The organism is Falsiroseomonas sp., from assembly GCF_051859025.1.
Classification (GTDB): Bacteria; Pseudomonadota; Alphaproteobacteria; order Acetobacterales; family Acetobacteraceae; genus Falsiroseomonas.
This window is the reverse complement of sequence record NZ_JBHYGL010000012.1, coordinates 338,497-390,067: the sequence shown is the minus strand read 5'-3', so window position 1 is coordinate 390,067 and position 51,571 is coordinate 338,497. Positions and strand designations below refer to the sequence as shown.

67 protein-coding genes and 3 tRNA genes (1 of these 70 cut by a window edge) are annotated in these 51,571 nt (G+C 70.7%); 28 read left to right on the top strand and 42 right to left on the bottom strand.

Annotation, left to right across the window (positions count from 1 at the left end):
* The 25 genes from secY to ACTIE5_RS14000 form a co-directional block, all read right to left on the bottom strand.
* On the bottom strand, positions 1-209 hold the start of the coding sequence (secY, locus tag ACTIE5_RS14120) for a preprotein translocase subunit SecY (protein WP_439550329.1). Its footprint begins 1,159 nt before the window's first position; 209 of the gene's 1,368 nt are visible here — the first part of the coding sequence; the start codon lies at positions 207-209; its stop codon lies off the left edge, out of view.
* Between the two features lie 164 nt (positions 210-373).
* Entirely contained in the window at positions 374-859 is a 486-nt protein-coding gene (rplO, locus tag ACTIE5_RS14115) for a 50S ribosomal protein L15 (protein ID WP_439550328.1), read from the bottom strand.
* A gap of 4 nt (positions 860-863) precedes the next feature.
* Entirely contained in the window at positions 864-1,052 is a 189-nt protein-coding gene (gene rpmD / locus ACTIE5_RS14110; RefSeq protein WP_439550327.1) for a 50S ribosomal protein L30, read from the bottom strand.
* A complete protein-coding gene (rpsE, locus tag ACTIE5_RS14105; RefSeq protein ID WP_439550326.1) occupies positions 1,045-1,683 on the bottom strand; it encodes a 30S ribosomal protein S5 in 639 nt (212 codons plus the stop codon). Before rpsE ends, rpmD begins: the two co-directional genes overlap by 8 nt.
* Before the next feature lie 11 nt (positions 1,684-1,694).
* Entirely contained in the window at positions 1,695-2,060 is a 366-nt protein-coding gene (rplR, locus tag ACTIE5_RS14100) for a 50S ribosomal protein L18 (RefSeq protein WP_439550325.1), read from the bottom strand.
* The gene (rplF, locus tag ACTIE5_RS14095) at positions 2,060-2,593 is read right to left on the bottom strand and encodes a 50S ribosomal protein L6 (RefSeq protein WP_439550324.1); all 534 of its coding nucleotides are present in this window, start codon (positions 2,591-2,593) and stop codon (positions 2,060-2,062) included. Before rplF ends, rplR begins: the two co-directional genes overlap by 1 nt.
* 13 nt (positions 2,594-2,606) lie before the next feature.
* Positions 2,607-3,005, bottom strand: a complete 399-nt coding sequence (rpsH, locus tag ACTIE5_RS14090; RefSeq protein ID WP_439550323.1) for a 30S ribosomal protein S8 — start codon at positions 3,003-3,005, stop codon at positions 2,607-2,609.
* 12 nt (positions 3,006-3,017) lie between these two features.
* Complete coding sequence (gene rpsN / locus ACTIE5_RS14085; protein WP_439550322.1) at positions 3,018-3,323, bottom strand: 30S ribosomal protein S14; 306 nt, start codon at positions 3,321-3,323, stop codon at positions 3,018-3,020.
* 53 nt (positions 3,324-3,376) lie between these two features.
* Complete coding sequence (rplE, locus tag ACTIE5_RS14080; protein WP_439550394.1) at positions 3,377-3,910, bottom strand: 50S ribosomal protein L5; 534 nt, start codon at positions 3,908-3,910, stop codon at positions 3,377-3,379.
* Between the two features lie 170 nt (positions 3,911-4,080).
* Positions 4,081-4,401, bottom strand: coding sequence for a 50S ribosomal protein L24 (gene rplX / locus ACTIE5_RS14075; protein WP_439550321.1), 321 nt, complete (start codon positions 4,399-4,401; stop codon positions 4,081-4,083).
* Between the two features lie 4 nt (positions 4,402-4,405).
* On the bottom strand, positions 4,406-4,774 hold the full coding sequence (rplN, locus tag ACTIE5_RS14070; RefSeq protein ID WP_092961072.1) for a 50S ribosomal protein L14: 369 nt from the start codon (positions 4,772-4,774) through the stop codon (positions 4,406-4,408).
* Between the two features lie 15 nt (positions 4,775-4,789).
* Positions 4,790-5,101: a 30S ribosomal protein S17 gene (gene rpsQ, locus ACTIE5_RS14065; protein ID WP_439550320.1), complete on the bottom strand. Its 312-nt coding sequence runs from the start codon at positions 5,099-5,101 to the stop codon at positions 4,790-4,792.
* A 12-nt stretch (positions 5,102-5,113) separates the two neighbouring features.
* On the bottom strand, positions 5,114-5,329 hold the full coding sequence (gene rpmC / locus ACTIE5_RS14060) for a 50S ribosomal protein L29 (RefSeq protein ID WP_092961074.1): 216 nt from the start codon (positions 5,327-5,329) through the stop codon (positions 5,114-5,116).
* A 1-nt stretch (position 5,330) separates the two neighbouring features.
* Positions 5,331-5,759: a 50S ribosomal protein L16 gene (rplP, locus tag ACTIE5_RS14055; RefSeq protein ID WP_092961075.1), complete on the bottom strand. Its 429-nt coding sequence runs from the start codon at positions 5,757-5,759 to the stop codon at positions 5,331-5,333.
* Positions 5,760-5,772: 13 nt separating this feature from the next.
* A complete protein-coding gene (gene rpsC / locus ACTIE5_RS14050) occupies positions 5,773-6,450 on the bottom strand; it encodes a 30S ribosomal protein S3 (RefSeq protein ID WP_164698145.1) in 678 nt (225 codons plus the stop codon).
* 1 nt (position 6,451) lies between these two features.
* Positions 6,452-6,856, bottom strand: a complete 405-nt coding sequence (gene rplV, locus ACTIE5_RS14045; protein ID WP_092961077.1) for a 50S ribosomal protein L22 — start codon at positions 6,854-6,856, stop codon at positions 6,452-6,454.
* A gap of 1 nt (position 6,857) precedes the next feature.
* Positions 6,858-7,136, bottom strand: a complete 279-nt coding sequence (rpsS, locus tag ACTIE5_RS14040; protein WP_092961078.1) for a 30S ribosomal protein S19 — start codon at positions 7,134-7,136, stop codon at positions 6,858-6,860.
* A 6-nt stretch (positions 7,137-7,142) separates the two neighbouring features.
* Positions 7,143-7,976, bottom strand: coding sequence for a 50S ribosomal protein L2 (gene rplB, locus ACTIE5_RS14035; protein WP_439550319.1), 834 nt, complete (start codon positions 7,974-7,976; stop codon positions 7,143-7,145).
* Between the two features lie 4 nt (positions 7,977-7,980).
* Complete coding sequence (locus ACTIE5_RS14030) at positions 7,981-8,313, bottom strand: 50S ribosomal protein L23 (RefSeq protein WP_092961080.1); 333 nt, start codon at positions 8,311-8,313, stop codon at positions 7,981-7,983.
* The gene (gene rplD / locus ACTIE5_RS14025) at positions 8,310-8,954 is read right to left on the bottom strand and encodes a 50S ribosomal protein L4 (RefSeq protein WP_439550393.1); all 645 of its coding nucleotides are present in this window, start codon (positions 8,952-8,954) and stop codon (positions 8,310-8,312) included. Before rplD ends, ACTIE5_RS14030 begins: the two co-directional genes overlap by 4 nt.
* A gap of 10 nt (positions 8,955-8,964) precedes the next feature.
* Complete coding sequence (rplC, locus tag ACTIE5_RS14020) at positions 8,965-9,672, bottom strand: 50S ribosomal protein L3 (RefSeq protein WP_439550318.1); 708 nt, start codon at positions 9,670-9,672, stop codon at positions 8,965-8,967.
* Positions 9,673-9,693: 21 nt separating this feature from the next.
* A complete protein-coding gene (rpsJ, locus tag ACTIE5_RS14015) occupies positions 9,694-10,002 on the bottom strand; it encodes a 30S ribosomal protein S10 (RefSeq protein ID WP_092961082.1) in 309 nt (102 codons plus the stop codon).
* Positions 10,003-10,035: 33 nt separating this feature from the next.
* Positions 10,036-11,223 (bottom strand): elongation factor Tu, encoded by a 1,188-nt coding sequence (gene tuf, locus ACTIE5_RS14010; RefSeq protein WP_439550317.1) that lies wholly within the window; start codon positions 11,221-11,223, stop codon positions 10,036-10,038.
* Positions 11,224-11,305: 82 nt separating this feature from the next.
* A tRNA-Gly gene (locus ACTIE5_RS14005) sits at positions 11,306-11,379 on the bottom strand.
* Positions 11,380-11,457: 78 nt separating this feature from the next.
* Positions 11,458-11,539: transfer RNA gene (locus ACTIE5_RS14000), tRNA-Tyr, on the bottom strand.
* 684 nt (positions 11,540-12,223) lie between these two features.
* On the opposite strand from ACTIE5_RS14000, the gene rlmB reads away from it, so the two are divergent.
* The 3 genes from rlmB (at position 12,224) to ACTIE5_RS13985 (ending at position 14,295) form a co-directional block, all read left to right on the top strand.
* The gene (rlmB, locus tag ACTIE5_RS13995) at positions 12,224-13,186 is read left to right on the top strand and encodes a 23S rRNA (guanosine(2251)-2'-O)-methyltransferase RlmB (protein WP_439550316.1); all 963 of its coding nucleotides are present in this window, start codon (positions 12,224-12,226) and stop codon (positions 13,184-13,186) included.
* Complete coding sequence (locus ACTIE5_RS13990; RefSeq protein WP_439550315.1) at positions 13,183-13,950, top strand: 2-keto-4-pentenoate hydratase; 768 nt, start codon at positions 13,183-13,185, stop codon at positions 13,948-13,950. The genes rlmB and ACTIE5_RS13990 overlap by 4 nt, the downstream gene beginning before the upstream one ends.
* Positions 13,951-14,067: 117 nt before the next feature.
* Positions 14,068-14,295 carry a hypothetical protein gene (locus ACTIE5_RS13985; RefSeq protein WP_092961097.1) on the top strand — a complete coding sequence of 76 codons (228 nt, stop codon included), beginning with the start codon at positions 14,068-14,070 and terminating at the stop codon, positions 14,293-14,295.
* Here ACTIE5_RS13985 and ACTIE5_RS13980 read toward each other — a convergent pair.
* The gene (locus ACTIE5_RS13980) at positions 14,227-15,855 is read right to left on the bottom strand and encodes a hypothetical protein (RefSeq protein WP_439550314.1); all 1,629 of its coding nucleotides are present in this window, start codon (positions 15,853-15,855) and stop codon (positions 14,227-14,229) included. The genes ACTIE5_RS13985 and ACTIE5_RS13980 overlap by 69 nt on opposite strands.
* Positions 15,856-16,017: 162 nt before the next feature.
* Between ACTIE5_RS13980 and ACTIE5_RS13975 the strand changes: the two genes are divergently transcribed.
* A tRNA-Thr gene (locus tag ACTIE5_RS13975) sits at positions 16,018-16,092 on the top strand.
* Positions 16,093-16,281: 189 nt separating this feature from the next.
* Here ACTIE5_RS13975 and ACTIE5_RS13970 read toward each other — a convergent pair.
* The 5 genes from ACTIE5_RS13970 to ACTIE5_RS13950 form a co-directional block, all read right to left on the bottom strand.
* On the bottom strand, positions 16,282-16,686 hold the full coding sequence (locus ACTIE5_RS13970; protein WP_439550313.1) for a thermonuclease family protein: 405 nt from the start codon (positions 16,684-16,686) through the stop codon (positions 16,282-16,284).
* 616 nt (positions 16,687-17,302) lie between these two features.
* Positions 17,303-19,321, bottom strand: a complete 2,019-nt coding sequence (locus tag ACTIE5_RS13965) for an HWE histidine kinase domain-containing protein (protein ID WP_439550312.1) — start codon at positions 19,319-19,321, stop codon at positions 17,303-17,305.
* 160 nt (positions 19,322-19,481) lie between these two features.
* Positions 19,482-20,177: a hypothetical protein gene (locus tag ACTIE5_RS13960; RefSeq protein ID WP_439550311.1), complete on the bottom strand. Its 696-nt coding sequence runs from the start codon at positions 20,175-20,177 to the stop codon at positions 19,482-19,484.
* 26 nt (positions 20,178-20,203) lie between these two features.
* Complete coding sequence (locus tag ACTIE5_RS13955) at positions 20,204-21,046, bottom strand: hypothetical protein (RefSeq protein WP_439550310.1); 843 nt, start codon at positions 21,044-21,046, stop codon at positions 20,204-20,206.
* A gap of 118 nt (positions 21,047-21,164) precedes the next feature.
* Positions 21,165-21,638 (bottom strand): CYTH domain-containing protein, encoded by a 474-nt coding sequence (locus tag ACTIE5_RS13950; protein WP_439550309.1) that lies wholly within the window; start codon positions 21,636-21,638, stop codon positions 21,165-21,167.
* Positions 21,639-21,702: 64 nt separating this feature from the next.
* Between ACTIE5_RS13950 and uvrB the strand changes: the two genes are divergently transcribed.
* The 3 genes from uvrB to ACTIE5_RS13935 all read left to right on the top strand — a co-directional run bounded on the left by uvrB (position 21,703) and on the right by ACTIE5_RS13935 (position 25,395).
* On the top strand, positions 21,703-23,946 hold the full coding sequence (uvrB, locus tag ACTIE5_RS13945) for an excinuclease ABC subunit UvrB (RefSeq protein WP_439550308.1): 2,244 nt from the start codon (positions 21,703-21,705) through the stop codon (positions 23,944-23,946).
* A 134-nt stretch (positions 23,947-24,080) separates the two neighbouring features.
* Complete coding sequence (locus tag ACTIE5_RS13940; RefSeq protein ID WP_439550307.1) at positions 24,081-24,311, top strand: hypothetical protein; 231 nt, start codon at positions 24,081-24,083, stop codon at positions 24,309-24,311.
* A gap of 109 nt (positions 24,312-24,420) precedes the next feature.
* The gene (locus ACTIE5_RS13935; protein WP_439550306.1) at positions 24,421-25,395 is read left to right on the top strand and encodes an ABC transporter substrate-binding protein; all 975 of its coding nucleotides are present in this window, start codon (positions 24,421-24,423) and stop codon (positions 25,393-25,395) included.
* A 20-nt stretch (positions 25,396-25,415) separates the two neighbouring features.
* Here ACTIE5_RS13935 and ACTIE5_RS13930 read toward each other — a convergent pair whose 3' ends face one another.
* The gene (locus ACTIE5_RS13930; protein WP_439550305.1) at positions 25,416-25,865 is read right to left on the bottom strand and encodes a hypothetical protein; all 450 of its coding nucleotides are present in this window, start codon (positions 25,863-25,865) and stop codon (positions 25,416-25,418) included.
* A gap of 96 nt (positions 25,866-25,961) precedes the next feature.
* Between ACTIE5_RS13930 and ACTIE5_RS13925 the strand changes: the two genes are divergently transcribed.
* The 9 genes from ACTIE5_RS13925 to ACTIE5_RS13885 all read left to right on the top strand — a co-directional run bounded on the left by ACTIE5_RS13925 (position 25,962) and on the right by ACTIE5_RS13885 (position 34,361).
* Complete coding sequence (locus ACTIE5_RS13925) at positions 25,962-26,750, top strand: SDR family oxidoreductase (RefSeq protein ID WP_439550304.1); 789 nt, start codon at positions 25,962-25,964, stop codon at positions 26,748-26,750.
* Positions 26,747-27,142: a dihydroneopterin aldolase gene (gene folB / locus ACTIE5_RS13920; protein WP_439550303.1), complete on the top strand. Its 396-nt coding sequence runs from the start codon at positions 26,747-26,749 to the stop codon at positions 27,140-27,142. The genes ACTIE5_RS13925 and folB overlap by 4 nt, the downstream gene beginning before the upstream one ends.
* 391 nt (positions 27,143-27,533) lie before the next feature.
* A complete protein-coding gene (gene uvrC / locus ACTIE5_RS13915) occupies positions 27,534-29,435 on the top strand; it encodes an excinuclease ABC subunit UvrC (protein ID WP_439550392.1) in 1,902 nt (633 codons plus the stop codon).
* Positions 29,436-29,492: 57 nt separating this feature from the next.
* The gene (gene pgsA, locus ACTIE5_RS13910) at positions 29,493-30,131 is read left to right on the top strand and encodes a CDP-diacylglycerol--glycerol-3-phosphate 3-phosphatidyltransferase (protein WP_439550302.1); all 639 of its coding nucleotides are present in this window, start codon (positions 29,493-29,495) and stop codon (positions 30,129-30,131) included.
* Between the two features lie 33 nt (positions 30,132-30,164).
* Positions 30,165-30,917 (top strand): hypothetical protein, encoded by a 753-nt coding sequence (locus ACTIE5_RS13905; RefSeq protein ID WP_439550301.1) that lies wholly within the window; start codon positions 30,165-30,167, stop codon positions 30,915-30,917.
* Between the two features lie 30 nt (positions 30,918-30,947).
* Positions 30,948-31,199, top strand: a complete 252-nt coding sequence (gene moaD, locus ACTIE5_RS13900) for a molybdopterin converting factor subunit 1 (protein ID WP_439550300.1) — start codon at positions 30,948-30,950, stop codon at positions 31,197-31,199.
* A gap of 2 nt (positions 31,200-31,201) precedes the next feature.
* A complete protein-coding gene (locus tag ACTIE5_RS13895; protein WP_439550299.1) occupies positions 31,202-31,669 on the top strand; it encodes a molybdenum cofactor biosynthesis protein MoaE in 468 nt (155 codons plus the stop codon).
* Positions 31,666-33,036, top strand: coding sequence for a hypothetical protein (locus tag ACTIE5_RS13890; protein ID WP_439550298.1), 1,371 nt, complete (start codon positions 31,666-31,668; stop codon positions 33,034-33,036). The genes ACTIE5_RS13895 and ACTIE5_RS13890 overlap by 4 nt, the downstream gene beginning before the upstream one ends.
* Complete coding sequence (locus ACTIE5_RS13885; RefSeq protein ID WP_439550297.1) at positions 33,033-34,361, top strand: hypothetical protein; 1,329 nt, start codon at positions 33,033-33,035, stop codon at positions 34,359-34,361. Before ACTIE5_RS13890 ends, ACTIE5_RS13885 begins: the two co-directional genes overlap by 4 nt.
* Before the next feature lie 6 nt (positions 34,362-34,367).
* Here the strand turns inward: ACTIE5_RS13885 and ACTIE5_RS13880 are convergent, their stop codons facing one another.
* From ACTIE5_RS13880 to ACTIE5_RS13870, 3 genes are all read right to left on the bottom strand, one after another.
* Complete coding sequence (locus tag ACTIE5_RS13880; RefSeq protein WP_439550296.1) at positions 34,368-34,721, bottom strand: SnoaL-like domain-containing protein; 354 nt, start codon at positions 34,719-34,721, stop codon at positions 34,368-34,370.
* 61 nt (positions 34,722-34,782) lie between these two features.
* Complete coding sequence (locus tag ACTIE5_RS13875) at positions 34,783-35,289, bottom strand: GNAT family N-acetyltransferase (protein ID WP_439550295.1); 507 nt, start codon at positions 35,287-35,289, stop codon at positions 34,783-34,785.
* Positions 35,286-35,768 carry a GNAT family N-acetyltransferase gene (locus tag ACTIE5_RS13870; protein WP_439550294.1) on the bottom strand — a complete coding sequence of 161 codons (483 nt, stop codon included), beginning with the start codon at positions 35,766-35,768 and terminating at the stop codon, positions 35,286-35,288. Before ACTIE5_RS13870 ends, ACTIE5_RS13875 begins: the two co-directional genes overlap by 4 nt.
* A gap of 392 nt (positions 35,769-36,160) precedes the next feature.
* Between ACTIE5_RS13870 and ACTIE5_RS13865 the strand changes: the two genes are divergently transcribed.
* From ACTIE5_RS13865 to ACTIE5_RS13855, 3 genes are read left to right on the top strand one after another with little or no spacing between them, the layout of a single operon-like run.
* Positions 36,161-36,715, top strand: coding sequence for a MarR family winged helix-turn-helix transcriptional regulator (locus tag ACTIE5_RS13865; RefSeq protein WP_439550293.1), 555 nt, complete (start codon positions 36,161-36,163; stop codon positions 36,713-36,715).
* On the top strand, positions 36,712-37,422 hold the full coding sequence (locus ACTIE5_RS13860; RefSeq protein WP_439550292.1) for a response regulator: 711 nt from the start codon (positions 36,712-36,714) through the stop codon (positions 37,420-37,422). Before ACTIE5_RS13865 ends, ACTIE5_RS13860 begins: the two co-directional genes overlap by 4 nt.
* Entirely contained in the window at positions 37,419-38,795 is a 1,377-nt protein-coding gene (locus ACTIE5_RS13855) for a sensor histidine kinase (protein ID WP_439550291.1), read from the top strand. Before ACTIE5_RS13860 ends, ACTIE5_RS13855 begins: the two co-directional genes overlap by 4 nt.
* 122 nt (positions 38,796-38,917) lie before the next feature.
* Here ACTIE5_RS13855 and ACTIE5_RS13850 read toward each other — a convergent pair whose 3' ends face one another.
* From ACTIE5_RS13850 to ACTIE5_RS13830, 5 genes are all read right to left on the bottom strand, one after another.
* Positions 38,918-39,352 carry a phasin family protein gene (locus tag ACTIE5_RS13850; protein ID WP_439550290.1) on the bottom strand — a complete coding sequence of 145 codons (435 nt, stop codon included), beginning with the start codon at positions 39,350-39,352 and terminating at the stop codon, positions 38,918-38,920.
* A gap of 105 nt (positions 39,353-39,457) precedes the next feature.
* The gene (locus ACTIE5_RS13845) at positions 39,458-40,069 is read right to left on the bottom strand and encodes a TetR family transcriptional regulator (protein WP_439550289.1); all 612 of its coding nucleotides are present in this window, start codon (positions 40,067-40,069) and stop codon (positions 39,458-39,460) included.
* Between the two features lie 220 nt (positions 40,070-40,289).
* Positions 40,290-41,090, bottom strand: a complete 801-nt coding sequence (gene proC / locus ACTIE5_RS13840; protein WP_439550288.1) for a pyrroline-5-carboxylate reductase — start codon at positions 41,088-41,090, stop codon at positions 40,290-40,292.
* A gap of 47 nt (positions 41,091-41,137) precedes the next feature.
* On the bottom strand, positions 41,138-41,644 hold the full coding sequence (locus ACTIE5_RS13835) for a YbjN domain-containing protein (protein ID WP_439550287.1): 507 nt from the start codon (positions 41,642-41,644) through the stop codon (positions 41,138-41,140).
* Positions 41,645-41,833: 189 nt separating this feature from the next.
* The gene (locus tag ACTIE5_RS13830) at positions 41,834-42,205 is read right to left on the bottom strand and encodes an accessory factor UbiK family protein (RefSeq protein ID WP_439550286.1); all 372 of its coding nucleotides are present in this window, start codon (positions 42,203-42,205) and stop codon (positions 41,834-41,836) included.
* Between the two features lie 154 nt (positions 42,206-42,359).
* On the opposite strand from ACTIE5_RS13830, the gene rfaD reads away from it, so the two are divergent.
* The 8 genes from rfaD to ACTIE5_RS13790 all read left to right on the top strand — a co-directional run bounded on the left by rfaD (position 42,360) and on the right by ACTIE5_RS13790 (position 48,557).
* Positions 42,360-43,352, top strand: coding sequence for an ADP-glyceromanno-heptose 6-epimerase (gene rfaD / locus ACTIE5_RS13825; protein WP_439550285.1), 993 nt, complete (start codon positions 42,360-42,362; stop codon positions 43,350-43,352).
* 7 nt (positions 43,353-43,359) lie between these two features.
* The gene (lgt, locus tag ACTIE5_RS13820) at positions 43,360-44,160 is read left to right on the top strand and encodes a prolipoprotein diacylglyceryl transferase (protein ID WP_439550284.1); all 801 of its coding nucleotides are present in this window, start codon (positions 43,360-43,362) and stop codon (positions 44,158-44,160) included.
* Positions 44,161-44,171: 11 nt separating this feature from the next.
* Positions 44,172-45,173, top strand: coding sequence for a class I SAM-dependent methyltransferase (locus ACTIE5_RS13815; protein ID WP_439550283.1), 1,002 nt, complete (start codon positions 44,172-44,174; stop codon positions 45,171-45,173).
* A complete protein-coding gene (locus ACTIE5_RS13810; protein WP_439550282.1) occupies positions 45,170-45,934 on the top strand; it encodes a polyphenol oxidase family protein in 765 nt (254 codons plus the stop codon). The genes ACTIE5_RS13815 and ACTIE5_RS13810 overlap by 4 nt, the downstream gene beginning before the upstream one ends.
* A gap of 59 nt (positions 45,935-45,993) precedes the next feature.
* On the top strand, positions 45,994-46,953 hold the full coding sequence (locus tag ACTIE5_RS13805) for a hypothetical protein (protein ID WP_439550281.1): 960 nt from the start codon (positions 45,994-45,996) through the stop codon (positions 46,951-46,953).
* A 156-nt stretch (positions 46,954-47,109) separates the two neighbouring features.
* Positions 47,110-48,042, top strand: a complete 933-nt coding sequence (locus ACTIE5_RS13800; RefSeq protein ID WP_092961128.1) for a ribose-phosphate pyrophosphokinase — start codon at positions 47,110-47,112, stop codon at positions 48,040-48,042.
* A gap of 11 nt (positions 48,043-48,053) precedes the next feature.
* Entirely contained in the window at positions 48,054-48,206 is a 153-nt protein-coding gene (locus ACTIE5_RS13795; protein WP_439550280.1) for a hypothetical protein, read from the top strand.
* A gap of 81 nt (positions 48,207-48,287) precedes the next feature.
* Positions 48,288-48,557 carry a hypothetical protein gene (locus tag ACTIE5_RS13790; protein WP_439550279.1) on the top strand — a complete coding sequence of 90 codons (270 nt, stop codon included), beginning with the start codon at positions 48,288-48,290 and terminating at the stop codon, positions 48,555-48,557.
* Positions 48,558-48,563: 6 nt separating this feature from the next.
* Here the strand turns inward: ACTIE5_RS13790 and ACTIE5_RS13785 are convergent, their stop codons facing one another.
* On the bottom strand, positions 48,564-48,950 hold the full coding sequence (locus ACTIE5_RS13785) for a Zn-ribbon domain-containing OB-fold protein (protein ID WP_439550278.1): 387 nt from the start codon (positions 48,948-48,950) through the stop codon (positions 48,564-48,566).
* Between the two features lie 5 nt (positions 48,951-48,955).
* Entirely contained in the window at positions 48,956-50,128 is a 1,173-nt protein-coding gene (locus ACTIE5_RS13780) for a thiolase domain-containing protein (protein ID WP_439550277.1), read from the bottom strand.
* A 122-nt stretch (positions 50,129-50,250) separates the two neighbouring features.
* On the opposite strand from ACTIE5_RS13780, the gene fahA reads away from it, so the two are divergent.
* Positions 50,251-51,555: a fumarylacetoacetase gene (fahA, locus tag ACTIE5_RS13775; RefSeq protein WP_439550276.1), complete on the top strand. Its 1,305-nt coding sequence runs from the start codon at positions 50,251-50,253 to the stop codon at positions 51,553-51,555.
* Positions 51,556-51,571 lie beyond the last annotated feature (16 nt).

The following is a 51,571-nucleotide window of genomic DNA, read 5'->3' as shown; positions in this document are numbered from 1 at the left end:
ATGTCGAACATGCCGAGGATGCCGCCGCCCATCTGGGCAAGCAGTTCCCCCATCACGCCGGCATCGACACCAGGCACCGGCACGTAGGAGCCAATGCGATAAACAATCAACGCGCCCAGCGTGAACCAGAGCCGGTTCTTCAGCTCCGTCGCCTTGGCGAGCACGCCGAGGTTCAGATTGGCCGCAAGCTGTTCGGCGGCGGACGCCATACGCGATCCCTCCTCACGACAACGGCGCCACCGGGGCCTGCCCTGAGGCAGACCCGGGACGCCGTTGCGCAACCCCCATCAATGTGCGGCCCCGCCCCTTCGGGTTCAAGGGCCGCATGAAGCCCGCCGCAACGCCGGACGGCGCGCGCCGGGCCATGTCAGGCTCAGCCTTCGGCCGCCGCCTCGGCGCCGAGGACGGTCACCTTGCCGCCGGCGGCCTCGATCGCCGCGAGTGCGGCGGCGGAGGCACCGGAGACGGTGATCGTCACGGCGCGGGTGATCTCACCTGTCGCGAGCAGGCGCACGCCGGCATACTTGCCGGAGGAGCGGACAACGCCCGCCGCCTGCAGCATCGCCTCGTCAATCGCGCCTTCGGCCGGCAGGCGGCCATCGGCGATCGCCTTGTCGAGCGAACCGACGTTGAGCGGCGCGTAGAGCTTGCGGAAGACGTTCACGAAGCCACGCTTCGGCAGGCGGCGATAGATCGGGAGCTGGCCGCCCTCGAACCCATTCAGCCGCACGCCGGTGCGCGCCTTCTGACCCTTGACGCCACGGCCAGAGGTCTTGCCCTTGCCGGAGCCGATGCCGCGGCCGACGCGCTTGAACTTCGGGCGGGCGCCCTCGTTGTCGCGGATCTCGTTCAGCTTCATCGGATCAGCCCTCGACCTTCACCAGGTGGGCGACCTTGCGGATCATCCCGCGAACCGCGGGGGTATCCTCAAGCTCGCTCGACCGACGGATCTTGTTCAGCCCCAAGCCGATCAGCGTCTCACGCTGGCCGGGCTTGCGACCGATCGGCGATCCGATCTGGACCACCTTCACGGTCTTCTTCTCATCAGACATTGGCACCCTCCGCCGCGACGCCATCGGCCGCCGCGTCCTTGCGCGGGCCAAGCAGGTCGGAGACCTTCTTGCCACGACGCGCCGCGACCGCACGCGGGCTGGTGCACTTGCCCAGCGCCGCAAACGTCGCCTTGACCATGTTGTGCGGGTTCGTGGTGCCGGTGCACTTGGCGACGACGTCACCCATGCCCAGCGTCTCGAACACCGCGCGCATCGGACCGCCGGCGATGATGCCGGTACCGGCGGGCGCCGCGCGCAGGATCACTCGACCCGCGCCGAACTCGCCGATCTGGTCGTGATGCAGGGTGCGACCCTCACGCATCGGCACGCGGATCATGCCACGCTTGGCACGCTCCGTCGCCTTGCGGATCGCCTCCGGCACCTCACGCGCCTTGCCGGCGCCCCAGCCAACGCGGCCCTTCTGGTCACCAACCACAACCAGGGCGGCGAAGCTGAAGCGGCGACCGCCCTTCACCACCTTGGCCACGCGGTTGATGGTGACCAGCTTGTCCTTCAGCTCGTCGCCGTCCTGCCGTTCCTGCCGGTTGTCGTTGTTGCGATCCCGACCCCGGCCACGACGGCGATCACCCTCGCCGCCACCTTCGCCGCCGCTCCGCGGTTCCCGTGCCATACCCGAACTCCTCAGAACGACAGGCCGCCCTCGCGGGCAGCCTCCGCGAGCGCCTTGACGCGGCCGTGGTAGATATAAGGCCCACGGTCGAACACCACCTCGGTCACGCCAGCGGCGAGCGCACGCTCCGCCACCAGCTTGCCGACCGCCGTCGCCGCATCCTTGTCGGCGCCGGTCTTCAGCCCCTCGCGCATCGCCTTTTCCATGGACGAGGCGGCAGCGACCGTACGGCCCTGCTTGTCGTCGATGACCTGGGCATAGATGTGCTTGCCGGAACGGAAGACGGACAGCCGCACGCGGCCACCGGACTTCTGCTTGAGCTGGTAGCGCAGCCGCGAACGGCGGCGCTCCGTCAGTGCGAGCTTCTTGTCGGCCATTACTTCTTCTTACCCTCCTTCCGGAGGATCACCTCGTCCGTGTACCGCACGCCCTTGCCCTTATAGGGCTCGGGACCACGATACGCGCGGATCTCCGCCGCAACCTGACCGACCTGGCGCTTGTCAGCGCCTTCCACCTTGATGGAAGTCGGCTTCTCGCAGGTGATCTTGATGCCCGTGGGGATCGCGTACTTGATCTCGTGGCTGTAGCCGAGCGCGAGGACCAGGTCCTTGCCCTGCACAGCGGCACGATAGCCGGTACCGGTGATCTCCATGTTCTTGGTGAAGCCCGTGGAGACGCCCGTCACCATGCTCTGGATCAGGCTGCGGGTCGTGCCCCACATGGTGCGGGCCCGACGGTCCTCACCACGCGGCGCCACCGCGACCGTGCCGGCATCGATGGTGACATCCACCTCGTCCGTCAGGTCGAGCTTCAGTTCGCCATTCTTGCCCGTGGCGACAACGGTACGACCCTGCAGCGCCACCTGGACGCCAGCAGGAACGGGAACCGGATATTTTCCGACGCGAGACATGCTTTCCCTCCCGTCAGAACACGCGGCAGAGGACTTCGCCGCCAACATTGGCGCTGCGAGCCTCATTGTCGCTCATCACGCCCTTCGGCGTGGACAGGATCGAGATGCCGAGGCCGGAGTAGAACTTCGGCAGCTCCGCGATCTTCGAATAGACACGCCGGCCAGGCTTGGAGACGCGAGCGATCTCCTTGATGGCGGGTTCGCCCTCGGAATACTTCAGCTCGATGCTGATCACCTTCACGCCGGCGCGGACCTGTTCGGTCGCCCAGCCACGAATGTAACCCTCGCGCTTCAGCACCTCGAGCACGTTCTCACGCAGCTTGGAGGCAGGCGCCACGCAGCGGCTCTGACGAGCGCTCTGCGCGTTGCGGATGCGGGTGAGCAGGTCACCCAGCGGATCGGACAGCGACATTCGCGGCCCTCCTTACCAGCTCGCCTTGACCAGGCCGGGGATCTGGCCGGTGTTGGCCATCTCCCGGAGCTGGTTCCGGCAAAGCTTGAATTTGCGGTAGTTGCCGCGGGGACGACCGGTCAGCTCGCAACGCAGGCGAACACGGTTCTTCGCACCGTTGCGGGGGAGCTGCGCGAGCTTCAAGGTCGCGTCAAAGCGTTCTTCCACCGGCAGCGTCCGGTCCATCACGATGCCCTTGAGGGCAGCGCGCTTCCCGGCGTGCAGCTTCGACAGCTTCTCACGACGCTTGTTCTTCTCGACAGACGAGGTCTTGGCCATGCCGTCTTAAACCCTCCGGAACCTGCCCGGCAGCGCCGGGCGGTTTTCCAAAATCAGTTGGCGAAAGGAAGCTCGAAAGCCTTGAGCAGGGCCTTCGCTTCCTTGTCGGTCTTGGCGGTCGTCACGAACTGGATGTCCATGCCGCGAACCGTGTCCACCTTGTCGTAGTTGATTTCGGGGAACACGATCTGCTCCTTCAGGCCCATGGCGAAGTTGCCACGGCCGTCGAAGCCCTTATTGCCCGGCAGGCCGCGGAAGTCACGTACCCGCGGCATCGCGATCGTCACGAGCCGGTCCAGGAATTCGTACATCCGCGCCTTGCGCAGCGTGACCTTGCAGCCGATCGCCTGGCCTTCGCGGATCTTGAACCCGGCGATGGCCTTGCGGGCCTTGGTCTTCACGGGCTTCTGCCCCGCGATCGCCATCAGGTCGGACACGGCGGCATCAAGCTTCTTCTGGTCGCCGGCGGCCTCGCCCACGCCCATGTTGATGACGATCTTTTCCAGCTTCGGAACCTGCATGGCGTTCGCGTAGCCGAACTCGTCAGACAGCCGCTTGATCACGACCTCGTCGTAGAACCTCCGCAGGCGCGGAAGCCCTTCCGGCGACGCGGCCGCGGGGCCGGCCTTGGCAACGGCCGCGGCCTGGGCGGGAGCAACGCGCTGCTCGCCCTTCGCCGCCGCCGCATTCGCCGCAGGCTTCTTGGCAGAGGACTTGCCCCCGGCCTTGGCGGGCTTGCCGCCCTTCTTCGAGTCGCTCATCGGTCGATCACCTCGCCAGAGGGCCGGGCCACGCGAACCTTGCGGCCGTCCTCAAGCACCTTGAAGCCGACGCGGGCGGGCTTGTCAGAGCTCGGGTCGATCAGCGCCAGGTTGGAGAGGTTGATCGGCCCCTCCTTCTCGACGATGCCACCCGGCTTGCCCATGCCCTGCGGCTTGGTGTGCTTCTTCACCATGTTCACGCCCTGCACGAAGGCGCGATTTTCCTCGGGCACGACGCGAATGACATCGCCCCGCTTGCCCTTGTCGCGACCGGCGAGAACCTCGACCCGGTCGCCCTTCTTGATCTTAGCGGCCATGGCCTTACAGGACCTCCGGCGCCAGCGAGATGATCTTCATGAACTTCTTGCCGCGCAATTCGCGCACGACCGGTCCGAAGATACGGGTGCCGATCGGCTCGCCCTGCTTGTTGATCAGCACGGCGGCGTTGTTGTCGAAGCGGATCGCGGAACCGTCGATGCGCCGCACGGGATAGGACGTGCGGACGATGACGGCGCGATGCACCTCACCCTTCTTCACCTTGGCGCGCGGGATCGCTTCCTTGATGGAAACGACGATCACGTCGCCGACGGACGCCGTCTTCCGCTTCGAGCCACCCAGCACCTTGATGCACTGGACGCGGCGCGCGCCGGAATTGTCGGCAACGTCGAGGTTGGATTCGACCTGGATCATGTCCTGCTCCCGGCCTCAGACCGCTGCCGACTGCGTCGCAGGCGAATCCGCGACGACGGGGGCGGGGAAGCCCTCCGGCCGTTCGACGGGGGCGCCGTTGCGCACGACAACCAGCCAGCTCTTGGTCTTGCTGATCGGGCGGCACTCCTCGATCGACACGACATCGCCTTCCTTGCACAGGTTGGCTTCGTCATGCGCGGCATACTTCTTCGAGCGCCGGATGAACTTCTTGTAGAGCGGATGCATCACGCGACGCTCGACAAGGACGGTGATCGTCTTGTCGGTCTTGTCGCTGACCACCCGGCCCGTGAGGACGCGCCTCGGCATCGTCCGGCCCCCTTAAGCTTGTTTCGCCGCAGCGCGGGAGCGCTCGGCCATGATCGTCTTCACCCGCGCGATGTCACGCCGCACCTGCTTGATGCGGCCCGTCGCCTCGAGCTGGCCGGTCGCCCGCTGGAAGCGCAGGTTGAACTGCTCCTTCCGAAGGCCAACCAGCATATCCTGCAGCTCGTCCGGGGTCTTCGCCCGGACGTCCGCGATCTTGGTCTCAGCCATCTCAGGCCTCCGCCGGCGAAGCGCCGAGGCGCGTCACGATCTTCGTCTTGATCGGCAGCTTGGCGGCACCGAGCGCGAGAGCCTCGCGTGCGATGTCGTTGGAGACGCCGTCCAGCTCGAACATGATGCGGCCCGGCTTCACCCGTGCCACCCAATACTCAGGCGCGCCCTTGCCGGAGCCCATTCGGACTTCGGCCGGCTTGGTGGACACGGGCACATCCGGGAAGATCCGGATCCACACGCGGCCCTGGCGCTTCATCGCGCGAGTGATCGCACGACGAGCTGCCTCGATCTGACGCGCCGTCACCCGCTCGGGCTCCAGCGCCTTCAGGCCGAAACCGCCGAAGGTCAGCGTGAAGCCACCCTTGGCGACGCCCTTGATGCGGCCCTTGTGGGCCTTTCGATAAGTAGTCCGCTTCGGCTGCAGCATCTCACATCATTCCTCAGCGCTGCGGGGCCTGTTCCGCGGCGCGCTTGTCCTGCGCCATCGGATCGTGGGCCATCACCTCGCCCTTGAAGATCCAGACCTTCACACCGCAGGTGCCATAGGTCGTCTTCGCCGTCGCGGTACCGAAATCGATATCGGCGCGGAGGGTATGCAGGGGCACGCGGCCCTCGCGGTACCATTCCATGCGCGCGATCTCCGCCCCGCCCAGACGGCCGGAGCAGTTGATGCGGATGCCGCCGGCGCCGAGGCGCATGGCGGACTGCACGGCGCGCTTCATCGCGCGGCGGAAGGCCACGCGGCGCTCCAGCTGCTGCGCGATGCTTTCCGCCACCAGCGTGCTGTCGATTTCCGGCTTACGGATCTCGACGATGTTGAGAGACACCTCGGCCCCGGCCATCTTCGCCAGGTCCTTGCGGAGGTTCTCGATGTCCGCGCCCTTCTTGCCGATCACGACGCCCGGGCGGGCGGCATGGATCGTCACGCGGGGCTTCTTGGCCGGACGCTCGATGACCACGCGGGAAACGCCGGCGCCCTTCAGGCGGTCGCGCAGCGTCTTCCGGAGCTTCAGGTCCTCATGCAGCATCCGCGAGTAGTCGGCGCTGGCGAACCAGCGGCTGTCCCACGTGCGGTTGATGCCGAGCCGGAGCCCGATCGGATTGACTTTGTGACCCATGTTACGCGGCCTCCTGCTGTGCCGCCGGCGCCTGCACCGTCTGCTCGGCCACCACGATCTTGAGATGGCTGAACCACTTCTCGACGCGCGCCGATCGACCGCGACCGCGGGCGTGGAAGCGCTTCATCACCACGGCGCGCCCGACCTCGGCCTTGGTGACGACCAGGCGGTCGACGTCCAGGCTGTGGTTGTTCTCGGCGTTCGCGATGGCGCTTTCCAGCGTCTTGCGGACGGTCTGCGCGATCCGGCGCTTGGAGAAGATCAGCGTCGCGACGGCGTCCTGCGCCGTGCGGCCGCGGATCAACCCCGCCACCAGGTTCAGCTTGCGCGGGCTGACACGAATGTTCTTCGTGATCGCCTGCGCCTCGGTCTCCTCGAGACCGCGTTCGTGCTTCGGCTTGCTCATGTCAGCCCCGCTTGGCCTTCTTGTCGGCCGAATGGCCGGTGAAGGTCCGCGTCGGCGAGAATTCGCCGAACTTGTGGCCCACCATGTTCTCGTTCACCTGCACCGGGATGAACTTCTTCCCGTTGTAGACGCCGAAGGTCAGGCCGACGAACTGCGGCAGGATCGTGCTGCGACGGGACCAGATCTTGATGATCTCGTTCCGCCCCGAACCACGGGCCGCCTCTGCCTTGTTGAGCAGGTAGCCGTCAACGAACGGCCCCTTCCAGACGCTGCGCGACATCGCCGATCAGCCCTTCGTCGCGTTACGGCGCCGGACGATGAGCCGGTCCGTGCGCTTGTTGTTACGGGTCTTGGCACCCTTGGTGGGCTTGCCCCACGGGGTGACCGGGTGGCGACCGCCGGAGGTCCGGCCCTCACCACCACCATGCGGGTGGTCGACCGGGTTCATCACGACGCCGCGGACATGCGGGCGGAAGCCCATCCACCGCGTGCGGCCGGCCTTGCCGATCTGCTGGTTGCTGTTGTCCGGGTTGGACACGGCGCCGATCGTCGCGATGCACTCGGAGCGCACCAGGCGGAGCTCCCCGGACATCAGCTTGACCTGCGCGTAGCCCGCATCCTTGCCGACCAGCTGGCAGTAGGTACCGGCCGAACGGCCGACCTTAGCACCGGCGCCCGGCTTCAGCTCCACGCAATGCACGATCGTGCCCACGGGGATGTTCGCCAGCGGCATCGCGTTGCCAGGCTTGATGTCCGCCTTCTCGGCGGCAATCACCTGGTCGCCCGCCTTCAGGCGCTGCGGCGCGATGATGTAGGACAGCTCGCCATCCGCGTACTTCAGCAGCGCGATCCAGGCCGACCGGTTGGGGTCGTATTCCAGACGCTCGACCGTCGCGGGGACGTCGAACTTGCGGCGCTTGAAGTCCACGATGCGGTAGGACTGCTTGTGTCCGCCGCCCCGGAACCGGACCGTGGTGCGGCCCAGATTGTTACGGCCGCCAGAGTGCGACTTGCCCTCGGTCAGCCCCTTGACCGGCTTGCCCTTCCACAGGTCGGAACGGTCCACCAGGACCGTGCCGCGCAGTGACGGAGTGACCGGGTTGAAGTTCTTCAATGCCATGGCGTCACGCAAGCCCCGTCGTGAGGTCGATGGTCTGGCCCGCCTGGAGCGTCACCACCGCCTTCTTCCAATCGGAACGCTGGCCGGGACGGCCGCGGAACCGCTTGGTCTTGCCCTTCATGACCAGCGTGTTCACCGCCTCGACCTTGACGTTGAACAGCTTCTCGACCGCCGCCTTGATCTCGGGCTTGGTCGCATCCGTCGTCACCTTGAAGGTGACCTGGCTGGCCTCATTCAGTCGCGTCGCCTTCTCCGTCACCACCGGCGACAGGATGACCTGGTAGACGCGCTCCGCCGACAGCTGGACGCCGCGCGGCTTGGTTGCGGTCTCGCTCATTCGGCGGACTCCTTGTCCGAGCCGTTCAGGCGCGCCGACAGGGCCTCCACGCCGGCGCGCGTCACCGCGAGCACGTCATGGTTCAGGATGTCGTACACATTGGCGCCGATCGTCGGCATCACCTGCACCTTCGGGATGTTGCGGGTGATGCGGGCGAAACCCTCATCCACCGTCGCATCCACCACCAGGGCGCTGGTCCAGCCGAGCTTCTTCAGCTGGGCGGCCAGGGCCGCGGTCTTCGCACCCTCGCCGGCCGCGGCGGCATCGAGCACCACCAGCTTGCCGGCCGCCTGCTTGGCGGAGAGCGCGCTGATCAGGCCGAGGCGACGGACCTTCTTGTTCAGGCTGTAGGCGTGGCTGCGCACCACGGGGCCGTGCACGACGCCACCCTTGCGGTACTGCGGCGCACGCAGAGAGCCCTGACGGGCATTGCCCGTGCCCTTCTGACGATAGGGCTTCTTGGTCGTGCCGGAGACCTCGCCCATGCCCTTGGCCTTGTGGGTACCGGCGCGGCGCTTGGCCAGCTGCCAGTGGACCACACGGGCCATGATGTCGGCGCGCGGCGCGGCGCCGAACAGCGCCTCCGGCAGCTCGATCTCGCCCGCGGGGGCGTTGTCGAGCGTGATGACGGGAACCTGGATCGCCATGATCTTACCCCTGCGCCCCGGCTTCGGCCGCCAGACCAGCGGGGTACGGCGCATCGGCGTGGCGGGCGCGCTTCACAGCGTCCTTCACCAGCACGTAGCTGCCCGTGGCACCCGGGATCGCGCCCTTGACCAGCAGCAGGCCGCGCTCCGCATCGTGGCCCGCGATCACCAGGTTCTGGGTGGTCACGCGCTCAACGCCGAGATGGCCGGCCATCTTCTTGTTCTTGAAGGTCTTGCCCGGATCCTGGCGGTTGCCGGTGGAGCCGTGCGAACGGTGGCTGATCGACACGCCGTGAGAGGCTTCGAGGCCCGAGAAGTTCCAGCGCTTCATCGCGCCGGCAAAACCCTTGCCCTTCGTCACGCCGGTGACATCGACCTTCTGGCCCTTCACGAAATGCTCGACCGAGAGCTTCGCGCCAGGCGCCAGCACCGCGTCGTCAGCGACGCGGAACTCGACGGTCTTGCGCGGCGCCTCGACGCCAGCCTTCGCGAAATGGCCCTTCTGGGGCTTCGTCACGTTCTTCGGCTTCGCGCGGCCGATGCCGACCTGGAGGGCGACGTAGCCATCCTTCTCGGCAGTCCGCTGCGCGATCACCCGCACCTCATCGAGGTGCAGGACAGTGACGGGGACGGTCGAGCCGTCCTCATTGAACAGCCGGGTCATCCCCAGCTTGCGGGCGATCAGCCCGGTGCGACCCACTTGGGCGGGCATGGTACTATCCTCTCCCGCCGCTCAGAGCTTGATCTCGACGTCCACGCCGGAGGCGAGGTCGAGCTTCATCAGCGCGTCCACGGTCTGCGGGGTGGGGTCGACGATGTCGAGCAGGCGACGGTGCGTGCGGATCTCGAACTGCTCGCGCGACTTCTTGTCGACGTGCGGCGAACGGTTGACGGTGAAACGCTCGATCTGCGTCGGCAGCGGGATGGGCCCGCGCACCCGCGCACCCGTCCGCTTGGCCGTGTTGACGATCTCCCGCGTGCTGCCATCGAGCACGCGGTGATCGAACGCCTTGAGGCGAATGCGGATGTTCTGGCTGTCCATGGCGCTCTGGCCCGTATCCCTTCGCGTCGCCGCTTACTTGACGATCTGGGCGACGACGCCGGCGCCGACGGTCCGGCCGCCTTCGCGGATCGCGAAGCGCAGGCCCTGGTCCATCGCGATCGGCGCGATCAGCTCCACATCCATCGTGATGTTGTCGCCCGGCATCACCATCTCGACGCCTTCCGGCAGCTTCACGATCCCCGTCACGTCCGTCGTCCGGAAGTAGAACTGCGGACGGTAGTTCGTGAAGAACGGCGTGTGACGCCCGCCTTCTTCCTTCGTCAGGATGTACGCCTCGGCCTTGAAGCCGGTGTGCGGCGTGATCGAGCCGGGCTTCGCCAGCACCTGCCCGCGCTCCACGTCTTCACGCTTCGTGCCGCGCAGCAGCGCGCCGATGTTGTCGCCCGCCTGCCCGCTGTCCAGCAGCTTGCGGAACATCTCCACGCCCGTCACCACCGTCTTCACGGTGTCCTTCAGGCCGATGATCTCCACTTCCTCGCCGACCTTGACGATCCCGCGCTCCACGCGGCCCGTCACCACCGTCCCGCGGCCGGAGATCGAGAACACGTCCTCGATCGGCATCAGGAAGGGCAGGTCGACCGGACGCTCGGGCTGCGGGATGTAGCTGTCCACCGCCGCCATCAGCTCCAGGATCGCCTTCTCGCCGATCTCGGGCGTCTTGTCTTCCAGCGCCGCGACCGCCGAGCCCTTGATGATCGGGATGTCGTCGCCCGGGAACTTGTAGGAGGAGAGCAGCTCGCGCACCTCCATCTCCACCAGTTCCACCAGGTCCGGATCGGCCAGGTCCATCTTGTTCAGGAACACCACCAGCGCCGGCACGCCGACCTGGCGCGCCAGCAGGATGTGCTCACGCGTCTGCGGCATCGGGCCATCGGCCGCCGACACCACCAGGATCGCGCCGTCCATCTGCGCCGCGCCCGTGATCATGTTCTTCACGTAGTCGGCGTGGCCGGGGCAGTCGACATGCGCGTAGTGGCGGTTCGCCGTCTCGTACTCAACGTGAGCCGTCGAGATCGTGATGCCGCGCGCCTTCTCCTCCGGCGCCTTGTCGATCTGGTCGTACGCCGTGAACGTCGCGCCGCCCGTCTTCGCCAGGATCTTGGTGATCGCCGCCGTCAGCGACGTCTTCCCATGGTCCACATGCCCGATCGTGCCGATATTGCAGTGCGGCTTGTTCCGCTCGAATTTCGCCTTGGCCATCTGCCCTGTTCCCGCTCTCGCCCGGGGCTGTCCCGGAGATCTGTTGCTGTCCCGCGCGCAGACCGAGCCCCGCCAGCCCGCGTGGAGCGGGTGAGGGGAATCGAACCCCCGTAGCCAGCTTGGAAGGCTGGTGCTCTACCATTGAGCTACACCCGCGCCGCGACGCCGGAATGCGGCGCTGCGCCGCCCGGTGGTTCCGGGTTGCGCCTCATGCGCGGCGGGCCTGGGGAGATATGGAGGGGGTTGGATTCGAACCAACGTAGGCTGAGCCAGCGGATTTACAGTCCGCCCCCTTTAGCCACTCGGGCACCCCTCCGCAGTCCGTCCCGGACCTGCCAGCTTGAGCGGGCGGGGCTTTGCCCGGTCCCGGGTCCGCTGTCAACGGCGCCCTGGGCGATAACCGGCCGAAGTGCTGGACAGGGTGCCCCGGGCGCGCGACATGGGCTGCATGGCCCGTACCCCGTCCACCCCTCCTCGTTCGCCCCGTCGCCCTTCCCCGGATGGGGCGTCCCGAGGGACCCCCCAAAGGGCTAGCAAGGGGGCTGGCAAGGGCGCTCCACGCGGCGCCGCCCGCCCATCGCGCGGCGAAGGCCGGCCCGATTCGGATGGCGCGGAACGCCCCAGCCGCTTCGGCCCCCGCCCGCTGGTCGGCAAGCCGCATCGCCAGAAGGGGGGCGAGGCCGCCCGGGATGACCGCCCGCGGCCGACGCGGGACGAGCGCCCCCGCCCGGCGCGGGACGAGCGCCCCCGCCCGACGCGGGACGAGCGCCCCCGCCCGACGCGGGATGATGGCCCTCGCGCCGCACGGGAAGATCGCCCGCGGCCGACGCGCGACGAACGTCCCCGCCCCACGCGCGACGACCGCCCTCGCACGAACCGCGATGAACGTCCTCGCCCGCCCCGCGACGACCGCGCCCGCCCGACGCGCGATGATCGCCCCCGTCCCGCCCAGGCCGAACGGCCCCGCGAGGATCGCCCCCGCGAAGACCGGCCCCGGCCGGTGCGAGAGGTCACCGGCTTCCCCACCCCGCTCCGCGCGCCCCGCGAGGACGCCGAGGGCGCCCCCGCGCCGCGTGGCCGCGACCGGCGCGGCATGGGCGATGTGAAGCCCCGCGCGGTGGAACCCACCGTCCCGGTGAAGCTGCCCCGCCCCACCCAGGCCGCGATCCAGCGCGATGCGGCACCGGGCGGGACGATCTGGCTGCACGGCCTGCATGCCGTGGGCGCCGCGCTGGCCAATCCCCGCCGCCGCCCGCGCCGCCTGCTGCTGACCATCGAGGCCGAGGCGGCACTCGAGGAAAGCTTCCCGAAGCCCTGGCGCCTGACGGCGGAGCGGGTCGAGAAGAACCGCTTCCAGACCTTCCTGCCGGAGGATTCGATCCACCAGGGCGCCGCCCTGCTGACGGAGCCCCTGCCCCCCTTGCCGCTGGAGGATTGCATCGCCACCCGCACCGGCCCCGTGCTGGTGCTGGACCAGGTGACGGACCCCCGCAATGTCGGCGCCATCCTGCGATCCGCCGCCGCCTTCGGCGCCGCCTGCGTCGTCATGCAGGACCGCCACGCGCCGCCGGAAACGGGCGCGCTGGCCCGCGCGGCCTCCGGCGCCCTGGAACTCGTGCCAATCGCGCGGGAGGTGAACCTCTCCCGCGCCATCGTCGCCCTGCAACGCGCCGGCTTCTGGGTGCTGGGCCTGGCGGGCGAAGGCAAGCGCACGCTGGCCGAGGGCGTGACGCGCGACCGGCGCATGGTGCTGGTGCTGGGCGCGGAGGATGCCGGGCTGCGCCGCCTGCAACGGGAGACCTGCGACGAGCTGGTGCGCCTGCCCATGGCGCCCGGTGTCGAAAGCCTGAACGTCGCCGCGGCCACGGCCGTGGCACTCTACGAGATCGCGCGCGGCGGGCCGGAACCGGTGGCCGTGGCGGAGCCCGACACGACCGGCGAGGAAGAGGAAACCGAGGAATGACCAGCCGCGCCGCCACCGCCATCCTGGAAGCCCGCCACGGGCGCCGGCCGCTCGTCCCGCTTGGCGATGCGGCGCCGGCGGATGCGGCGGCGGGCTATGCCGCGCAGCATGAGGTCGCGGCCGCGATGGGCGCAGTGCCGCCCGCCGGCTTCAAGATCGGCGCGACGACGAAGCAGATGCAGGCCTATCTCGGCCTGACCGGCCCCGCGGCCGGCTTCGTGCCCGCCGCCGGCCTGCACGCCACGCCGGCGCGCCTGCGCTTCGCGGATTTCGTGAACCCCGGCGTGGAATGCGAGGTCGGGCTGCGGCTCGGCGCCGACATCCCCTTCGGCCCCTGCACGCGGGACCAGGCCGCGGCCGCGGTAGCGGAGGTGTTTGCCGCCATCGAGATCGTGGAAAAGCGCTATGGCGACCTGGGTGCGCTCGGCACGCCGACGCTGATCGCGGACCAGGTCTTCCATGCCGGCGGCGTGCTGGGCACGCCGCGCGAAGGCTGGCGGGACCTCGACCTCGGCGCCACGCGGGGGCGGATGGAAATCGATGGCAGCCTCTATGGCGAAGGCGTCGGCGCCGATCTCCTCGGCCATCCGATGGAGGCGCTGGCCTGGCTCGCGGGCTCCGGCGCCGCGCAGGTCTTCGGCGGGCTGAAGGCGGGCCAGGTGGTGTTCCTCGGCTCCGTCACGCCGCCCGCCTGGATCGAGGGCCCGGCGACGGTGCTGGTGGATTTCGACACGCTGGGGAAGGTCTCGCTGGAATTCATCTGACGGCTGCGTGACGGGTCGCGCGCATTCATCATCGCGCAACCCGAATCGGGCATTCTGCTGATGCCGCGACCACCCGGGCGGCGACTCGCCAGAAAGGCATCCTTTCACGGGAAAGCCATGCGAATCGCCAACTGGAACAACCTCCCCGAGGATCTGCAACTCGTGCTGTCGCGCGAGGCCCTGCGCCGCGCGGCGGAGACACTTGCGGAACATGCCGAGATGCTGGCCGAGGAGATGGAAAGCGGCACGCTTTCCGATCGCGGCGGGCCGGATGCCCTACGGCTTTTCGCCGCCGTGGTGCGCGCGACCAATGACGATGCCTTCGGGCAGGTCGGCCACGCCTGAGGCCGTGGCCGGCGCGGCCTGGAACACCCAGGCCGCGAAGCCCCGCCGCGCATCGCGCCAAAGGGAGGCAGCCTCCCGCCAGGCGGGGTCGGCCCGCAGCGCGGTCAGGGTGGCCTCCACCTGCCGCGCGCCGTCGCGATCCGTGATGCCCAGCACCACCAGGCGGGGATAGGCGGCGGCCTCCGGCGCCAGCTTCGCGCCGTCCCGCAGCAGCAGCATCGGCTGGGCGGGCGGCGCTTCGCGCAGCGTGGCGACGACGATGCCCACGCCATCATTGCCGCGCGGCACCAGCAGTAGCGCATCCGGCCCCAGCGCCGGCGCCAGCACGGCCAGGGCATCGCGATAGGCTTGGCGCGTGGCAGGGTGCAGCGCCATGCCAGCGATGCCCGCCCCCTGCACGGCCAGCAACGCCGCCAGGCCCGCCAGCGCCGCGCGAGGATGGCGCTGCGCCACCGTGCCCCCCGCCCCCGCCAGCAGCAGCGCCGCGAAGGGCGCGGCGAAGGCGAGGTAGCGCAGTTCCACCGGGGTATTCCCGGCTAGCGCGCCCAGCAGCAGCAGCCCCGCCGAGGGCGCCGCGAAGGCGCCGAGCCACAGCCAGCGCGTCGGGCCAAGCCCCCGCCAGCGCCAGGCGACAGCGATCGCGCCGGCCAGCAGCAGCCCGGCCAGCGCCGCGCCGAGCATGATGCGGCCAGATCCCTCGGCATAAAGGGGCAGGCCGCCGAACAGATTGGCGGCGTTGAACTGGCCCAGCAGCTTCAGCGCGGGCAGCGGGGCGAAGGGCTCGAACTGCTCCGGCCGGCTGCCGCGTTGGGGCAGGAAGTAGGAGAGGTTCGCCGCCTGCAGCGCCAGGAACGGCACCACCGCCACCGCCAGCAGTTTCACCCGCGCCCAGCCGAGGCCGGGCGCGACCAGCAGCCACCCCAGCAGCGCCGCCGCCGGAAAGGCCGCGAGGTAGTTGGTGAAGCTGGCCAGCCCGGCCGCGAGGCCCGCCGCGCCCGCGGCGACCAGGCCCGCCCAGCTGCTGCCGCGCCGCCAGGCCACCACCACCGCCAGCGCCGCCAGGCCCAGCAGCAGATGCGCCAGCGCGAAGCCGCGCGCTACGCCGCCGGTATAGGCGAAGCCATAGGACAGCGCCGTCAGCAACCCCGCCGCCAGCGGCGGAATCCCCGCCACCCGCGCCGCCGCCATGAAGGCCGCGACAGCCGCGACGGCGCAGAGCACGGAGAAGGCCCGCAGCGCGCCCAGATCCGTGAACCCCGCCTGGCGCAGCAGGCCGGCGGTCCAGAAATACAGCGGCGGGTGCACATCCGTCTCCCGCAACTGCCGCGCCACCGCCGCCGGCGGGACCACCGCCTCCAGCACCGGGGCGACGTCGCGCGGCGTGAAGACGCCCTCGGGCCAGGCAGGGCGTGGGACGGGGGAGGTGACGAGGCTCGTATAGCCCTCGTCATACTCGGCGGAGCGCAACACGGCGCCCGCACCCACCGCCAGGGCAGCGACGAGCAGGACGATGGCCAGGGCGGCGCGCGAGCCACCCTGGCGCAGAAGAACCGGAACCATGTGGCGAAATTCCCGCAGTACCGTCGCGCATGACGCGGCAGCGGCGGCGGCGATGCCGGGGCCCCGGACAAAAGCCCGTGACCGCGCGACCGATTCGAGGATGGCGCGGCGGCGCCGAACCGGTTGAGCGCGCGGCCAGGGCGCGCTAGTGCTGCGGCGGTGGCCGGGTTAGCACAGCGGTAGTGCAGCGGTTTTGTAAACCGAAGGTCGGGGGTTCGATCCCCTCACCCGGCACCACGCCCTTCCGCCAGTTGCCACCAATTCGCGGGTTCTGGCGCTGCCCGCTGGCCTGACATTGACCGGACAGCGCAGCCGGAAAGGTCCGGTCGCTCTGCCGCGCCCCGGCGGCTCGCGAGGCGCGGCTCTGAACGCAATCCAGGCCATGGCCCACACATCAGCCCACAAGGTGCCGCGAGCGTCACCGCCCTAGCGTCGTGGGCAATCCCGCTTGGACCAACCCGCCGCATCCATGGCCCGCCCTACGTCGCGCCCATTGGCCAGGACCGTGGCCACCACCCGGTTATGGCTTCCATGATGCGGCAGGATCACCAGCGGGGCCGCTTCCGTCCTCCGCCGCAGTTGCAGCCGTGCGGCGCGCCACCTTGGATGGCCCCGCTCCACCGTATCCACCCCGCGCAGTCGCACCCGGATCAACGCGGGTTGCCCGGCGCAACGGACGGTCAACGTGTCGCCATCGGCCCACCGGATCGCCGCGCAGTTCCAGGCGAGCCCGCCGGGGTAGGTTCGTGGCGGCTCCCGCCAACGACAGGCATCGGCCAGCGCGGGCGGAGAGAACAGAAGGAACAGGGCGAGGATAGGGGCGCGAGTCATCGCCAGTCAGCCCCCTGACGCTACGCCGTTGGGCTTCGGGCAGAATAGCTCCGGGTTGCCAGTCAGCGCCCCCGCAAGCCCGTCAAGCGCCTCGATAGCCTTCCCGGTGGCCTCATACTCGACGCCATCGATCTTCGCTTCGGCACAAACGCGGATGCAGGCGCGGCGCGTGGCCTCGACAGCGGCCAGGGCATCCACTCGCGCGGAAGGGGACAGTGTTCGGGGGCGGGGGTGCATCCGCGCAGAATGGCGGGGAACACAAAAAGAACAAGTCCGATAGCTTCTTCATTTCGGGGCCGCGTGAACAGCGCCACGCCGGCGGGTTCAGTTTCGTCGCATTGAGGATGCGTCCCATGGGACGCCGTAACCGCCCTTCCCTCGCACGATGCGGGAGTGGAGCTTTGCGACCACGCCCTTGTTCTTGGAGCGTGACTTCAAACTCAGAGACCGTTTGAGAATGCCGGCGGCTGAGGGTTTGCGAGGGATTTTTCGCGCTGGGCAGGGCCGCGGCACTGCCGCGGCGACGCAGCCGATGCTGGTTGCATCGGCCAGTCCGGAGACGCACCCAGCGCGGAAAAGCCCAGCGAAACCGACCCGCCGGTGTTCTCAAACTGTCTCAGCCCATCATCTCGATCGGCGCGGCGTCGATCTCCGCCGGGCGGCCCGGGCGCGGGAAGCGCAGGCGCCAGACCAGGCCTTCGCGCCGCATCTCCTGTTCCGCCCGGCCGCGCAGATCATGCGCCACGCAGCGGTCGATCAGCTTCCCGCCGAAGCCGCGCCGCACGGACTCCGCCACGGGGCGCTCCGCCACTTCCTCCCAGGCCAGGGCCACGCAGCCGTCTTCCAACAGTTGCCACTGGATGGAAACGCGCCCCGCGGCCCCGGGCCGCAGCGCGCCGTGCTTGGCGGCATTGGTCGCCATCTCATGCAGCACCAACGCCATGGCCAGGGTCTGCTTGGCCGGCAGGGGGACGGAGGGGCCCTGCCAGCGCACGATCTCCCCGAAGGGCGCGACGGTGGAGGCGACGAGGGCGGAGAGTTCCACCGCGCCATCCGCGGAATCGAACAGCGCATCCTGCGCCCGGGCGAGATGGGTCAGGCGGCCGGAGAAGGCCTGGCGGAACTGGTCCAGCGTCTCGCTATGCGACAGGGTCTGCGCGGCGACGGCCTGCACCACGGCCAGCGCGTTCTTCACGCGGTGGCGGAGTTCGGCCGTCAGCAGTGCCTGCTGGCGCTCGGCATGGCGCCGCGCGCCGATATCGAGGAAGGCGGCCACGGCCATCCTCTCCCCCCCCGCCGCGGCGACGGCGGCGGCGCTGACGGACAGCGTCGTCTCGCTGCCATCGGCGCGGCGCAGCGGCAGTTCCAGCCCCTCCGTCGCCACGCCTTCCGCCACCGCGCGCCGCAGCGGCTCCGCCAGCGGTTCGGGATCGTCGCCTTCCCCGGAGCCATCGCCAGCCGGGGGCAGCAGGGCGCGGGCGCGGGCGTTGCGATAGGTCTCCCGGCCCGATGGGATGGCCGCCAGCACCACGGCGACCGGCATCTGGTCCAGCACGGCGCGCAGCCGCGCTTCCTCCTGCCGCAGCAATTCCTCCCGGAGGGCGACGGCATCGGCCATGGCGTTGAAGCCGGCGGCCAGGCGGCCGACCTCCCAGCCCTGCGTCGCCGCGGTACGCGCACCCCGGTCACCCGCCGTCCAGCGGCGCATGGCATCCAGCAGCCGGTCCACGGGATCGCGCAGCGCCAGGCGCCCGAACACCCAGGCGGCGGCCAGGGCGGAGGCCAGCCCGGCCAGGATCATGAGCACGGCCCGCCGCGTCGCGCGGTCGATCTCCGCGAAGGCGGCCGCGGTGCCGTAGCCCGCGCTGAGATAGAGGCCCGGCAGCGGCGGCGTATCGACCGGCAGGTAGGCCAGCATGCGGTGGGTGCCGTCCTGGCTCGTCACCTGCATCACCCCGGCTTCGCGTGCGTTGACCAGGTGCCGGAAGGCATCGGGGATGCGGGTGGCGATGAAGCGTTCGGCCTGGGGGTAGCGCGCGACGATCACGCCATTCCGGTCCGCAACGGTGACGGACCCGCCGGGCGGCAGCGCGCCCGCGACCACGAGGTTGGCGGACAGCCAGGCGCCCTCGAAGCTGGCGATGGCCACGATGGCGGGCACACCCGCTTCCAGGATGGGCAGCGCGACAGGCAGGAAGGGCGGCCGGTCCGTGCTGGTGACGAATTCGCCGACCTGGAACTGGCCGGTGGCCAGGGCCGCCTTGAAATAGGCGCGCTCGGCGATGCTGCGCGGCGGTGCGGCACCGTTGGAACTACAGAGGATATTGCCCTCCGCATCGGCGATGCCGATGGAGCCGTAGCGCTCCATCCGGCCGTTCAGCGCCGCGAGGCCTTCCGAGCATCCTGGGAAGGTGCCGTTGCGCAGATGCGCCTCCCCCACCGCGGCCAGCATGCCGCGCGCGCCTTCCAGCAGGCGGGCGACCTCGGACGCCGATTGCAGGGCGAAGCGGCGCGCTTCCTGTTCCACGCCGGCGATGCGGGACTGCCGGAGCGCGACCTCATGCCAACCCTGGATGGCCAGCCCGGGCAGGACGGCCACAGCGCTGAGGGCAATGATGCGCGACGAAAGGCGCATGCGGCGCCGGCTCTCCCGTGGGGCGCGAATCGTTCGCGCGCTGGGCGCAATGTCCCATGCCGAACCATCGCTGTTGCCTCACAAGCGCGTGGCCCCGGGCCGTGCGGGGCCCGGGGCCGGTCAATCCATCGGGCTCAGCGGCGCAAGAACGTCGACAGGGTCAGGCGACGTCGCCGCGCCGGGTCCGCGCCGGGTCATTGGCACCGGGCACGGTATCCGCCATGCGGACGCCGCTGGGATGCACCACGCCGGCCGTGCTGCCGGTGGTGGCGGCGCCCAGCATCGGGTCGGCGGGGACGCCGCCGGCCCAGCCGCCTTCCCGCCATTCGGATTCGCGGCGGTCCATGTCCACGGGGTTGTGGCCCTCGAGGATGCGTTCGGCCTCCGCCGCGCGGGCGTCGTCGGTGCGCACCACCACCAGGTGGCCGCCGCGGCGCAGGCCCTCGCTGTAGGTGGCGGCGCTTTCCTCCGGCAGGCCGGAGGAGGTGAGCGCGCCGAGCAACCCGCCGGCCGCGGCGCCGACACCGGCGCCGGTCAGCGCGGCGATGAGCCAGCCCGCCGCGACGACGGGCCCGATGCCGGGGATGGCGATGGCGCCGAGGCCAGCGAGCAGCCCCGCGCCGCCACCGACCACGGTGCCGAGCGTGGCGCCCGTGCCCGCGCCGGAGCTGTCGGCATCGGTGCCCGAGACGGAATCGGCCCGCGCGCCAGCGATCGAGTCATTGGCGGCGGTGGCGTCCTGGTTGCCCATGTAGGTCACGTCGTCATGGGCGAAGCCGGCGGCTTCCAGGTCCCGCACCGCGGTATGGGCGGTGGCGGAGGTATCGAACATGCGGGCGATGGTGCGCGAAGCCATGGTGGATTCTCCTTGAAGGGGTCGGGTCACTGCGTGGCGACGACGTTGCCCTGGTAATCCAGGGCCACGCTGGTCTGCTGGCCGTTGCGCATGGCGCGGCCGCGCCAGATGCCCTGCTCGTCCAGCCGCAGTTCCTGAACGTCGTTGAAGCCGGCATCGCCCATGCGGGCCCGCGCCTGGCCCTCGGTGAAGGAATTGGCGCCGGCGACGGGGGCCGCCGCGGTGCGGGGTTCCGTGTGCTGCGTGGTCGCGGCCGGCGGGTTGGTGCTGGCGCCGCCGCCCTGCGTCGCGGCGCCGGGGGTGGTGGCGCCGGTCGCGGTGCCGGGCGTGGCGGTGCCGGGCGTGGTCGCGGCCGCGCCGGTGCCGGGCGTCATGGGGTCCGCCGGGCGGGCGGGCGTGCTGCCGGGCGGGTCACTCTGAGCGCGAACGGCAGGGGAGGCGCCCGGCGTCATGCCGGGGGCCGTGCCGCCGGGCACGGGGCTGCCCTGCGCCGTCACGCCCGGGCGGGGCGAGGACGGATCGGCCGGGGAGGTGCTGCCCGGCAGCGCGCCGCTGGATTGCGACTGCGCCGCGCGGTCCACCTCCGTATTCGTCGCGCCCATGCCGGGCGCCTGGTTGGCGCGGCTGCCGGGCGGCATCGGGCTCGGGTTCACCTGCTGGGCGGTCGGGCGCTGGCCGGACTGGCCGGGGTTGCCGCTGTTCATGCCGGGAGCATCCCCGGCCCGGCTGCCCTGGGGCATGGACGAAGGATTGCCGCCCTGAGGGCTGCCGGGCGTGGCGGGGGTGACGGATTGGGCAACTGCCCCGGCGGTGGCGAATCCGAGTGACGCGATGATCGCGCCGGCGATGACGGTCTGCCTGTTGCGCATGGCGTGGTTCCTCCTGTGGCGCGCAATGCGCCCTGCAGGGGATCAACGGCAGCGCGTCGCTATTGTTCGTCTCGGCAGCGGCATGACGGCGCACAGGACCGCGAGCGGAAGGACCCCTTCAGCCCGGCCGGCCGTGGCTGATGAGCCTGGCATTGGCGTAGGCGGGGTCGTCCGTGACTTCCCGCCCCAGCCAGGGCGGCAGGGGCGGATCGGCGTCGGCGGCCTCCATCTCCACCTCCGCCAGCACCAGGCCCGCGAGGCTGGTGGGGGATTCGAAGACATCGATGGTCCAGAGATGGCCCTGGTGGGTCACGGACCAGCGCGCCTTGGCGAGCGGCGGCGTGGTGCAGAGGGCGAGCATCGCCTCCGCATCTTGCGGCGGGATCGGGTATTCGAACTCGGCGCGGACCAGGCCGCCCGGGCCCTTCACCGTCAGGAAGGCCTCCGCCCCGGCGCGGCGGATGCGCACCGTGGCGCCGGCGGCACCGGGGGCGGCCAGGTAGCCCTGGCGGATCGGCACGGGCGGGCCCTCCGTCGCTCCGCGCCAGCCATCGCCCGCCACCAGGAACTTCCGCTCGATCTCGATGCCCATGCCGGTTCCCGGAGTGAAGAGAAGGCTACCGGAAGGGCAGCCGCGGGCCCACATTAGGGGGGCCATGAACGTCATGTCCCCCGTCCAGTTCTTCCCCCAGAAGCGCCCGGTGCCCGAATCGGGCATCCCGCTGAAGGTCGTCTCCCCCTATGAGCCCGCGGGCGACCAGCCCACGGCCATCGCCACGCTGGTGGAAGGCCTCCGCAAGGGGGAGCGCGATCAGGTGCTGCTTGGCGTCACCGGGTCCGGCAAGACCTTCAGCATGGCCAAGGTGATCGAGCATGTGCAGCGCCCGACCCTGATCCTGGCGCCCAACAAGACCCTGGCGGCGCAGCTGTACGGGGAGATGAAGAGCTTCTTCCCCGACAACGCGGTGGAATACTTCGTCAGCTACTACGACTACTACCAGCCCGAAGCCTATGTGCCGCGCACCGACACCTACATAGAAAAAGACGCCCAGATCAACGAACAGATCGACCGCATGCGGCATTCCGCCACGCAGTCGCTGCTCGAACGATCGGATGTCGTGATCGTCGCCTCCGTCTCCTGCATCTACGGCATCGGGTCGGTCGAGACCTATTCGCGCATGGTGGTGAAGCTGGAGCGCGGCGGGAAGATCGAGCGCGACCAGCTCATCAAGGGCCTGGTCGAGCAGCAGTACCGCCGCAACGACAGCGCCTTCCAGCGCGGCACCTTCCGCATCCGGGGCGAGACGGTGGATATCTGGCCGTCCCACCTGGAGGACCGCGCCTGGCGCGTGAACCTCTTCGGCGACGAGATCGACGGCCTCAAGGAATTCGACCCGCTGACGGGGGAGATCACGTCGGAGATGGACCGCGTCTCCATCTATGCAAACAGCCACTACGTCACGCCGCGGCCGACGATGCAGCAGGCCATCATCAGCATCAAGGCGGAGCTGAAGGAGCGCCTGGCGGAGCTGACGGCGCAGGGAAGGCTGCTGGAAGCCCAGCGCCTGGACCAGCGGACCACCTTCGACATCGAGATGCTGGAGACCACCGGCAGCTGCAAGGGAATCGAGAACTACAGCCGCTACCTGACCGGCCGCGCGCCGGGCGACCCGCCGCCGACGCTGTTCGAATACTTGCCGGGGAACGCGCTGCTGATCGTGGACGAAAGCCATGTGACCGTGCCGCAGATCGGCGGCATGTATCGCGGCGACTTCGCGCGGAAATCGATCCTCGACGAATTCGGCTTCCGCCTGCCGAGCTGCAAGGACAACCGCCCGCTGAAATTCGAGGAGTGGGAGGCTTATCGCCCCGACACGCTCTTCGTCAGCGCGACGCCGGGGCCCTGGGAGATGGAGCGCACCGGCGGCACCTTCGCCGAACAGGTGATCCGCCCGACCGGCCTTGTCGATCCCGTGACCGAGATCCGGCCCGTGGAAGGCCAGGTCGATGACCTGCTGGCGGAATGCAAGGAGGTCGCGAAGAAGGGCGGCCGCGTGCTGGTCACCACGCTGACCAAGCGGATGGCGGAAGACCTGACGGACTACATGACGGAAACCGGCATCCGCTGCCGCTACCTGCACAGCGACGTGGATACGCTGGAGCGGATCGAGATCATCCGCGACCTCCGCCGCGGCGTCTTCGACGTGCTGATCGGCATCAACCTGCTGCGGGAAGGGCTCGACATCCCGGAATGCGCGCTGGTGGCGATCCTGGACGCGGACAAGGAAGGCTTCCTGCGGTCCACCACCAGCCTGATCCAGACCATCGGGCGCGCGGCGCGCAACGCGGAAGGGCGCGTGGTGCTCTACGCCGATGTCATGACCAACAGCCTGAAGAACGCGCTGGGGGAGACGGCGCGGCGCCGCACGCGGCAGCAGGAATGGAACACCGCCCACGGCATCACGCCGCAAAGCATCAAGCGCGACATCTCCGACGTGCTGCAGTCGGTCTATGAGCAGGACTACGTCACGGTGGAGGCGGTGGAGGGCGACAGCACCGCCGAATTCGTCGGCAAGGACCTCGGCGCCGCCATCCAGGAACTGGAAAAGCGCATGCGTGCGGCGGCCGCCGATTTGGAATTCGAGGAAGCGGCCCGCATCCGCGACGAGATCAAGCGGCTGGAGGCGCTGGAACTCGGCCTGCAGCCCAACCTGGCCGGCCGGTCCCTGCAGGACAGCGCGCCGACGGGCGCCAATGGCTCCGCCAGCACGGGCAAGGCCAATACGAACAAAGGTCGTGCCAAGCAGGATTGGAAGCCGAAGCCGCTCGGCCCGGGCGGCGGCGGCTACGACCCGGATAAGGGGCGCGGGGGCAAGGGGAAGGGGCGCGGCCGGCGCTGACGCGCGCGGGGCGTTCCGTTCCGGTCGCCGGACCGTGAATGGTTGTGGCGGTGAAAAGGCGGCATCCGCCGTATCCCCGCCGCAACCGCCCGCTGTATTGCGCGTCACCCCGCAAACCACATGGGAGATGACGCATGCAGTCCCTTTCGATCCGCTCGCTCTCGCGCCTGGCCCTGGCCGTCGCCCTGATCGCCCCCCTGGCCGCCTGTTCCGGCATGAACCGCACGCAGCAGCGGGCCCTCTCCGGCGGCGCGATCGGCGCGGCGGGTGGCGCGGCAATCGGCGCGCTGACGGGCGGCTCCGCCGTCACCGGCGCGCTGATCGGTGGCGCGGGCGGCGCCGCGGTGGGCGCCATCACCCGCTGACCGTCGCTTCCCGCGCATCACGGCGATGCGCGGGCGGCTTCGGCTTGCGCCGTCCCACGGGATGGCTACCCTCGCATTCCTGGAATGCCCGCGAGGGAACAAAAAAGCGATGCGTCGCCGCCCTGTCCTGGCCGGAATCGCCGGGGCCCTGGGGGTGGGCGCGTTGGGCGCGCCCCGCGTGCTCCGCGCGCAGACCTTTCCCCGGATCATCATCGGCATGTCCGGCTGGCCGGGCTTCGCGCCGCTGACCCTGGCCGAGCAGGCCGGGCTCTTCCTCGCCCAGGGGCTGGAGGTGGAGACGCGCTTCGTGCCGCAGCGCGACCGCGCGGCGGCGCTGGCGGCCGGCAGCCTGCACGGCGTCGTCACCACCCTGGATACGCTGCTGGGCTGGGCGGCAACGATGCCGCTGCAGCAGGTGCTGGTGCTGGACCGGTCGCGCGGCAGCGACGGCATCGCGGCGCGGCCGGGAATCGGGGGATGGGCCGATTTGCGCGGCAAACGCGTGGCGGTGGACCGGCCCGGCAGCACGCCCTTCTTCGTCCTGGCCTGCATGCTGCGGGAGAACGGGCTGGGGCTGGACGCGCTGCGCCTGGAACCCCGCAACCCCCGCCTGGCCGCCCAGGCCCTGGCGGAGGGCGAGGTCGATGCCGCGGTGACGACGGAACCCTATCTCGGCCAGATCCGCGACCTGGGCCCCGGCAAGGCGCGGATCCTGGCGACGACGCTGGACCACCCCTGCGTCGTCGATACCCTCGCCTTCCCCCCCGCCTTCACCGAACGCAATCCGGAAGCCGTGCAGCGCGTGGTCCGCGCCTGGTTCGCCGCCATCGAGTTGATCCGGCGCGAACCGGACCGGGCGCATGAGATCATGGGCCAGCGCACCCGCCAGACCGCGGCGGAATTCGCCCGCAGCGCCCGGCACTTCGACTGGCTGGACCTGGCCCGCAACCGCGCCTTCGTGGCGGAGGAACTGCGCCCCCTGGCCCGGCGATCCGTCGCCGTGCTGCGGGATACGGGCGTGCTGCGGGCAGAGATCGACCTGGACGCGCTGCTGAACGACCGCTTCCTGCGCGGGATGGGCTGACCCTCAGCCCAGGGTCACGGTCAACGCAGGCCCACGCCGCATTCCGACAGCAGCGCGGTCGGGTTGCCGCGGGCGGTATTGGCCACGCGGGCGACGCGGGCCGAATCCTCCCCGGGCAGGGTGCGGATCAGGCAGGCGCCCAGCGCCGTCATGTCCAGCGTCAGCCCGCATTGCCGCGCGGCGCCGGCGACGCGGGTGCAGAAGGCGCGCTTCTGTTCCGGCGTCTGCTGGCCGAACACGCCCTGGAGGGCGGACATGGTGGAGGGCGCATGCCCGCCGCCACCTTGGCCCTGTCCCTGTCCCTGTCCAAGCGCACCGCCGAGGGCGCCGCCAAGCCCGCCGCCTTGACCACCCCCCTGGCCCCCGCCTTGGCCGAGATTCGGCAGGCTGAACCCCTGCGCGAGGGCCGGACCCCCCAGGCCCGGCGCCATCATCGCCATGCCGGCAAGCACCACCAGAACCTTGCGCATCACGCCTTCCCCCCAAGCTAGCCCCAGCCTTCGGCGCCTTGGGGTGCCGGGTCAAGATTGGCCATCGGCCCCGGCGCGGGCTATCAGCGAGGTTCCATGCTCCTCTCCGACTTCATCCCGCGGTCCATCCCGCGCACCGCCTTCGTGACCGGCGGCGCGAAGCGGCTGGGCCAGGCGACAGCTCTCGCCCTGGCGGAAGCGGGCTTCGACATCGCCATCCACTACGCCTCCTCCGGCCCCGAAGCCGCGGAGACAGTGGCGCGCATCCTGGCCATGGGCCGCCGCGCCATCGCGCTGCGGGCGGATCTCGCGGTGGAGGCGGAGGTGACGGGGCTGATCCCGGCGGCGCAGGAAGCGATCGGGCCGATCGGGGTGCTGGTGAACAACGCCTCCACCTTCGAACGCGACGAATGGGAGGATGCGACGCGGGATAGCTGGGACCGGCACCTGGAGCCCAACCTCCGCGCCCCCTTCGTGCTGGCCCAGGCGGTGGCGAAGGCGCTGCCCGGCGGGGCGGAGGGAGTCGTCATCAACCTGCTGGACCAGCGCGTCTGGTCGCTGACGCCGCATTTCATCTCCTACACCGTCTCCAAGGCCGCGCTCTGGACACTGACCCAGACGCTGGCGCTGGCGCTGGCGCCGCGCATCCGGGTGAACGGCATCGGCCCCGGCCCCGCCATGCCATCGCCGCGGCAGAGCCAGGCGCAGTTCGACCGGCAATGCGCCTCCGTGCCCCTGAAGCACGGGACGAGTGCCGAGGAGGTGGCGCGCGCGGTGCTCGCCATCCTCGCCTTGCCTTCCATGACGGGGCAGATGATCGCCCTGGATGGCGGGCAGCATCTGCAATGGGCGCCGGTGGCCGGCGCCGCGGAGATTGCCGAATGATCTATGCCCCACATGCCGAATCCGGGCGCCGGGTGGTGTTCGTCCGCGGCCTGGAGTTGATGGCGCGGCTCGGCATCCACCCGCATGAGAAGGCGGGACCCCAGCGGATCGTGCTGGGGGTCGAATTGGTGGTGCAGGATGATGCCGCGCCGGCCGCGGTCGGCCCCGATGATTTCCGCCGGGTGGTGGACTACGCCCGCCTGGTGGAGACGGCGCGGGAGGTGGTGGCCGCGGGCCATGTGCTGCTGGTGGAAACGCTGGCGGAGCGCGTGGCCCTGGCGGCGCTGGCCGATCCGCGGGTGGAACGGGCGCGTGTGACGGTGGAAAAGCCGGATGCCTTTCCCGATGTCGGGTCGGTGGGCGTGGTGGTGGAGCGGGTCAGGGGCGGCTAGTCCGATCTTTGTTGCCCGCGCAAGGGTTTGGCGCGCGACTTTTCCACCGGCTTCACGACGGCGCGAGTTCCGTTTTCCGTGTCAATGGGGAAGATGGGCTTGACGCCGGCAACAAGAGTTGTGCAGTCGTTAAAGCATGGTAAATCAAAGACTTAACAAAATCGCCCAAAAACTAGGCAATGCTATGTGACTGGCGGATGACGGCCATTTCCGGGCCTCCCGGCACCAGTCGCCCACAGAGTTTTCCACAGCTTCGGTGGACAAGATGATCGGCGCTTAAGTCGCCTTTCATCCGTCGCCGGGACACAAGCCAGACCCCAGCTGACAGCGCATGAACGAACCCGAAAACCCGCCCGCCCCGCCGCCGCCCGAGGACGCGCCCACCCCCGTGATGCCCCCCGTGATGCAGGGCGTGGAGGTGATCGAGGCGATGCTGCGCACCCTGCCGCTGGCGCCGGGCGTCTATCGGATGCTCGATGCCAAGGGCGATGCCCTCTATGTCGGCAAGGCGCGCAGCCTGAAGAAGCGGGTCGTCGCCTATACCCAGGTCGCCCGCCTGCCCGAACGCCTGCGCCGCATGGTGTTCGAGACCAGGCGCATGGAGGTCATCACCACCGGGAGCGAGGCCGAGGCCCTGCTGCTCGAGGCCAACCTCATCAAGAAGCTGCGGCCGCGATTCAACATCGTGCTGCGGGACGACAAATCCTACCCCTGGCTGGTGATGACGGAGGACCACCCCTACCCCCAGATCGCCAAGCACCGCGGCGAACGCCGGAAGGGCGCCAGCTACTGGGGGCCCTTCGCCAGCGTCTGGGCGGTGAACCAGACGCTGACCGCGTTGCAGCGCGTCTTCCTCCTGCGCTCCTGCCGCGACACGGTCTTCGACAGCCGCACCCGCCCCTGCCTGCTGCACCAGATCAAGCGCTGCTCCGCCCCGTGCGTGGAACGGGTGAGCCGCGAGGATTACGGCGCCCTGGTGCGGGAGGCGAAGGAGTTTCTCAGTGGCGGCATCCCCACCATCCAGAAGCGCCTGGCGACCGAGATGGAGGAAGCCGCCGAACGGCTGGAGTTCGAGCGCGCGGCCAGCATCCGCGACCGCATCCGGGGGCTCACCCATGTGCAGGGGAAGGACCGCATCAACCTCGATGGCGTGAACGACGCGGATGTGGTGGCGCTGCACCAGATGGCGGGGCAGTCCTGCGTCCAGGTGTTTTTCTTCAGGGGCGGCCGCAACAACGGCAACCGCCCCTTCTTCCTGTCCCACGCCAAGTCCGAACAGCCGCCGGAGGAGGTGCTGGGCGCCTTCCTCGGCCAGCTCTATGACGACCTCCCGCCCCCGCCGCTGGTCCTGCTGAGCCACGACCCCGTGGATGCCGACCTGCTGACGGAGGCGCTGAGCCTCAAGGCCGGCCGCAAGGTGGAACTGCACCGCCCCCAGCGCGGCGAGAAGAAATCCGCCGTGGACCACGCCGCGACCAATGCGCGGGAGGCGATCGAGCGGCGGATGGCCGAGGGCGCCGCGCAGGCCGACCTGCTGGCAGGCGTCGCCCGCGTCTTCGAATTGCCGGACACGCCGGAGCGGATCGAGATCTACGACAACAGCCACACCATGGGCACCAACGCCTATGGCGTCATGGTCGCGGCCGGGCCCTCCGGTTTTCTCAAATCCGCCTACCGCAAATACGGCATCAAGGGCCCCGCTGCGGGGACCGCGGGCGCCACGCCCACCGGCGGAGACGATTTCGCCATGATGCGGGAGGTCTTCGAACGCCGCTTCGGCCGCGCGCTGAAGGAGGATCCGGGGCGGGAGGCAGAGGGCTGGCCCGACCTGGTGCTGATCGATGGCGGCGCCGGCCAGCTTTCCGCCGCGCGGGACATATTGAACGAGATGGGCCTGCACGACATCCCGATGGTCGGCATCGCCAAGGGGCCGGACCGGGATGCGGGCCGGGAATGGTTCCACCAGACGGGCAAGGACCCCTTCCAGCTGCCGCCGCGCGACGCGGTCCTGTACTATCTGCAACGCCTGCGGGACGAGGCCCACCGCTTCGCCATCACCACCCACCGCGCCGGAAGGTCCAAGGCCATGGTGCGGTCGGAACTGGATGACGTGCCGGGGGTCGGCGCCGCCATCAAGCGCAAGCTGCTGAATCACTTCGGTTCCGCCCGCGGCGTCCGCCAGGCGGGGCTGGAGGATCTGGAGAATTGCCCCGGAATCGGCCCCGCCGTGGCGCGGCGCATCCATGGGCATTTCCACCCGGGGGCCGGGACGGGTAGGATGGGCACCGCATGACCCTCGCCGCCCCCCCCCGCCCCACAGCCAGCGCCCCTTCCGGGGCCGGATGATCGCGTGCCGACAGACCTGCCCAACCTGCTGACACTGTCGCGCATCGCCGCCATCCCGCTGCTGGTGGTCTTCGCGGCCATCCGCGAGCCCTGGGCGGATCTGGCGGCCTGCATCGTCTTCTCCCTGGCCGCCATCACCGATTATTTCGACGGCAAGCTGGCCCGCAGCCGGCAGCAGATCAGCGATTTCGGCCGGATGCTGGACCCGATCGCGGACAAGCTGCTGGTGGGCGCCGCGCTGATGCTGCTGGCGGGGATGGGGCGCCTGACCGATTTCGGGCTGTTCCCCGCCATCGTCATCCTGCTGCGGGAAATCCTGGTCAGCGGGCTGCGCGAATACCTGGCGGGGCTGTCGGTCGGCCTGCCGGTCACCAAGCTCGCGAAATGGAAGACCGGCTTCCAGATGGGCGCGCTCGGCACGTTGCTGGCGGGCGATTCGGCCTCCCCCCTCGTCTGGCTTGGCTGGCTGCCGGTGTCCCTGATCGGGGAGTTGATGCTGTGGACGGCCGCGGTGCTGACGTTGCTGACGGGGTGGGACTATCTCCAGGCCGGGCTCCGCCACGTCACCGGCGCCGCGACGCCCCCAACCCGGGAGGTGCCGCGGGATGCCGGCGCGCAGCCCGCCCAGACACCATTGCACTGATGGGCCTTGAGGCTTGCCCCCTTGAGGCTTGGCATGCTGCAGCGCATCTTCGCCCTGAACACCGCGATCACGGGAGCCGTCATGGCCGCCGCCCCTTCGACCACCCTCCCCTCCGCCTCCCCCCCAGCCCCACGGCGCGGGCGGCTGCCATCCCCGGTGCTGGGCCTCGCCCTGCTGGCCACCGCCTGCTCGGGTGACCTCTCCTCGGTCGGCTCCAGCATCTCCGCCGGCTTCGACAGCCTCTGGTCGCCCTTCATGGGCCCGACCAATGTGGTGGCCTCCGACAGCCTGACGGTGCAGCGGGTGCGCGGCTCCGATCCGACGGTGGAACCGCTGGTGCCGGAAGCCGGCAATGTCTGGCCGGCGGCCGAGGCCCCGCGGCCGACGCTGCTGGGCGGGCCGGATGAGGCGATGCGCAACATCCCGGACTACCGCCCCTCCCTGATCGATGGCGCCTCCCCCGCCGCCTCCCCGGTGGCGACGCCGGGCGACCGGCCGGCGCGGCGCGGGTCCTCGACCCCGCCGGCCAGCCCCGGCGCGCCAGGCGATTTCGCCCGCAGCCCCGCGGTGCCGGCGGCGCCTGGTGCGCTTTCCCCGCCCCCTTCCCGCGTCGAGGGCCGGGCGCTGACCAGCCCCTCCGGCCAGGCGGCCACGGGCACGGCCGGCACTGCCCGCGTGCAGGGCTTCACCGGCCCGCAGGGCGGCGGCGCCGTGGTGCGCGACGGCAATGTGGAAACCTGGATCGGCCCGGATGGCCGCACCAGCACCCGCATCGTGCCGAACTGAGCACCCCTTACTGACGGGCAGGGTGGCGTATTGAAGGTCCTGTATTTCGCCTGGGTGCGGCAGCGGATCGGGCTGGCGGAGGAGGATGTCTCCCCGCCGGCCGAGGTGCGGGACGTGGCCGGGCTGGTCGCCTGGCTGGCGCAGCGCAGCCCCGGCCACGCCCAGGCCTTCGCCGATCCGCGCCAGGTGCGCGCGGCGGTGAACCAGGAATTCGCCCCGCCCGAGACCCCGGTGGCGCCGGGCGATGAGGTCGCCTTCTTCCCGCCCGTGACCGGCGGCTGACCATGGCCACCGTCACGCCGAGGGTGTGCGTCCAGGAAGCGGGCTTCGACCTGGCGGCGGAAACCGCGCGCCTGTCCGACGGCCGCATCGATGTCGGCGGCATCGCCAGCTTCGTCGGTGTCTGCCGGGGCGATGACGGGCTCTCCGCCCTCGTGCTGGAACACTACCCCGGCATGACGGAGCGGGCGCTGGCGAAGATCGCGGCGGAGGCCTGTGCCCGCTGGCCGCTGACCGGCTGCACCGTGATCCACCGCGTCGGCCGCATCCTGCCCGGGCAGGGCATCGTGCTGGTCCTGACCGCTTCCGCCCACCGCGCCGCGGCGCTGGAATCCTGCGCCTTCCTGATCGACTGGCTGAAGACCGGCGCGCCCTTCTGGAAGCGGGAGGAATTCGCCGGCGGCTCGACCCGCTGGGTGGAGGCCAAGGCCAGCGACGACGCGGCCAGCGCCCGCTGGCAGATGGGGAATTGATCCGCCGCCTGGCTAGCCTCGCCTGGCTGGTGCTGGGCGCCCTGCTGCTGGTGTGGCCCGCCTTCCTGAACGGCTATCCGCTGGTCTTCAGCGATACCGGCGCCTTCCTGCACCAGACCGCGCCGGCGCCCTCCGGCCCGCTGGTGATCTGGGACAAGCCGCATGTCTATGGGCCGCTCCTGCACCTGTTCCACTGGCGCATCTCGCTCTGGGGGCCGGTGCTGGCGCAAGGGCTGATGCTGTCGCACCTGCTGTGGCTGGCGCAGCGCGCGCTGCGCGGCCAGGCCACCCCGGGCGTGCACCTGCTGGCCTGCGCGGCCGCGGCGGCGCTGACGACCGCGCCCTTCACCATCGCCCTGCTGATGCCCGACGTCTTCGCCCCCGCCGTGCTGCTGGCGCTGCTGCTGCTGGGCTTCGCGCGGGACCGGCTTTCGCGGGGGGAGGCATTGTGGCTCGGCCTGGTCGCCGCCATCGGCATCGCCGCGCACCTGTCCCACCTGCCGCTGGCCGCCGCGGTCGCGGTGCTGGTGGCGCTGGTCGCCCGGCGCATCGCGCCGGTTCTCCGCGTGGCGGCGCCGGTGATGGTGGCGGTGGTGATCCTGGCGGGCAGCAATGCCTGGCTGCATGGCCGGGCCGCGCTGTCCCCGCATGGCGCCACCTTCGCGCTGGCGCGCCTCCAGGCGGATGGCCCCGCCGCCGCCGTCATCCGGGACCGCTGCCCCGAATCCGGCTGGTATCTCTGCGCCTTCGCCGACCGCCTGCCGATGGACAGCGACGCCTTCCTCTGGGATGCGGACAGCCCCGTGAACCGCGCCGCCGATGGCACGCCCCGCTTCCTTGGTGGCGCGATGCTCTCCGCCGAGGCCGGCGCCATCGTGGGGGAGACGCTGCGCACGCGCCCCGTCGAGGTCGCGCGGGCGATGATCGGCAACACGCTGCGGCAATTCACCCTGGCGCTGGCGGGGGACACGCTGGTGGACAGCCACCTGGCCGCCGCCGTCCGCCCCCGCATCGCGGAGGCTTTCCCCGCCGGCGAACTCGCGACCTATGACGGCGCCTTGCAACCCCGGGGGCTGTTGCCGGCGGCGGCGGCGCCCTTCCTGTGGCCGCACGCCCCTGTTCTGCTGCTGGGCGCGGTCCTCGCGCTGCTGGCCTGGTGGCGGGCGGCGAAGGTGGGGGAGGTCCGCCGGCTCGGCCTGGTGCTCGGCGTGCTGGTCGGCGTCTCCGCCAACGCCTTCGCCACCGGCGCCCTGTCCAAGCCGCATCTGCGGTATGAGGCGCGAATCCTCTGGCTGATGCCCGTCATCGCCGGGCTGGCATTGCTGCCGAGGCGCCCCGCCTTCCCCCCCCCTGGAGCCCAGGGGTGACGGCGCTGCTGGCGGTGCTGCTGGGCGCCGCGATGCTGGTCTGGCCGGCGGGGCTGAACCACTACCCGCTGGTCTTCATCGACACCGTCTCCTACCTCATGCATACCACCGCGCCCGAGGTGCCCTGGGACAAGACCCAGGCCTATGGCCCCTTCCTGCACCTGTTCCATTGGGAACGCTCGCTCTGGGGCCCGCTAGCGGCGCAGGGGCTGATCGCGTCGCATCTGGTCTGGCTGGCGCAGCGGGCGGTGCGGGGACAGGCGGGGCCGGGCTGGCACCTGCTGGCCTGCGCGGGCCTGGCCGGGCTGACCGCCGCGCCCTGGTTCCTGGCGACGCTGATGCCGGATGCCTTCACGGCGCTGGTGCCGCTGGCGCTGTTCCTGCTGGCCTTCGGGGGGCTTTCGCCGCGCGAATCCTGGTGGGTGGGCGGCCTGGCGACGCTGTTCATCGCCGCCCACCTATCCCATTTGCCCACGGTCGTGGCGGTGCTGGCGGTGATCCTGCTGCTGGCCTGGCGGCTCGGCCCGGTGCTGCGGGCAACGGCGCCGGCGGTGCTGGCCGTGCTGCTGCTGTGCCTGGCGAATTGGGTCGCCTTCGATCGCTTCACCCCCTCCCCGCACGGCGCCGCCTTCCTGCTGGCCCGGTTGCAGGCGGATGGGCCGGCCGCCACCCTCATCCGGGATCGCTGCCCGGCGGCGGGCTGGCACCTCTGCGCCTTCGCGGACCGCCTGCCGATCGACAGCGACGAATTCCTCTGGGACCCCGGCAGCCCGCTGAACATCGAAGCCGATGGCAGCCCCCGCCCGATGGGCGCGATGCAGGGGGCGCGGGAGGCGCAGGCCATCATCGCGGAGACGCTGGCCGCCCACCCCGGCGACGTCGCCCTGGCCGCGCTGCGCAATGCGGTGTCGCAGCTGCTGAAGACCGCGGTGGGCGACACGCTGGTGGATGACCATTTGGCCCTGTCCGCCCGCCGCCCCATCGCCGGCCACTTCCCGCCGGAGGAACTGGCCGCCTTCGATGCAGGCGCGCAGATGCGCGGCACCCTGCCCGCCTTGGCGGAGCCCTTCCTGCTGCCGCACATCCCCGTGCTGCTGGGCTGCGCCCTGCTGGCGCCCTGGCTGCTGTGGCGGCGCCGGGGATCCCCGGCCGCCGCGCTGCTGGCCATCGCGCTGGTGGCGCTGCTGGCGAATGCGGTGGCGGCCGGCGCGCTGTCCAAGCCGCATCACCGCTACCAGGCCCGCATCGCCTGGCTGCTGCCGCTGGCGGTCGGGCTGGCGCTGATGCCGCGCGCGGCGGGCCCGCTGGCGCCCAGCCGCCAGTAGGAACCGTCAGTAGAAGAAGCGTTCCTCCACCACCTTGCCATCCGCCACGGTGTAGAGGCCGATCTCCGTCGCCTGGATGCGCTGCCCGCTCTCCCGCGCCGTGATGTCCATGCTGAAGCGCAGCGCGAACTGTTCGCCGTGGATGAAGGGGCCCTCGGTCGTCACCTCATGCACCGTGTGGTTGGCGTACCACCACTCGGACTTGGCCTTCACGGCGGCGCGGCCGCTGATGACGGCCATGGGGCCCTCCATCGCCTCCCGGCTCACCACGCTATCCGCCCAGAAGCGCTCCCCCGCCTCCTCGTGCCGTCCGTCCTTGCAGAGCTGCGCGAAGGCTTCGGCGATCTCGCGGATGGACATGGATGTTTCCTATATGTTCCGGCGCAGACTAACCATCGGCGCCGCCCGGGGCAAGCATTCTTCACCCCGCGGCCAGGACCAGCGCGGACAGGTCGTCGACATGCAGCCGCAGCAGCCGCACGGGATGGCCCGCAACCTCCCCGGCCTCCGGCGCGCCGATCCGGGCGCCGAGGCGGGTGTAGAAGCGGATCGCGCCGTCATTCCCCTCGATCACGCGAAGCGCGGCGCGCCGGGCGCCGGCCGCCAGGGCCTGCCGCATCGCCTCGGCCAGCAGGCGGCGGCCTACTCCGCCGCCTCGGTCGGCGGGGGCGACATGCAGGCTGTCGAGATAGGCTTCCTCCCCCCGCAGCCAGAGGGCCACCATGCCGTGCAGCGCACCAGATTCTTCCGCCACCAGGATGATGCCCGGCGGCGCGGCCAGCAGGGCCTGCCATTCCGGCAGCAGGCGGTCGCGCGTGCCGGCCAGCACCTCCGCGGGCAGCAGCCCGGCATAGGCATCCCGCCACGACGCTGCCAGCAATCCGGCGATCGCCGCCGCATCCGCGGGGCCCGCCGGCCGCAGGATCATCGCGCGCAGGCGGCGATCAGGGTCGTGATGCTCGGCCAATGGACCCGGCGGTCGATGACCACCTGGCCGAAGGTCTCCCGCTGGGTCGGCGCATCCACTTCCGCGCCGAGCGAGAGGTAGAAGCGCAGCGCCCCCTGGTTGGCGGCGATGACCCAGAGATCGGCCGTCACCGTCCCCTGGTCCTGCAGGCGCTGCGCCGCGAAGCCCAGCAGGGCGCGGCCAATGCCGGCATTCCGCATCCCCGGCCGTACATGCAGATTGTCCACATGGCAGTTCACGCCATCCCGCCAGGCCGCCACGAAGCCGGCGAGGTGCCGGCCCGCCATGGCGACGATGACGGCGCCGGCCCGCCGGCGCCCGCTGAGCGTCGCGGCCCAATGGGGGCCGAGTTCCGCCTCGATGCCGTTCGCCAGGAAATCGGCGGGAAGAATGTCCCGATAGGCATCACGCCACGACGCGATATGAAGATCCGCGATCACCGACGCATCACTACCCCGCGCGCTCCGCAATCTCAGCGCCATCCCGGCCTTTCCTTGCCCCTGCCGGCGGCTCGCATGCCGGACCCATCACCATTACGCGCCAAACGGCGCGTCTTCACGAATTCGTTAACTACATTGCTCGAATTGGTCCGGATGTGAAGGGTCGTATGCATCGCGATGCGCGCAGCCCCGCGACCACCGCAACCCTGCCACGCAACCTGGGGGCGTAATGCGGGGGGCCGGGCGCCACGTTTCGCCTCGCGCAGCATCGCTACTCCACGGGCCTGCCTTGTCCTATATCCTGCCTCGAACGCCGCGCGACGGAATCGGGGGGGCCGGCTGGGCCGGGCCCGCGGGCCGGATAGCGGGGCCGAGGGGGACGCTGACCACCCATGCCGCTGGATCCCGAGATCGTTGCGCGCGCTGCACCCGAGGGAAACCCGGGAAGCGCCGCCCCCACCGCGGGGCGCAACCTGCTCTTCCTGCGGGAGGAGGAGCTGCGCCTGGCGCAGGACCTGCTGTTCTTCGGCTACCGGGACTTCACCGCCGGCGCGGATGCCATCCTGGCGGGACTCGACATGGGGCGCGCCCATCACCGCGTGCTGCATTTCGTCGGCCGGCGCCCCGGCATCACGGTGGGCGATCTGCTCGGCATCCTCGGCATCACCAAGCAGTCGCTCGGCCGCGTGCTGACGCCGCTGGTGGAGGATGGCTTCGTCACGCAAAGCCCCGGGCGCAGCGACCGCCGCCAGCGCCTGCTCTCCCTGACCGAAAAGGGCGCGGCGCTGGAACGCCAGCTGTTCGAACGGCAGCGGGATACGGTGATGCGCGCCTACCGCGAAGCCGGCCCCCAGGCGGTGGAAGGCTTCCGCCGCGTCATGCGCGGCCTGATGGGCGCGGATGCCCGCGCCGCCCTGGAACGGCTGGAGTCCGAGCCCCCGCGATGAGCGCCACCACCGATGCGCCCCATCTCCTGGTCGTCGATGACGACGCCAGGCTGCGCGCCCTGCTGCAGCGCTTCCTGGCGGAGCAGGGCTTCCGCGTAACCGCCGCCGCCGATGCCGCCGCCGCCCGCCGCGCGCTGGCCGCCGTCAGCTTCGACCTGATGGTGCTGGACGTCATGATGCCCGGAGAAAGCGGCCTGGAACTGACGGAAAGCCTGCGGCGGGACGGGCCGGAAGTGCCGATCCTCATGCTCACCGCCCGCGGCGCCCCGGATGACCGCGTCGCCGGGTTCGAGATGGGGGTGGATGACTATCTGGCAAAACCCTTCGACCCGCGCGAACTGGCGCTGCGCATCCGCACCATCCTCCGCCGCGCCGCGCCCCCCCCGCCGCCCGCCGATACCGGCGCCGGCCCGGTGCAGATCGGCACCCGCTGGTTCGACCCGCAGCGCGCCGAACTGCGCGGCCCCGAAGGCGTGGTGCGGCTGACCGGCGGCGAGCAATCCCTGCTGCTGGCCCTCGCCCAGCGCCCGAACGAGGTGCTGAGCCGGGAGGAGATCGCCGCCGCCCTCGGCACGCCGGAGGCCGGCGAACGCGCGATCGACGTGCAGGTCACACGCCTGCGCCGCAAGATCGAGCCCGATCCGCGGGAGCCCCGCTTCGTCCAGACCGTGCGCCACCGCGGCTACGTGCTGCGGCCGGGCTTGTGACGAACAGGCCCCTTTTCACGAACAGGCCTGGCGCGCTGCTCGGCCGCGCCTTCCGGGCGCTGGTGCCGCGCGGGCTGCTGGGCCGGTCGCTGCTCATCATCCTGCTGCCGCTGCTGATCCTGCAGGGCGTGGCACTCCAGCTGTTCTATGGCGGGCATCTCGACGTCATCTCCCGCCGCCTCGCCAGCGGCGTGGCCGGCGAGATCGGCATGGTGATCGAGCAGATGCAGCGCCATCCCTCGTCCGAGGATCGCGCCTGGCTGTTCCGCGAAACCGCCTGGCGGCTCGACCTCGGCATGGCGTTCGAGGCGGGGGCGAGCCTCGGCCGCACGCCGGACCGCGCCGCCTCCCTCCCCCTGCTGCCGCTGGAGGAGGATCTGGCCCATGCGATGGCGGAACGGGTCCGCCGACCCTTCGACGCGGATTGGCAGTCCGACCGCCGCAGCGTGATCATCCGCGTCCAGCTACCCGATGGCGTCCTGCATGTGGAGGCCCCGCGCAAGCGGCTTTTCACCGGCACGCTCTATCTGTTCTTCATCTGGCTGGTCGGCTCGTCGCTCCTGCTGTTCGGCGTCGCCGCGCTGTTCATGAAGAACCAGGTCCGCGCCATCCGGCGGCTTGCCGGCGCGGCGGAGGCCTTCGGTCTCGGCCGCGACATCGGCTCCATGAAGCCGGAAGGCGCGGCCGAGGTCCGCCAGGCCGCGGCCGCCTTCAACCGGATGCAGGAACGCATCCGCCGCTTCGTCGCCCAGCGCACGGACATGCTGGCGGGCATCAGCCACGACCTCCGCACGCCGCTGACCCGCATGCGCCTCGGCCTCGCCGTCCTGCCGCGGACGGAGGAAGAGGAGGAGGACATCGCTGCGCTGACGGAAGACGTGGAGGAGATGGAGCGCATGGTCGCCTCCTACCTCGCCTTCGCGCGTGGCGAGGGGCAGGAACAGGCCAGGCCCACGGACCTCGCCGGCATCGTCCGCGATGTCGCGCAGAAGGCGCGGCGGGACGGGGCGGAGGTGGCCGTGGAGGCGCCCTCGGAACTGGTCGTCTCCCTGCGGCCGGATGCGCTGCGACGGTGCCTTGCGAATCTGCTCGACAATGCGCGCAAGCATGCGCGGCGGATCGCGGTGGGCGTCGCCGCCCTGCCCCGGGCCGAGGCCGGCGGCTGGGCGCAGGTGACGGTGGATGATGACGGCCCGGGCATCCCGGCGGCGCAGCGGGAGGAAGCCTTCAGGCCGTTTGCCACGCTGTCGGCGGGGGGCACGGGCTTGGGCCTGGCCATCGCGCGGGACATCGCCCGCGCCCATGGCGGGGATATCGTGCTGGAGGAAAGCCCGCTCGGCGGGTTGCGCGCGCGGGTCAGGCTGCCGGTTTAGCGCCGGCGGGCGCGCGACCCCGACCACGGCCCTCCCCCGCAAGCGCGGGGGAGGGAGCAGTCGAACCTACTTCCCCGCTCCCTTGGCGAAGAAACTACTTCCCCGCGCCCTTGGCGAAGAAACTACTTCCCCGCGCCCTTGGCGACGAGGCTCTTCACCTCGTCCATCGCCTCGGCGAAACGCTTGTTCAGCAGGCCCAGCGCCTCGGCATTGCTGTTCTGGATGAGGTCGGCGACCTCCTTCATGTTCGCGACCGCCTTCTCATAGGCGCCCTTCAGCATCTCGGCCTGCTTGGCGGCACGGGCCTGGGGGCTCTCATTCGTCGCCATGGAACGCATCGCGTCCGTCATCTCGGCCATCGAGGCCTGCATGATCTCCATGTGACGGCGGGCAACGGCCTGCGCGCCTTCCAGCGCGATGCGGTTGGCGGCGGACAACGCCTCCAGGTTCCGGCGCTGGGCCTGGGCCAGGCCCTCCATGTCCGGCATCGCCGGCAGGCGGAATTCGGCCAGCATCTTCATCATCTCGTCGGGCTTCATGCCAAAGCGATCGGACATCGGGACGCGCTCCTCAGGATTGGTTCGATGGGCCGCTCTATAAGCTACACCGAACGGGCATGACAGCGTTTTTTGTGCACTGCACAAAAATGGGAAAGGTCGACCTCAGAGCGGGTCGGCCTCCGGCGGCGCGGCCATGTCGCCCGCCTCCAGGTTCAGGCTTCGCGCCGTCTGCTCCGCCCGGTCCAGCGCCTTGTCCAGCGCGGCCATGGTCGGCGCCATGTCCTGCGTCTCGTCCTTCGACCAGGCGCGCACGGTGGCGAACCAGACCCCCGTGAGGCCGGCGGCGCGGAGGTTGCCCTGCACCCCCGCCGAATCCAGCTCCGCCGCATCCAGGAAGCGCTGCATGGTCCGGTGCAGGACAGGGCCCATGGCGACAGCCAGCACGGGGTCCCGCCACATGTCATCCGCCAGGCGCAGCATCCCGGCGCGGTGCGGCACCAGCGCATCGATGCCGCGCATCAGCACGTCGAACAGCCGGTCCCGCGGCGTGCCGCCCTGGCCCGGCACGGTGCCGACGGCCACGCTGTCCGCCACCGCATCGGCATGCAGCCGCAGCAGATCGAGGCGCGAGGGGAAGCGCCGCGCCAGCTCCCCGGCACGGATGCCGGAGGCAGTGGCCAGGCGGCCAAGGGTGACGCCCCGCCAGCCGTGATCCGCGATCACGGCGAAGAGGCCATCGAGAAGGCGGGAATCAGGGGTGCCGGGCGTGTCCATGCCCCTGATGGTGGGGGCGCCGGGCGCGCTCGCCAATGGGAATCTAGGGCCGGTGGACATTTGGCCTGGGAGGCAGTCGGCGAGTGGATTTTCGTGCCTGCCAGCCGGGGGATCACTGCGGGGGCGGGGCGGCGATGGGGTCCCATCGGTGCCCTGGCCCCAACGCTCCAGGCGCGGAAAGACGCCGCCGAGTACGCCCGCAGCCACGTGTCCCCCGGACCTACCCCGCGAGTTCGCGTGACCGCGCCGTGGCGGCCGCGATGGCGCGGGAGATGTGGTCCGGCCAGGCCTTCTCCTCCATCAGCACCGCCAGCGCGCGCTCCGTCGTCCCCTTGGGGCTGGTGACGTTCTTCCGAAGCTGCGCGGCATCCTCCGCGCTCGCCGCCAGCAGGGCGCCGGAACCCGCCACGGTGCTGCGGGCCATGCGGCGCGCCAGGTCGGCCGGGATGCCCTGTTCCACCGCCGCGCGTTCCAGCAGCTCCGCCAGCAGGAAGACATAGGCCGGGCCACCGCCGGACACCGCCGTGACGGGGTCGAGCAGCCCTTCCTCCTCCACCCAGGCGATCTCCCCGGTCGCGCCGAGCAGCGTATCGGCCAGCGCGCGCTGCGCGGCGGAAACGCCGGGCGCGGCATAGGCGACGGTGAAGCCCTGGCGCACCGCGGCCGGCGTGTTCGGCATGGCGCGCACCACGGCGGAACCAGCGCCGAGCAGCCCCTGCATGAAGGCCACCGTCTTGCCCGCCATGATGGAGACGAAGACCGCCGAGCCCGCGAAGCGCGCATGCAGCGGCAGGGTAGCCGGCGCTTCCTGCGGCTTGGTGGCCAGGATCACGGCGGCGGGGGCGAAGCCCGCCGGGATCTCGGCCGCGTCCCGCAGCAGGGTGGCGCCCGGGAAGGGGCCGGTGGCGAAGGGATCGACGATGATCGTCTCCCCCAGCCCGCGTTCCCGCCAGCCCGCGAGCATGGCGCCGCCCATCTTGCCGCAGCCGATTAGGAGAAGGGGGGGAAGGGTGTCGGTCATGGGAGGATTTGTCCCCCGCCCCGCCCCCGGCGGCAAGACTCAGCCCTTCAGGCTTCGCCCACGCAATCCAGCATCGCCGCCTGCAGCGCATCCGCCGGCGCCTTGCCGCCCCAGAGGACGAACTGGAAGGCCGGGAAGAAGCGCTCGCATTCCGTGATGGCGATGTCGACCATGTCCTCCAGGCTCTCGGCTGAGGCACCTGGCGCGCCGCGCAGCAGCACGGAATGGCGGAACACCGGCACGCCATCGTCGCTGTCGATGCCGAAATGGCCGATCCAGAGCTTCTCATTGGCCAGGGCCAGCAGCTCGAACAGCCTCTCCCGCTTCCCCGCCGGCACCTTCAGGTCGAAGGTGCAGGAGAAATGCATGGCGCTGATCTCATGCGACCAGGAGAAATAGAGGCCGTAGTCGCACCATTTGCCGGGCGCCTCCGCCGCCATCTCGCTGTCGGAGCGGCGGTCGAAGGTCCATTCATTGGCGGCGACGATCTGTTCCAGCACATCGAGGGGATTCGCGGACCGGTCGCGTTCCTCGTAACCGAGATAGGCGGACATCGCGGCACCTCCTTCGCCCGATCGGGAAGCCCGACCCCAAGGTATAGGGGGTCTGGCACCCCGAATCGCCACTAGGGGTAGACTACGCAACCGCAAAACGCGGCTGCAAGCGTCGGTTCCGCGAAGCCCGCCAAAGAGTTGTGGACGAATCCGGGCATGGCGTCCCAGCCGATGCCCGGACCCGCCTGATCAGTCGCCGCTGGGCGTGCCAACCGGGTCGCTTTCCGGCGGGTGGGTCCGGGCGATCCGCGCCTCGATCTCCGCGATGCGGGCTTCGAGGGTCACGATTCGCGCCTCCAGCGTCTCCGCCTGTTCCCGCGCCCGGCGCGCCACTTCCAGCGCGGCGTCCAGGTCTTCCCGCTTCACCAGGTCCAGGCGCTGGACCATGGCGTCCATCTGCGCGCGGCCCATCGCCTCCGCTTCCTGCCGGGCGCCGGCCAGGACGCTGAAGGCGCCGCCCGCCATGCCGGCGAGGTCATCGAAGATCCCCCGCTTGCCGCCACCCGGCGCGCCACCTGGCGCTCCACCGGCACCACCCGTCGAACCCGTTCCGCTGCTCATCACGACACTCCCGAAGGCTGAAACCGCCACTGTCCCGCACGGCCATTCGCGGCCTATACGCATCCCGAAGCCGCGCCCTATACCGGCCGGCACGCGCGGCCCTTGCCGCGCCCGGGCCCACAGATCAAGCCGCGAGGCGAGAGGACAACCGCCGATGTATCTGGTCACGGGCGGCGCCGGTTTCATCGGCTCCAACCTCGTCGCCGCCCTCTGTGACCGCGGTGAGGAAGTGATGGTGGTGGACCGCCTGCGCCAGGGGGAGCCGGGGCGGGAGAAGTGGCGCAACATCGCCAAGCACCCCATCGCCGGCATCCTGCCGCCCGAGGAGCTGGAGGATTTCTGGTCCGAGGACCCGGTGGTGGACGCCGTCTTCCACATGGGTGCCATCAGCGCCACCACCGCCACGGATGGCGATCTGGTGGCCGCCACCAACTTCACGCTGCCGCTCTGGCTCTGGGCCGTCTGCGCCGAACGCGGCATCCCGCTGATCTACGCCTCCTCCGCCGCCACCTATGGCGATGGCGCGCAGGGCTTCGCGGATGACGATGCGATGGGCGCGCTGGCGGCGCTCCGCCCGCTCAACCTCTATGGGTGGTCGAAGCTCGCCTTCGATCGCCGGGTGGCGGATATGCTGGACCGTGGCGTGCCGGCGCCGCCGCAATGGGCGGGCTTGCGCTTCTTCAACGTCTATGGCCCCAACGAATACCACAAGGGCCGCATGGCCAGCGTCGTCTTCCACAAGTTTCACGAAGCCCGCGGCGGCGCCCCCGCGCGGCTGTTCCGGTCCGACCGCGACGGCGTGGCGGATGGGGAGCAGATGCGCGACTTCGTCCATGTGGATGACTGCGTCGCCGCCATGCTCTGGCTGCTGGACAACCCGCAGGCCAGCGGCCTGTTCAACATCGGCTCCGGCCAGGCCCGCAGCTTCCTCGACCTGGTGCGCGCCATGTTCGCGGGAATGAGGGAGCAGGAGCGGATCGAGTTCATCGACATGCCCGCCGACCTCCGCGGCAAGTACCAGTACTTCACGGAGGCGCCGATGGCGAAGCTGCGCGCGGCGGGCTTCGACCGGCCGGCGACCTCGCTGGAAGACGGCGTCGGCCGCTATGTCCGCGATTTCCTGATGCAACCCGATCCACATCGCTGAGGGCTTGATGCTGCTCGCCTTGCCCTTCCCGATGATCGATCCCGTGCTGATCGAGATCGGTCCCTTCGCCCTTCGCTGGTACGCGCTGGCCTATATCGCCGGCATCGTGCTGGGCTGGATGCTGGCGCGGCGCATGGTGGCGCTGGCGCCGCGCATCGCCAGCCAGGAACAGGTTGATGATTTCGTCACCTGGGCGACGCTCGGCGTCATCCTCGGCGGGCGGCTCGGCTACGTGCTGTTCTACCGCCCCGGCTACTACATCACCGCGCCGCATGAGGCGCTGTATGTCTGGCAGGGCGGCATGTCCTTCCACGGCGGCATGCTGGGCGTCATCGTCGCCGCCGTCTGGTTCTGCCGCCGCCAGGGCCTCAGCCCGCTGGCCTTCGGGGACCGCATCGCGCCGGTCGTGCCGATCGGCCTGTTCTTCGGCCGCGTCGCCAACTTCATCAATGGCGAGCTCTGGGGCCGCGCCAGCGACGTGCCCTGGGCCATGGCCTTCCCGACCGGCGGGCCGGAACCGCGCCACCCCAGCCAGCTCTACCAGGCGGGGATGGAGGGGATCGTCCTGTTCGTCCTGCTGCAACTGCTGGTCCGCAGCCCCGCGCTGCGGGACAGGCCGGGCTTCCTGACCGGCACCTTCCTGGCGGGCTATGGCGTGGCGCGCTTCATCGGCGAGTTCTTCCGCCAGCCGGACGCGCATCTCGGCTTCCTCTTCGCCGGCGCCACCATGGGGCAGTTGCTGTCGCTGCCGATGATCGCGGTGGGGCTGTTCCTGATCACCCGGTCGAAGCGCGCCGCGACGGCGTGACGGGCGGCGGAATGGAACGCCTCGACCGCTTCATGGCCCGTGCGGTCGCGGCCTATTACGCACGCCCCGCCACCCCCTTCGGCCGGGGCGGCGACTTCACCACGGCGCCCGAGATCAGCCAGGCCTTCGGGGAGGTGCTGGGCGCCTGGGCCGCCGTGGTCTGGGACCGGATGGGCCGCCCCGATCCCGTGCTGCTGGTGGAATGCGGCCCCGGCCGCGGCACGCTGATGGCCGATGCGCTGCGCGCCGCGAGCGATGTGGCCCCCGCCTTCCGGGCCGCGCTCAGGCTGCACCTGGTCGAAACCTCACCAGCCCTCCGGGATGCGCAGCGCCGCGCCCTGGGCGATGCCGTCACCGAATGGCATGACGATCTCTCGACGATCCCGCCCGGCCCGATGCTGCTGCTGGCCAATGAATTCCTCGACGCCCTGCCGATCCGGCAATTCGTGCGCCGGGGCGATGGCTGGGCGGAACGCCATGTCGCCGATGGCGCCTTTCACGAACTCCCCGCCGCCGACCCGCCGGCCCGGCAGGGGGAGGCGCCGGAGGGCGCGGTGCGGGAGGTCTGCGAGCCCGCCGAAACCATCATCGCATCCCTGGCCGCCCGCCTGTCCGCCCAGGGCGGCGCGGCGCTGTTCCTGGATTACGGCCCGGCGGAATCCTGCCTGGGCGAAAGCCTCCAGGCCGTCTCCGGCCAGCGGGGCGGCATCGATCCCCTGGCCGATCCCGGCACGGTGGACCTGACCGCCCATGTCGATTTCGCCGCCCTCGCCGCCGTGGCGCGCCAGGCCGGCGGCGCCGCGCAGGGGCCGCTGCCGCAGGGGCTGTTCCTCCAGCGCCTCGGCCTGATGACGCGCGCCGCCATGCTCGCCCAATCCCGCCCGCGCCTGGCCGGGGACATCCTGTCCGGCGCCGAGCGCCTGGTGGCGGCGGAGGGCATGGGCCGCCTGTTCAAGGCCCTGGCCCTCTGCGACCCTCGTCTGCTCCCCCTGCCCGGATTCGAGACCGCATGAACCCCGGCTACCTGACCGGCGCCCTGCCGCTGCCGCACGCCTTCTTCACCCGGCAGGGCGGCGTCTCCTCCGGCGCCTTCGCCTCGCTCAACTGCTCCCTCTCCTCCCCCGACGATCCGGAGGCGGTGCGCCGCAACCGCGCCGCCGCCGCCGGCGTGCTGGGCGCGGCGCCGGGGGAGATGCTGGGCCTGTACCAGGTGCATGGCGTGGCGGTGGCCGATGGCCGCGCGCCCTGGGACGACAGCACCCGCCCCCGCGCCGATGCGGCGGTGACGGACCGGCCCGGCCAGGTGCTCTCCATCGTCACCGCGGATTGCGCGCCGGTGCTCTTCGCGGATGCGGGGGCCGGCGTGATCGGCGCCGCCCATGCGGGCTGGCGCGGTGCCGTGGCCGGGGTGCTGGAAGCCACGATCGACGCGATGGAGGGAATGGGCGCCCGCCGAGCCCGCATCGCCGCCCTGGTCGGCCCCTGCATCGGCCAGGCGAGCTACGAGGTCGGCCCCGATCTGCGGGACAAGGTCCTGGCCCACAACGCCGCCGATGCCCGCTTCTTCGCGACCGGCCGGCGGGAGGATCGCTGGCAGTTCGACCTGGCGGGCTATTGCGTGGCAAGGTTGGCCGCCGCCGGGGCCGGGGAAGCCCGCGCCCTGATGGTCGATACACTGGCGGAGGAGGATCGCTTCTTCAGCCATCGCCGCCGGACGCTCGCTGGCGGCGGGCCGATCGGACACCAACTCTCCGCCATCGCGCTGCCACGGTGAGGCCATGCCCTACGTCGTCATGTTCATGGTGTTGATGATGCTGACCATGCTGGTTTCCTGTGTCATCGCGTAGCGCGCGCCCCCGGCGCGCCTTCCTGGCCGCCCTGGTGCCATTGGCCCTGGCCGCCTGCGGTGACCTGCCCCAGCCCTTCCGCGGCCGTCCCGGCCAGGTGGCGCGGCAGCTGCGCCGCCCGCCGGGCTATCGCCTGGCCATCCCGCCATCCCCCCAGGCCATGCTGACGGATGCCGATGCCGCATCCCTCGCGACCGCCATGGCGGAAGCCCTGGTGGCGCAGGAAATCCCGGCCGTGGCCGGCCCTGCCCTGCCGCTGGACTGGCAGCTGGTGGTCGGCGTGGAGCGCGAAGGCGCGGTCATTACACCCCGCTTCGCCCTGACCAGCGGGGATGGCGTCGCGCTCGGCATGCTGGTCGGCCGCCCCGTGCCGGCGCGCGACTGGGCGGATGGCAACGCGCAGCTCTTCGCCCGCATCGCCGCGGAAGCCGCGCCGAGGCTGGCGGACCTCCTCTCCCGCATCGAGGCGCAGGCCCGCACCGGTGACGAACGCGCCGCCGGATCGGGCGCGCCGGTGATGCGCCTGCTGCCGGTGCGCGGCGCGCCTGGCGATGGCAACCGCAGCCTGACCGCGAAGATGAAGGACAGCCTGGCGGCGCTGGGCTTCCAGGTGCAGGACCAGGCCGCGGGCGCCGATTTCGCCGTCTCCGGCGAGGTGACGATGGCCCCTGCCGGCCGCGGCATGCAGCGGGTGGAGATCGTCTGGACCGTCTCCCGCCGGGATGGCCAGGACCTCGGCCGCGTCGCGCAGCTGAACGAGGTGCCGGCCGGCACGCTGAACGGCCTGTGGGGCGACGTCGCCTTCGTGGTGGCGGAGGAAGCGGCCGGGGGCGTTCGGGACGTGGTGTTCAACGCCGGCGGTATCGGCGCCCGCCCGGCCGCGCCGGCCAGCGCGCCCGCGCCCCCACCGGCCTCGGTACCGCCACCGGCCCGCGCCCGGCGATAGGCCCTGGCGGAGGGGCGGCCCCGGCGGAGGGGCCGCCATGCGTGGGCGTCATCCGCCCGCGATGGACACCCAACCGTCACGTTGCTACCAACCCGCCCGTCGCGGCGGGCGGGTTTCCGGCGCGCCACCCTCCCTTGCCCCCGGGGTTCGTGTCGCATGAAGATCATCGCCTGCAACAGCAACCGCCCGCTTGCCGAGGCGGTGGCATCGGCGCTGGGCATCCCGCTCACCCAGGCCTCCGTCCGCCGCTTCGCGGATATGGAGATCTTCTGCGAGATCCATGAGAACGTCCGCGGCGAGGATGTCTTCGTGGTCCAGTCCACGAGCTACCCCGCGAACGACAACCTGATGGAACTGCTGATCATGCTGGACGCGCTGAAGCGCGGCAGCGCGCGGCGCATCACGGCGGTCATCCCCTATTTCGGCTATGCGCGGCAGGACCGGAAATCGGGCCCCCGCACGCCGATCTCCGCCAAGCTGGTGGCGAACCTCATCACCGCGGCCGGCGCCAACCGCGTGCTGACGATGGATCTCCACGCAGCCCAGATCCAGGGCTTCTTCGACATCCCCGTGGATAACCTCTTCGCCGCGCCGCTTTTCGCGCGCGACATCCAGGAGCGTTTCGCGGGCCGCGACCTGATGGTCGTCTCCCCCGACGTCGGCGGCGTGGTCCGCGCCCGCGCCATCGCGGCGCGCATCCACACCGACCTCGCCATCATCGACAAGCGCCGCCCCCGCGCCGGCGTGTCGGAAGTGATGAACGTGATCGGTGAGGTCGAGGGCCGGCACTGCATCCTGGTGGACGACATCGTGGATTCCGGCGGCACCCTCTGCAACGCCGCCGAGGCGCTGCTGAAGAACGGCGCGAAGTCCGCCAGCGTCTACGTCACGCACGGCGTCTTCTCCGGCGGCGCGGTGGCCCGCGTCGGCGCCGCGGCGATCGAGCACATGATCGTCACGGACAGCATCCTGGCCACCGAAGCCGTGCGCGTCAGCCGCAACATCAAGCAGCTGACCATCGCCCCCCTGCTGGCGGAGGCGATGAAGCGCATCAGCGAGGAAAGCTCGGTCTCCACGCTGTTCAACTGAGGAGGAACGTCATGCGGCCGTTGATCACGATGCTAGCCCTGCTGGCACTGGCGGCCTGCACGACCGACCAGGTAGCGCGCAGCGCGGCCTCCGCCTGCCGCGCCAGCCCGCAATCCTGCACCGACCGCACGGTGCCGGAGGCTGCGCGCAGTCCCGGGATGTAACCCCCGCGGGCGTGATCGCCCGGTGATGCCACCCCTGGCCGCTTCGAACGTTGCGCCGCCTCCGACGGGGCGGATCAGCGCATGGCGTATTGGGTGGTGGTGGCCGGACTTGTCGCCGGGGATTGGTATCGGTTCGGCGGCCAGCATATCGCCAACCGCACCGCCATCGCGGCGCTGATCCTGATGGGTGCCTGGCTGCTGGGCGTGCCGCTGCTGTGGGGCCTGATGCTGGGCGTCGCCGGTTGGGTCCAGGCCGCGATCCCCATGCAATGGCACCGCGCCAGCAGCACCGCCGGGCTGACCGCCGGCGCGGGGATCATGGCCTGGGCGCTGGGCCTGTCCCTGCCCTGATCAGCGTCAGACCAGGGTGAAGCAGGGAACGGGCGGGCCATCATGCTCGCTGGCCTTGAACACCAGCCGCACCTTGGCGCCGATGCGCACCGCTTCGAGCTCGCAATCCACGATGTTGGTAAACAGCCGCGGGCCTTCCGCGAGTTCCACATAGGCCGCGCAAATCGGGCCACCGGCGCGCAGGATGGTGTAGCTGTAGATCGTGCCCGCCCCGCTCGCCTCCACCAGTTCCACATTGGGCGACAGCGTGAAGGGCGAGACGCCGCGAGGGTACCAGAAATGCCGGCCCGTATCCCGGCAGAGGCCGATCAGCAGTTTTCCCTCTCGGGCTGCCTCCCACACGGCCTTGCTGGTCGGATCGGCCACGGGGGCGGCGAAGAGCTTCTCGCTCATGGGTGTCACTCCCGTTCCAGGATGAGGGTCGCGCTGCCATGCCGGTGGCCCAGCAAGCCCCCCGTGCCATGCGCCAGCGCCAGGCTGCAGTCCTTCACCTGCACCGCCGGGTGCGCTTCGCCCCTCAGCTGCCGCACCGCCTCGATCACCTTGGTCATGCCGCCGCGATTGGCTGGGTGGTTGTTGCAGAGCCCGCCGCCATCCGTGTTGAAGGGCAGCTTCCCCACCCCGCTGATGAGGTTGCCGTCGGAGACGAACTTTCCGCCCTCGCCCTTCGCGCAGAAGCCGAGATCCTCCAACTGCATCAGCACGGTGATGGTGAAGCTGTCGTAGATCGACGCGTACCGGATGTCCGCGGGCGTCACACCGGCCTCTCCGAAGGCCCGCGCGCCGGTCAGTGCCGCACCGCTGCTGGTCAGGTCGCGGTAGCCGCCGAATTCGCCCTGCGCCGTCTCCCCGGTGCCGCGCACCGTTACCACCGGGCGCTTCAGGTCGCGCGCGATCTCCGGCCTGGTGACGATCAGCGCGCCACCGCCATCGCTGATGACGCAGCAATCCAGGCGATGCAGCGGGTCCGACACCATCGGCGAATTCACCACATCCTCCACCGTCACCACCTTCTTCAGCATGGCGTGGGGGTTGTGCTGGGCGTGGTGGCTGGCGGCGACCTTGATCCAGGCGAGCTGTTCGCTGGTGGTGCCGTATTCATGCATGTGCCGCATGGCACACAGCGCGTAGCTGGTGCCCGTCGTCTTGGTGAAGGGGATCTCGAACTGATCGTCCGGCACGGACGGATTCTGCGCCCGCGCGCCGGTGCCGACCGCCTGGCCCTCGCTGCGCGGCCGCCCCGCCAGCGTGATCAGCACGACATTGGCGCGCCCCAGCTTGATGGCCGCCGCGGCATGCGCGACATGCGCGATGTAGGAACAGCCGCCGAGGTCGGTGCTGTCAGCGTAGCTCAGGCGATCCAGGCCCATATAGTCGATCATCGATAGCGGCCCGAGCCCCGGTGCATCGCCGGCGCAGACATAGCCGTCGATGTCGTCCTTGCTCAGCCCCGCATCCTGCAGCGCGCCCCAGGCGACCTCCGCATGCAGCTGCGCGACGGATTTATCCTCCGCCTTGCGGGTGGGATGTTCGAAGGCACCGACGATGCAGGCGCTGCCGCGAAGGCTCATGGCGGGGATCCGGACGCTGTTGGGGCGCAGCGTGGCAAGGGATGGCGCGGTGGGCAAGACGGGCGGACTTCACGCCACGGCTGGGCTGTGCTGCCCTGCGCGGAACGGCTTGGGGAACGACCATGGCACTCGACGATACGCATGACGCGGCGCGGCAATCCTTCGTGGCCTCCGCCAATGGCCACACGGATTTCCCGATCCAGAACCTGCCCTTCGGGGTCTTCTCGCCCCCTGGCGGCGCACCGCGCGCGGGGGTGGCGATCGGGGACATGATCCTCGACCTGGAGGCGGCGGCCGAGGCCCACCTGTTCTGCGGGGATGCCGATGTCGCGGCCCGCGCCGCGAAGGGCGGCGCGCTGAACGCCATGCTGGCGCTCGGCACCGGCCCGCGCCGCGCGCTCCGCGCCCAATTGTCCACGCTGCTGGAAGCGGGTTCGCGGTTCGAGGCGCAGGTGACGCCGATGCTGCACCCGGCCGCGGATTGCACGATGCACCTGCCCGCGCGGATCGGCGACTACACTGATTTTTTCGCCGGCATCCAGCACGCGATGAATGCCGGCGCCATGTTCCGCCCCGACAATCCCCTGCTGCCGAACTACAAATATGTCCCCATCGGCTATCACGGCCGCGCCTCCTCCATCGTGCCGTCGGGCCACCCCGTGCGGCGCCCGAACGGCCAGCGGAAGCCGGCGAGCGAAACGGTGCCGAGCGTCGGCCCCTCCCGCAACCTCGACTACGAACTCGAACTCGGCATCTGGATCGGCCCCGGCAACAAGCTCGGCGAACCCATCCCCATCGGTGCAGCCGGCGACCACATCGCCGGCTTCTGCCTGCTGAACGACTGGTCCGCGCGGGACATCCAGGGCTGGGAATACCAGCCGCTCGGCCCGTTCCTGGCGAAGAGCTTCTGCTCCACCATCAGCCCCTGGATCATCACCCCCGAAGCCATGGCGCCCTTCCGCGTGGCGCAGGCGAAGCGGCCGGAGGGCGACCCGGCGCCGCTGCCCTACCTCTGGGACCAGGCAGACCAGGACAGCGGCGCGATGGCGCTGGAGTTGGAAGTGCTGCTGGTGACGCCGGGGCTGAAGGCGCAGGGCCTGCCCCCGCATCGCCTCGGCCTGTCCGACGCCCGCGCGCTGTACTGGACCCCCGCGCAGCTGGTCGCGCACCACGCCAGCGGCGGCTGCAACCTGAACCCCGGCGACCTCTGCGGCACCGGCACCATCTCCACCACGGAAGTCTCGGGCTACGGATCGCTGCTGGAGATCACGAAGGGAGGCCGCGAACCGCTGACCCTGGCCTCCGGCGAGACGCGCCGCTTCCTGGAGGATGGCGACGAGGTCACGCTGCTGGCCCGCGCCCGCCGCGACGGCTTCGTCGGTATCGGCTTCGGTCCCTGCACCGGCACCATCCACCCCGCGCCTTGAACCGCGCGCCCAACGG

Excerpts from the sequence above, each read along its gene's own strand:
- rplO (WP_439550328.1), bottom strand. The coding sequence starts at position 859 with ATGAAGCTGAACGAGATCCGCGACAACGAGGGCGCCCGCCCGAAGTTC.
- rpmD (WP_439550327.1), bottom strand. The coding sequence starts at position 1,052 with ATGTCTGATGAGAAGAAGACCGTGAAGGTGGTCCAGATCGGATCGCCG.
- rpsE (WP_439550326.1), bottom strand. The coding sequence starts at position 1,683 with ATGGCACGGGAACCGCGGAGCGGCGGCGAAGGTGGCGGCGAGGGTGAT.
- rplR (WP_439550325.1), bottom strand. The coding sequence starts at position 2,060 with ATGGCCGACAAGAAGCTCGCACTGACGGAGCGCCGCCGTTCGCGGCTG.
- rplF (WP_439550324.1), bottom strand. The coding sequence starts at position 2,593 with ATGTCTCGCGTCGGAAAATATCCGGTTCCCGTTCCTGCTGGCGTCCAG.
- rpsH (WP_439550323.1), bottom strand. The coding sequence starts at position 3,005 with ATGTCGCTGTCCGATCCGCTGGGTGACCTGCTCACCCGCATCCGCAAC.
- rpsN (WP_439550322.1), bottom strand. The coding sequence starts at position 3,323 with ATGGCCAAGACCTCGTCTGTCGAGAAGAACAAGCGTCGTGAGAAGCTG.
- rplX (WP_439550321.1), bottom strand. The coding sequence starts at position 4,401 with ATGGCCGCTAAGATCAAGAAGGGCGACCGGGTCGAGGTTCTCGCCGGT.
- rplN (WP_092961072.1), bottom strand. The coding sequence starts at position 4,774 with ATGATCCAGGTCGAATCCAACCTCGACGTTGCCGACAATTCCGGCGCG.
- rpsQ (WP_439550320.1), bottom strand. The coding sequence starts at position 5,101 with ATGCCGAGGCGCGTCCTCACGGGCCGGGTGGTCAGCGACAAGACCGAC.
- rpmC (WP_092961074.1), bottom strand. The coding sequence starts at position 5,329 with ATGGCTGAGACCAAGATCGCGGACGTCCGGGCGAAGACCCCGGACGAG.
- rplP (WP_092961075.1), bottom strand. The coding sequence starts at position 5,759 with ATGCTGCAGCCGAAGCGGACTACTTATCGAAAGGCCCACAAGGGCCGC.
- rpsC (WP_164698145.1), bottom strand. The coding sequence starts at position 6,450 with ATGGGTCACAAAGTCAATCCGATCGGGCTCCGGCTCGGCATCAACCGC.
- rplV (WP_092961077.1), bottom strand. The coding sequence starts at position 6,856 with ATGAGCAAGCCGAAGCACGAACGCGGTCTCGAGGAGACCGAGGCGCAG.
- rpsS (WP_092961078.1), bottom strand. The coding sequence starts at position 7,136 with ATGTCGCGCAGCGTCTGGAAGGGGCCGTTCGTTGACGGCTACCTGCTC.
- rplB (WP_439550319.1), bottom strand. The coding sequence starts at position 7,976 with ATGGCATTGAAGAACTTCAACCCGGTCACTCCGTCACTGCGCGGCACG.
- ACTIE5_RS14030 (WP_092961080.1), bottom strand. The coding sequence starts at position 8,313 with ATGAGCGAGACCGCAACCAAGCCGCGCGGCGTCCAGCTGTCGGCGGAG.
- rplC (WP_439550318.1), bottom strand. The coding sequence starts at position 9,672 with ATGCCCGCCCAAGTGGGTCGCACCGGGCTGATCGCCCGCAAGCTGGGG.
- rpsJ (WP_092961082.1), bottom strand. The coding sequence starts at position 10,002 with ATGGACAGCCAGAACATCCGCATTCGCCTCAAGGCGTTCGATCACCGC.
- tuf (WP_439550317.1), bottom strand. The coding sequence starts at position 11,223 with ATGGCCAAGGCGAAATTCGAGCGGAACAAGCCGCACTGCAATATCGGC.
- ACTIE5_RS13990 (WP_439550315.1), top strand. The coding sequence starts at position 13,183 with ATGACCAGCCGCGCCGCCACCGCCATCCTGGAAGCCCGCCACGGGCGC.
- ACTIE5_RS13985 (WP_092961097.1), top strand. The coding sequence starts at position 14,068 with ATGCGAATCGCCAACTGGAACAACCTCCCCGAGGATCTGCAACTCGTG.
- ACTIE5_RS13980 (WP_439550314.1), bottom strand. The coding sequence starts at position 15,855 with ATGGTTCCGGTTCTTCTGCGCCAGGGTGGCTCGCGCGCCGCCCTGGCC.
- ACTIE5_RS13970 (WP_439550313.1), bottom strand. The coding sequence starts at position 16,686 with ATGACTCGCGCCCCTATCCTCGCCCTGTTCCTTCTGTTCTCTCCGCCC.
- ACTIE5_RS13965 (WP_439550312.1), bottom strand. The coding sequence starts at position 19,321 with ATGCGCCTTTCGTCGCGCATCATTGCCCTCAGCGCTGTGGCCGTCCTG.
- ACTIE5_RS13960 (WP_439550311.1), bottom strand. The coding sequence starts at position 20,177 with ATGGCTTCGCGCACCATCGCCCGCATGTTCGATACCTCCGCCACCGCC.
- ACTIE5_RS13955 (WP_439550310.1), bottom strand. The coding sequence starts at position 21,046 with ATGCGCAACAGGCAGACCGTCATCGCCGGCGCGATCATCGCGTCACTC.
- ACTIE5_RS13950 (WP_439550309.1), bottom strand. The coding sequence starts at position 21,638 with ATGGGCATCGAGATCGAGCGGAAGTTCCTGGTGGCGGGCGATGGCTGG.
- uvrB (WP_439550308.1), top strand. The coding sequence starts at position 21,703 with ATGAACGTCATGTCCCCCGTCCAGTTCTTCCCCCAGAAGCGCCCGGTG.
- ACTIE5_RS13940 (WP_439550307.1), top strand. The coding sequence starts at position 24,081 with ATGCAGTCCCTTTCGATCCGCTCGCTCTCGCGCCTGGCCCTGGCCGTC.
- ACTIE5_RS13935 (WP_439550306.1), top strand. The coding sequence starts at position 24,421 with ATGCGTCGCCGCCCTGTCCTGGCCGGAATCGCCGGGGCCCTGGGGGTG.
- ACTIE5_RS13930 (WP_439550305.1), bottom strand. The coding sequence starts at position 25,865 with ATGCGCAAGGTTCTGGTGGTGCTTGCCGGCATGGCGATGATGGCGCCG.
- ACTIE5_RS13925 (WP_439550304.1), top strand. The coding sequence starts at position 25,962 with ATGCTCCTCTCCGACTTCATCCCGCGGTCCATCCCGCGCACCGCCTTC.
- folB (WP_439550303.1), top strand. The coding sequence starts at position 26,747 with ATGATCTATGCCCCACATGCCGAATCCGGGCGCCGGGTGGTGTTCGTC.
- uvrC (WP_439550392.1), top strand. The coding sequence starts at position 27,534 with ATGCCCCCCGTGATGCAGGGCGTGGAGGTGATCGAGGCGATGCTGCGC.
- ACTIE5_RS13905 (WP_439550301.1), top strand. The coding sequence starts at position 30,165 with ATGCTGCAGCGCATCTTCGCCCTGAACACCGCGATCACGGGAGCCGTC.
- ACTIE5_RS13895 (WP_439550299.1), top strand. The coding sequence starts at position 31,202 with ATGGCCACCGTCACGCCGAGGGTGTGCGTCCAGGAAGCGGGCTTCGAC.
- ACTIE5_RS13880 (WP_439550296.1), bottom strand. The coding sequence starts at position 34,721 with ATGTCCATCCGCGAGATCGCCGAAGCCTTCGCGCAGCTCTGCAAGGAC.
- ACTIE5_RS13875 (WP_439550295.1), bottom strand. The coding sequence starts at position 35,289 with ATGATCCTGCGGCCGGCGGGCCCCGCGGATGCGGCGGCGATCGCCGGA.
- ACTIE5_RS13865 (WP_439550293.1), top strand. The coding sequence starts at position 36,161 with ATGCCGCTGGATCCCGAGATCGTTGCGCGCGCTGCACCCGAGGGAAAC.
- ACTIE5_RS13860 (WP_439550292.1), top strand. The coding sequence starts at position 36,712 with ATGAGCGCCACCACCGATGCGCCCCATCTCCTGGTCGTCGATGACGAC.
- ACTIE5_RS13850 (WP_439550290.1), bottom strand. The coding sequence starts at position 39,352 with ATGTCCGATCGCTTTGGCATGAAGCCCGACGAGATGATGAAGATGCTG.
- ACTIE5_RS13845 (WP_439550289.1), bottom strand. The coding sequence starts at position 40,069 with ATGGACACGCCCGGCACCCCTGATTCCCGCCTTCTCGATGGCCTCTTC.
- proC (WP_439550288.1), bottom strand. The coding sequence starts at position 41,090 with ATGACCGACACCCTTCCCCCCCTTCTCCTAATCGGCTGCGGCAAGATG.
- ACTIE5_RS13835 (WP_439550287.1), bottom strand. The coding sequence starts at position 41,644 with ATGTCCGCCTATCTCGGTTACGAGGAACGCGACCGGTCCGCGAATCCC.
- ACTIE5_RS13830 (WP_439550286.1), bottom strand. The coding sequence starts at position 42,205 with ATGAGCAGCGGAACGGGTTCGACGGGTGGTGCCGGTGGAGCGCCAGGT.
- rfaD (WP_439550285.1), top strand. The coding sequence starts at position 42,360 with ATGTATCTGGTCACGGGCGGCGCCGGTTTCATCGGCTCCAACCTCGTC.
- lgt (WP_439550284.1), top strand. The coding sequence starts at position 43,360 with ATGCTGCTCGCCTTGCCCTTCCCGATGATCGATCCCGTGCTGATCGAG.
- ACTIE5_RS13815 (WP_439550283.1), top strand. The coding sequence starts at position 44,172 with ATGGAACGCCTCGACCGCTTCATGGCCCGTGCGGTCGCGGCCTATTAC.
- ACTIE5_RS13810 (WP_439550282.1), top strand. The coding sequence starts at position 45,170 with ATGAACCCCGGCTACCTGACCGGCGCCCTGCCGCTGCCGCACGCCTTC.
- ACTIE5_RS13800 (WP_092961128.1), top strand. The coding sequence starts at position 47,110 with ATGAAGATCATCGCCTGCAACAGCAACCGCCCGCTTGCCGAGGCGGTG.
- ACTIE5_RS13795 (WP_439550280.1), top strand. The coding sequence starts at position 48,054 with ATGCGGCCGTTGATCACGATGCTAGCCCTGCTGGCACTGGCGGCCTGC.
- ACTIE5_RS13790 (WP_439550279.1), top strand. The coding sequence starts at position 48,288 with ATGGCGTATTGGGTGGTGGTGGCCGGACTTGTCGCCGGGGATTGGTAT.
- ACTIE5_RS13785 (WP_439550278.1), bottom strand. The coding sequence starts at position 48,950 with ATGAGCGAGAAGCTCTTCGCCGCCCCCGTGGCCGATCCGACCAGCAAG.
- ACTIE5_RS13780 (WP_439550277.1), bottom strand. The coding sequence starts at position 50,128 with ATGAGCCTTCGCGGCAGCGCCTGCATCGTCGGTGCCTTCGAACATCCC.
- fahA (WP_439550276.1), top strand. The coding sequence starts at position 50,251 with ATGGCACTCGACGATACGCATGACGCGGCGCGGCAATCCTTCGTGGCC.